Origin of the sequence: Bacillus sp. RO2 (genome assembly GCF_012911845.1) — a bacterium.
In the GTDB taxonomy this organism is placed as follows: Bacteria; Bacillota; Bacilli; order Bacillales; family Bacillaceae_I; genus Sutcliffiella_A.
Map to the genome: position 1 here is coordinate 115,343 of NZ_JAAXCU010000048.1, position 56,454 is coordinate 171,796.

A 56,454-nucleotide genomic window follows, 5' to 3' on the forward strand; every position below is an offset into this window, starting at 1 on the left:
CTTAATGGATGGGCTTGATGAGTTGGATTTACTAAAAACAGAGTTTGAAGATCTTTCTTTTGATAGCATTTATTCAAGCGATCTACTAAGATGTCAAAACACATTGAAGTTCTTAAGCCTGTGTCACTCTCCAAATCTTGATCCTAGATTAAGAGAAATGAATTTTGGTGATTGGGAAGGGAAGAAATACGAAGAGTTGAAGGAAGATCCTTGTTACCAAAGATGGCTTGATAATTGGGAATTACATAGCACCCCCTCTGGTGAGAGCGGTCAAATGTTCCAACGAAGGGTGGATGCATTTGTTTCGGATATGTTGGATAGATTCAGGCTATCCCGAGGAAAATCTACCATTTTGGTCATGACCCACGGTGGAGTGATTAGGTACATGCTTAGCCAGTTTAAAGCTACAAATTCTTTTTGGGAATCACCTGCTGTACCGCATGGAAAAGGATTACTATTGAAATTAGAGAACAGAGAGGGGGACTGGGTGTGCAACTCTTTATCGGTGGTGCCTATTGCGGAAAAAGAAAGATAGTGAAAGCCATTCATTCTGGTGAATTATGCTGGGTTTCTTCCTATTATAATAATAATTTTACCGACTGGAGATCATACCGGGAGGATGATACCGCTATTGTTTTAGAAGGTTGGGAAAAATGGATAATGGATGCTCTACAATTAGAACATGATGATGACTCCATTCGACAATTTTTTTATTCCTATTTTTTGGAGTTAAAAGAAGAGGAACGAAAGAAGGGGAAAGAAATAATTCTGATTATGTTGGAAATGGGCAGGGGAATTGTCCCACTGAATAAACAGGAAAGAAGCCTCCGTGACATTGCGGGATGGATCTCGCAAGATGCCGCAAAACTAGCAAATGAAGTTTACTATGTTTGGCATGGAATGAAGGAACAAGTGAAGTGATGGACTTTTAGTATGAAACCATTCATTTTACACAACGCGTTTATCAAAATAATAAAGAAGGAATTGTATTTTTCCTATTCTTGGGGATATTCTTGTTGGGTGGAATTAAAAGAAAAAGTATTAATGAAATAAATTGGTCAACCAGATATAATTTCTTATCAGGTTGACCTTATAATACTTTGTTTTTCTGCTACTACTTTGTCCAGCAATTTATGTGAATAATAAGATTAAGATATAAGATAAATTCCAATCATAATTTTCCTTTACAAATAAATAATATTTTATGAAACAAGTTTTAATCCCACCGCTGCACTTAAAACCATGGCTATAAAAATTAATCTTTTCCAATCCTTGGATTCCCCATATAAGAACATTCCTAATAGTGCACCACCAGAAGCACCAATACCTGTCCAGATTGCATAAGCTGTACCCATAGGCAGGGTCTCCATTGCATAAGCTAGGAATATGAAGCTAGCACCAAAACCAAGAACTAATAAAGCAATGGATTTCCAACTTCGATCATTATGAAGTTTATTGATCATTGCAACACCAAACATTTCAAATAAGCCTGCTAAGATTAAAGAAAACCAAGCCATCAGAATTCACCGCCTTCTTTAACTTTATCTGTTGTAACTAATTTCAACCCAATTACTCCTGCTAATAAAAACAAAATCAAGAGTGCTTTATCAACTTTAAATGGTTCTCCGAAGAATAGGATTTCAGAAAAGACAGTTCCTGCTGTACCTAGACCAACAAAAACTGCATAGACAGTTCCTACAGGAAGTTTTCGTCCCGCCATAATCATTAAGTAAAAGCTAATGAAGATAGCAATAACAGTTCCAGTCCAAGTCCAAAAGTCCTCAGCGTGTTTCAATCCAATTACCCAAAAAACCTCAAAGAATGCAGCGATAAATACTTTCATCCAGTCTTTATTCATCTAAAGACACCTCCAAGTTTATTATTACCAAAATACAAAAAAGCCTGGGAGATAACTGTAAAACAGTATCTCCCAGGCTTTTATCCTTCCGTGACACAGCAAAGCTGTGAGTTTTCTCTCGGACCAGACCAATAATTAATTGCGGAACCCTAGAAAACATTTTACTTATGCAATTACTTTACATTATATACACATTTTACATTTATTCAAGACTTAAGTTATGGAAAGAGCGTTGGTACTTGTGTATATGGACTCGGACCGGAATTTATATCAAAAACAATGTAAAGAACCATTCTATGAAAATTTTGTTTAGTAATCATTCGTTCTTTTTTTACTCAATGGCAACATAATAGGAAAGTCTGTGTCTATCTGATCAAGAGCCCATAAAAAATGATGCCATTTTTTGATATCTCCAATCACTTTAATTGAAGAAGGAGAAGGACGGTTGTTGGTGGTGGCTAACTCATATAAGGATTCTTTACTCATGATGACCGTAACTTGATCCTCTTTTAGTTCATCAGATAAATAACGAAAGATACCACGTTTGACCTCTGTTAAGGCTTTTTCTTTTCGATCCGGAATAATAAAGTTCAATTTTAAGTCATAGTCCCCAGCAATCAATCCGTTGATACGGATACTCAACATGTTCAACACTTGTTCGAATGTCATTATATCTAATACTTCTGTTGTGATGGTAGAACGCTGTATTGGAATAATTCCGTAACGAAGTTCTTGAGCGCCCATTAAATATTCATTACGCCATGGCCCGGATTCTGCGATATAGCCAAGCTGCTCAAGAGCATCCGCACATAGGTATTTGGCTTTTTTATTGGATGGATTTGCGAAGATGACGTGCTTGGTGACTTCAGCTACCCATTGGTAATCACCTTCTTTAAAGCATTCTTTTGCTTTTTTGATGACTTCATCCTCGCCCCCCATATAGTCCACATATTTTTTGGATGACTCTTCCGGAAGCAGCTTGTTTAAGTCGACAGGGTTTCCGTTATACCATCCCATATATTTTTGGTATACCGCTTTAGAATTATGGTTGACAGTTCCATAAAAAGATCCGTTAAACCATTCGTCTTTTAAACTGTCAGGAAAGGTTACCATTCTTCCTACTTGATCAATCGTGTAGCCTTGATTTATCAACCTTAGTGTCTGATCATTGATATATTGGTACATGTCTCGCTGTTTTTCCATATATTCGATGCAGTATTCTTTTCCGTGCCTTGGCCAATTATGCACTTCAAATACAGAAGTTAATTGTTCTCCAAATAACTCAATGGCCTGTTGGATGTATTTGGCCCAGGCGACTGGGTCCCTCACTTCAGCTCCACGTAGAGTATAGATATTATGAAGCGAAGCTGTACAGTTCTCTGCAATACATAGACTTTTTTCTCCCGGGATAAACATGTTCATTTCAGCCGGAGCTTCTGTATCCGGGGTGATTTGAAATTGCATTCTTACACCATCAATAACTTTCTCGACATAGGATTCATCCGTGGAAGCTGAAATTTCTTCAGCAGAATTGATTAAAGTCACAACACCAGTGGATACATACTTTCCAATGCCGCTGTCTACTTGACCTTTTTCTTCTCGAGGTAGCACCTCACCATACATGTAAAATCCTCGCCTTGACATGGCAACACCTGCTGTCACATTTTCTTCCAAGGCTGCACTTAAAAATCCGCTTGGTGCATATATCTTCACTGCATCCGTAGTTCCACTATTAAGGACTCCATCAACGCCCCCATAATGATCAACGTGTGAATGAGAAAAGATGATGGCACTAATCGGGATCTTGCCGAAATAGCTGTCAATTAATTCAAAAGCTGCTTCTGCTGTTTCTCTGCTTGTGAGACAATCGATAACAATCCAGCCTGTCTTTCCGCGAATAATACTTAAGTTAGCAAGATCAAATCCTCTAACCTGGTAAATGTTTTCTGTTACTTGAAAAAGGCCGGCATGTAAATTTAATTTTCCCTGGTACCATAGTTTCGGGTTAACGGATGAAGGAAGTTTGTCTTTCAACAGGAATTCATAGCGTTTTAAATCCCAAACAGGGAAAAACGAGTCATCTGGTTTGATAACGGGGAGAGAGACGCTTTTCAGGACATTTCTCGTTGCCCACTCCTGTTCAATTTTTAGTCTTTCCCAGGGCAGGTTCTCTTTTATTAATTCATTAATTTTTTTTGTTTTCTTCGTAGCATCTTTGGGAAAAGGGGTGAATTCCGCCTCCATCTTCTTATTATGGTTTTGATCCATGAATTGTCACCTCCATTGAACATAGTATTCAGGTGAACTCACCTTCATACATGGGAGAGCATACAAAACATGAACTTAGGATTCATAAAAATTGAGAAAGAATAATAAAACAAGTTATTTGTTGGCCACAAATTACAAGCGCACCCATCTTGAAGTGCAATCGTTGTAACCATCCCAAAACAAACCCCTCCTCATTTTTGAGAAGGGGTTTCATTAATGTCAAAGCTCATATAGAATCTATGTATTATTTAGGGACGATGATATGGTTATACTTGTTTAGTAATGTATCGAGTTCCTGGCTGAGCTTTAATGTTTTAGAAGAGGACATTCCGTACTTTGCAACAATATCGATTAGTTCGGATCGCTTTTTTTCAATTAGTTCCATTAATTCATGTTTAGTAGCCAATGTTGAGTACCCTTCCTTCTTCCAATTCGTAACATCATTATACAAGAATTTAGGAGGCAATACAAAGAAAAATTGCAAGTTAATGGTACTTTAATAATTGTTAAACTAGTGAAAAATAACTAAGGAATACTGTCACGGTTTCGACATAGAATGTTGAAAAGATATGGTTTGTTTTAACTGATTTTTTGTTACTATTAAATATATACTTTTGTAGGAGAAGTGATTTTATGTCTGGTGACCTTACGTTATTCTTGGCATTTGGGGCTGGAGTACTTTCTTTCATATCTCCATGTACTTTGCCAATCTACCCTGCTTTTCTCTCTTATATTACAGGGGTATCAGTAGGAGAATTAAGAGAAGAAAAGGGAATGCTGCAAAAGAGAAGTATTTTACATACACTATTCTTTTTAGTTGGATTTTCTTTAATTTTTATTGCTTTAGGATTTAGTACAACTTTTTTAGGTAAATTTTTTGTGCATTACCAGGACTTAATTAGGCAAGTTGGTGCCATCTTAATCATCTTTTTTGGTTTGGTTATTTTGGGAGTATTCCAACCAAAATTTTTAATGCAAGATAAAAAGTTTGCATTTAAAAACCGTCCTTCCGGTTATGTTGGGACTGTTTTGATAGGAATGGCTTTTGCTGCTGGTTGGACACCTTGCTCCGGGCCGATTCTTGGGGCAGTGATTGCGATGTCTATAAATAATCCATCATCTGGTATGTATTACATGCTAGCCTATGTATTAGGGTTTGCTATTCCATTCTTTATGCTTTCGTTTTTCATTGGAAAAATGGGGTGGATTAAACGAAATCATACGCTAATTATGAAAATTGGCGGTTATGCGATGATTATCATGGGAGTCATGCTTTTCTTTAATTGGATGACTAAAATCATTGTATGGCTCACTGCCATTACCGGAGGATTCCAAGGATTTTAAATTGTGTGATATTTTAGTTGATTCTTCTGTCCGAAAAGAGTAAAGTTAAAATTGGGAATAAAGGAAAATTACAACTTTTTTATAGGACATAAGGAGGACTCTGCGGTGGCTAACGTTTTAGTAGTGGATGATGCAAAGTTTATGAGACTAACAATTGGAAACATTTTAACTAAATCTAACCACGCTGTGATAGGTGAAGCAGAGAATGGAAGAGATGCGGTTTCGCTTTATCGCGATCACCAGCCCGATCTCGTAACAATGGATATTACGATGCCTGAAATGAACGGTATTGAAGCTGTTCGTGAAATAGTGAAAGACTATCCGAAAGCCAAAATCATTATGTGCTCCGCCATGGGACAGCAGCGCCTGATCGTAGAAGCAATTGAAGCAGGTGCGAAAGACTTCATTGTAAAGCCTTTTGATGAAGGCAGGGTTTTGGAAGCTGTTAAGAGAGTTTTAGGATAATGGTAAAAACTATCGTCTTTATGTGCGATAGTTTTTTTCGTTAGGGGGGAGATTTATATTTATTATAGCTAGAATTGCAGAAGGCTTCATTCTCGTCTACTTTGTCTTCATCAATCTCGTATTACAGATAGAGAATTATGTAAATCTATTGTTGGTTGATGACCATGAGGGAATTATGATGGACGAGACTTGGAGTACCGTTCAGTTATTTATTATTGGAACAGTTATCCTTTACTTTTTTGTGAAAAGTGGCAAGGAGTTTACGGCCTATAAAAAAGGTATGTTGCTTTTATATATCTTCAGTTTCTCTACGGCGGTAGTTTTTTCATTGTTTTTTATTATAGGTGACCTAATTGTCCACTCTTCCACATTACCGGTGAAATGGTGGGTATTGGATACACTTTATTTGACACTTGTTACATTTTTGATGATTGTTTCCATTAAGAAGTATCATGCCTTACAAAAACCTTAGATATCACTTTTAATATTTCTCTTTTTCGGTATAATAGTAAGAGGTTAAAAGTTGTGAATACAGAGGATGATTAATTTGTATACAGTTCTATCTACGATTTTTGCAGTTTGTATGGCATTGCTTGTTTTGTTTATCCGAATGAAAGCTGCGAAAAAACCTTCATCAGTGAAAAAAATTGTATTACCTCCCATTTTCATGAGTACTGGGGCATTAATGTTCTTGTTTCCTGAATTTCGCGTTTCCTCATTGCAAATAGTAGAGGCTCTATCAGTTGGTGCGATATTTTCTATATTCCTGATTAAGACTTCCAAGTTTGAAATGAAGGATAATGATATATATTTAAAAAGATCAAAGGCGTTTGTTTTCATCTTGCTGGGATTATTGGCAATAAGAGTTGTCATGAAGCTAGTTCTTAGTACGCAGATTGATATTGGAGAACTAACCGGAATGTTTTGGCTTCTTGCTTTCGGCATGATTGTACCATGGAGAATAGCGATGTATATTAAATATAAGAAGTTAGAGAGTGGTTCTATTACACCAACGATAAAAACCTCGGTATAAAAACCGAGGTTTTTCCGTTATGTCCTTCAAAATAGGTGTTGGTACGGGGTATGATCAATCTTAAGGTGTTCCAATTTCTTTATTAGGAACTTATGATCCCGTTTAGGTGTAGCGAGAATATAGCCACGAATGACATGTTCTCTAGTTATTACTTTCGCATTTTCTTTATAGGCAATTTCGCCGATTTTCCCGGCTATCTTTTGTCTGGCAATATCTCTGAACAACTCCGGTACAGGAGAAACTAGCTCCTCTAATAGCTGTTTCAAATCATTCGGCCAGAGGTGACGAGTTTTTTCTAAATAGAAGTCCTGCCAATCCAATTCCGATTTGCCGTCTTCTTTTGGCATCCTTTTAAGAAATTTACGAAACATAAAGAATCCGCCAATGGCCAATAATCCTATCATTGTGACGACCCAAAATAAAATTAACCATAAAAACCATCCGGTTAACATGTTCTTTTTCCCTCCGAACTCGTTAACATTCTTGTATTATTATAACCGAAACTATTATAATTGCACTAGTAAATGAAAAATCCTACTCAATTGATATAGAAAAAATGACAAAGTTTTGACGGAGGTGGCGACGATGAAAAAGATTGGTGCCGTAATTGGCAGCATGGGGAAAACCGAGATACTTTCCCAAAGAGTCTGCCCGAAATGTAATAGAGAAGTAAAACGCGTCCGCATGCAAATTATCGGCGGGGAAAATAAAGGACAATGGCAAGAGTATGAAAATGAATGTGATTGTCGATTGGCTGCTGAAACAATGCAAGCGGAAAAGCGTAGAAAACATAAGTACTTTGAACAGTTTTGTATTATTCCAAGGGAGCTCGAGGATGCTACTCTTGAGAACTTTAAAGTCGACTATTCCAGTCAGGGCGAGGCTTTAGCGAGCACGATAGACTTTTTCGATCAATTTACAGGTAGAGAGAACTTATATTATTTTGGTCGAACTGGTAGAGGTAAAACTCATTTAGCGGTAGGCTTGTATAAATATTTTAAGGAGAATAATATTACTGCGATGTTTTTTGATGTACCGAAATTAATGGATACCATTGTTGCTTCCTGGGATAATGATTCGGGATATTCGGAAAGTAAATTTATGAAGGCGATCGCGGAAGTGGATGTACTAATTCTTGATGACCTTGGTGTAGAGAGGGTAAGTGAGTGGGTTGACCAAACCATCTATTCTATACTGAACCAAAGACAAGGAAAGAGTATCGTGTTTACATCGAATATTCACCCAGGTGATTTGACGAAACGATATGGTGAACGGATTGCAGATCGTATTAAAAATAAAATGAGTCAAAATCAGTTGATTTCCATTGTGACACCGGAGAGCTATCGAACCAAAGATTTAACGATGTTCAAAGACTAATATAATAATTTTTATTTTCAATGCCCATAGCAAACTATTGCTATGGGTTTTTTCATGGAGAACTAGATGCTAAAATTTGTCTATTCTTTTATGTGAAATAATGGTAAAATAATTCTAAATAGAAAGAAAAATCAAAAAGGGGTGTCTGATAGTGAAACAAATACAGCAATTAAAGAAAGAATTGTCTAAAGTAATCATCGGAAAAGACGAAGTAGTAGAACTGTTATTTATCTCGTTACTTAATAAAGGGCATGTGTTATTAGAGAGTGTTCCAGGTACAGGTAAAACGATGTTGGCAAAAAGTTTTGCCAAGACTATGGATGCAGGCTTTAAACGAATTCAATTTACACCAGATGTGCTGCCAAGTGATGTTACAGGAATTCAGTTTTTTAATCCAAAGGAACAAAATTTCGAACTAAGACCAGGCCCAATCATGACAAATATCTTGTTAGCAGATGAGATTAACCGTGCAACTCCAAGAACGCAATCAAGTTTACTTGAAGTAATGGAAGAGCGACAAGTTACCATTGATGGAGAAACATTAGCTATTCCAGGTCCGTTTATGGTGCTTGCAACACAAAATCCAATTGAATCCCAGCAAGGTACGTTTCCTTTGCCCGAAGCACAGATGGATCGTTTCTTTATTCAAATCGACCTCGGCTATCCAACACTGGAAGAAGAAAAGGAAATGATGAATACATACCGGTTAGACGAGCCGATAAAACAATTGACTCCTTTCTTTAGCAAGGAGGAAGTATTGGAACTGCAGGAACAAGTGAAACAGGTGAAAGTATCTTCTGTTGTAGAGGATTACATACTTGAAATCGTCCACATGACGAGAAATCATGAAGAAATAGAGCTTGGGATAAGCCCACGTGGGACATTGGCATTAATGCGGGCAGCACAAGGAGCAGCATTTGTGAATGGTCGTGAATACGTCACACCAGAAGATGTAAAGAAAATGGCACCATATGTATTAAGTCATCGATTAGTACTTACAATGGAAGGGTCATTAAAGAAGACCAACAAACAAGTTGTGACAGAAGTGTTAGCAAGAGTTGTAGTGCCTGTGGAGGCGACTATATAGGAATGACTAGGTGGAATCAACAAATAGATAACCTGACTCACCATATTTATTTCCGTGCCTGCGCATTTGTCATTATTGCAATAGGATTCTTTACCGGGCATCCCATTTTATTTTTTATAGGTAGCTTGTATTTTATGTACTTCGTTATCTCCTATTATTATTTAGCCAGAGTAGGGAATAAACTGAAGCTTACCATTGTTGACGGACAAGTGAAAGTTTTCCCCGGTGAAACAGGGATCATCAAATTGAAAGTGGAACAACCATCTTGGTTACCAATTTTCTCTGGACGAATCCAACTTGTTGCAGATAATAATATTGTGTTTCAAAACGGAGATAGAAGAACGCGGATCAGCCAAATCAGTCTGCCGTTTTCTTTAATGGGTAAAAGTGAATTAGTCATTGAAATTCCTTTTACTGCGAAAGAACGAGGAGTGGCTAAATTACATCATATTGAGCTGCAAATTTCTCATTTCATTGATTTTGGAAAAGTGTATCTGCAAAAGAATGATCTGACGAAATTTGAAGCTCTGGTTTACTCTGAACAGACGCCTGTAACCGGTTTGGAAAGAATCATGCCAAAGAATCAGGGCACTTATCCGACTCGGTCGTCCCTCTTTGAAGATGTTAGCACGATTATAGGGACCCGAGATTATGCAGCCGGGGATTCTTTTAATAGAATCCATTGGAAGGCTTCTGCTAAGGTAACTAGCCTTCAAACGAAAATGTATGAAAAGACTTCTCAATTTTCTTGGTTAATTGTTTTCGATATTAGATCAGGTAATTTAGAAGAGAGAATAAAAGGGATTACCCATTTGTTACATCATGCGACCAAATTCAATATTCCCTATTCCTTACTTGTTAACATCAAGAGGGTGGGGACTCCAAGTTACTTGGAACTACCTTATGGGGAAGGGAAACGCCATCTTCAAACTGCCTTAACTATGTTGGCAAGATTGCAAGGAAACAGTGTGTCCATAAGCATGACTACTTTTGAAAGGATAACCTTTCAACATGCTGCACATGCCCCATATGTGATTCTTTGTGGCGAGGAAGAGCGTTTGCGAGGATGGAGGATGCCTACTGGGACTAATGTAAACCTCCTTAATGTAAAGGAAGATAGTTGTACATTACTACCATGGCGTTCAGAAGCAAGGAAGGAGGCAGTAAATGGCTAATCTATGGAGAAACAGCATTCACTTATTGATTGAGCTCAATATACTTTATTTTTTTATTTTGCTCTTGTACTTAGATTCCGGAAATCTGCCTTCTTTTGCAGGTGTCTTGTTGCCATATGGATTTGCGATCGCGATCTTTGCCTTTTTAAGCAACAAACTTCCAAATAGCTATGTTGCCATCATGCTTGTGGCACCTTTGTTAGCTCTTTTTGCTTATCTTTCTTCCTATAGCATCGGGCTTTCTCTTGTTATCGGGTCTATCATTAGTTTCCGGGCATTCATGTATTTTGTGGAGGAAAGGTTTATTTCTACTTTTGCACTGTTAATTATGTCATTCATCTGGATGCCTTTTGTATACGGTGCAGGAACGTTGGTAGATTATCCTCATGGTCTTACGTTAATGATACTATTTGGGGCTCAACTGGCACTTGTTATTTTATTGTATAGTGGAAATGCTGTGATTCAATTAAATGGGAACCCTTATATGCAGAAAAGGGTGGTTAGTGCGGCAGCGGCCGTCTTTTTAAGCATCGTTGCTGTTTCTGCCGTCTTTGCAACAATAGGTAAATACCTGATAACAGCGGGACTTTCGATATTCGGCTTTGGTGTTAGCTTTATTTTTGATGTCTTGGCAAGGCCTGTGTTTGCTTTGTTTGGGATGCTTGATTGGACGCCCAAAAGCGGCGGGCCACAGGATGAGGGAGGCATTGAGATGGGGGAGGAGGAAGAAGCGGAAACCGCTGAGCTTTTACCATCAGAAAGCTTATTTGATAGCCCTGTAGTAATAGCAGTTGGTGTCATTGTTTTCTTATCTGTCCTTTACCTCCTATTAAATAAGAAAAAAGTGAACAACCAAAAAAGAGAAATACAGACTGAACAGCAATTTACTTCTACGATGACCAAAAAGAGTGGCGGTGGATTCTTCGCTGGTAGAAGAAAGCAAAAGCCACCGGAAAACGAAGTAAGGAAGCTTATGTTTGAGTTAGAGCAGTTGGCATTGAAAAAGAACCGTGGCCGTCTTCCAAATGAAACATTGGAGGAATGGTTAAAACGGGAGACCTCATTTAAGGAAAGCTTCATGGAGTTGTATGCGAAAGTGCGTTATGGGGAAATGAAACTCTCCCCATCGGAAGTAGAAGCATGCAGGACGATGGCAGAGGAAATTCGAAAAGTGATGAAGCAGTGGAAAAAAGCTAGTTAGATATTTATTACTGCAGTGTACCCTATTCTGGGTACACTGTTTTTTTATGTGAAAACCCATTGGAATGAAGCTCTGGACAAGTACCATACAATTATCCGTCATCAAATTCCGCCGTATTTGCCCATAATCAGCGATTATTACGCTTCTACTGGAATTACACGAAGGTCGATATTATTGGTAGCGCTTACACTCACTATCTGGCTCTCATACGGACTAATTGCCCAAACACCCTTGATATACATCCTCTACATGTTACGATTATAAACGTTGTTAAAAACGAACGGACAGACGGGAGCGATTAGATGCTGAAAGAAAAAGTGATTGGATTTATTGGAGCAGGATCAATGGCAGAGGCAATGATTTCAGGTATTGTAGCAAGTGAAATTATCCCTGCAACTAATGTTGTAGTAAGCAACAGATCTAACATCGACAGATTAATAGAACTTGAAAATAAATACGGCGTTCGTGGCGTCATGAAGCAGGATTTGAATATGAGTGAACTTGACATTATTGTATTGGCCATGAAACCGAAAGATATAGAAATTGCACTAGCTTCATTAAAAGATCAACTAAATTCTTCACAATTACTGCTTTCCGTATTAGCAGGTGTATCCACTGGTTATATGGAAGAAGGTTTGAATCCAGGGCAGCCTGTTATTCGCGTAATGCCAAACACGTCAAGCATGATCGGTGAATCGGCAACAGCGATTTCAGCAGGAAAGCATGTTGGGATGGATCATATGGTAGACACAAAAGTCATCCTTGAAACAATCGGTAAAGTTTACACCATTGAAGAAGAGCAAATGGACGTTTTCACAGGAGTAGCCGGAAGTGGTCCAGCATATTTCTACTATTTAATGGAGCACATGGAAAAAACAGCGAAGGCTGCAGGTCTAGATGAAGAAGTAACACGTGATGTAGTTGCTCAAACGATTCTGGGAGCAGCAAAAATGATGCAGACAAACAATGAAGAACCTTCCTCTCTTCGCAAAAAGGTTACTTCACCTAACGGTACTACTGCAGCAGGCTTGGAAGCATTAAGTGATAACGGTGGCGGTAAAGCTATCTCAGCAGCCATTAAAGGTGCAGCAGAACGTTCTAAAGAAATCAGTGCAGAAAAAGAAAAAGAATTGATTTTACAGTAAGTTTTACAACTATGTTATAACAGGAGTGATTGAATGACCCCCGATAATAAGACAAAACGGGTAGTAATAAAAATTGGAAGCAGTTCATTGACAAGTTCACATGGTGAAATTAGCAGAAGAAAACTAGAAAGGCTTGTTGATGAAGTTGCTCAACTGAAGGATCAAGGCTATGAAGTCTTATTGGTTTCTTCAGGTGCAGTAGCAGCCGGATATAGAAAACTAGGCTGCCTGGATCGACCAACAAGTTTACCGGAAAAACAAGCGGCAGCGTCCATTGGACAGGGCTTGTTGATGGAGGCTTATAGCGAACTGTTTTTATCTAACGGGTACGTAGCCTCTCAAATTCTTATTACAAGAGAAGATTTTTCGGATGAAAATCGCTACAATAACGCGCGCAACACCGCGAATGTTCTTTTAGAGCGTGGTATTGTACCGATCGTCAATGAAAATGACACCGTCACGGTAAACCGTCTGAAATTCGGGGATAACGATACACTTTCTGCTAAAGTGGCAGGACTTGTAGATGCAGATATGTTGTTAATTTTATCTGATATCGACGGATTGTATGATGCAGATCCGCGCAAAAATCCGGATGCCACTCTTTTACGCAAGGTGGAAGAAATCACCCCTGAAATCGAAGAGGCAGCAGGAGATCCTGGAAGCTCCGTAGGTACAGGCGGAATGAAATCAAAAATTGATGCCGTGAAGATTGCCATGGCATCCGGAATCCCTGCCTTCTTAGGAAAAGCAGGAGTACCAAACATTCTACTTCAAGCAGTGGAAAAAGAAGCAACTGGAACGTATTTTGAATCGAAGGATTCTGCAGTGAATTTAAATCACAAGAAGCAATGGATTGCGTTTAACTCAGGACCTGAGGGAGAAGTAGTACTAGCAGAAGGTGCCGACGTTTCCATGCTAGGCAAAAAGCGATTATTACCATCAAGCATCAGTAAAGTGAAAGGCTACTTCCAAGAAGGCTCTGTGGTAAGAATTCTGGACTTTGATGGAAATAGAATCGGACTTGGAGTGGTTAACTACTCCTCCGAACAATTAAGAGAGTATGATCAAACTCAAGATAAATATGCAGAAGAAGTTGTAAAAAATGACGATTTAGTATGTCATTTAGAAGCATCCATTCCGGTTGGGATTTAGAAATCGTAGCTGATGATTGGAGCAACGGGCGTTGACTCCTACGTTAGGTAGAGGTGAGCGGAGACCCCGCAGGTAAAGCGAGGCCACTGGAAAACTGATAACGTAAAGTTTTATATGATTCCTAGCTGGTGATTGGAGCAAAAGGCGAAGACTCCTGAGGGAGCAAGTGCTAGGTGGAGACCCCGCAGGCGTAGCCGAGGAGGCTCCAGCAGTACCCCTAGGAAAGCGAAGCCATTTGCGGAAATCAACAGCGGTGTTTATAAAATAACTAAAATCAAGACTTTTTCAGTGGCCTCGGGTAAAGCCGAGGAGGTTCCACAAGCGCCTGGTGGAAAGCGAAGCCCGGTTCGCCAATCAACAGCGGTTTAAGTATGGAAATAAAAATTAGGAGGAATTTGATGTCTTTATTAGTAGAGACAAATGTAGAATCACAAGCAAAGGAAGCGAAGAAAGCAGCAAAGGTAGTAAGCCTACTGACAACAGAAGAAAAGAACGATATTCTTAAGCATATTGCTAACACTTTGGAAAGCAACGTATCCCATATCCTTGAAGCCAATAATAAGGATTTGGACAAAGGACGCGAAAAAGGCTATACAGATGCTTATATGGACCGCTTGGCACTATCCGAAGACCGAATTGCAGATTTTGCTAATGGCCTAAGAGAAGTTGCTGAACTTGAAGATCCTGTTGGTGACATCCTTTCGGACTGGACTTTGGATAACGGCTTGCAAGTAGAAAAAGTCCGCGTACCACTTGGAGTTATCGGCATGATCTATGAAGCACGTCCAAACGTAACAGTTGATGCGACTGGACTTGCGTTGAAATCCGGTAATGCGATTGTATTAAAAGGCGGATCATCTGCGATCAACTCCAACCAGGCTATTGTAGATGTAATTCACAAAGCGTTAAAGACCACTTCTATCCCAGAAGAAGCGGTGCAATTTATTGCAAGTACGGACCGCAAAGCAACTCAAGAGTTGTTCACGATGAAAGAGCATATTGATGTCTTAATCCCTCGTGGAGGAGCGTCTCTAATTAATGCAGTCGTAGAAAATGCTACAGTACCTGTTCTAGAGACAGGTGTAGGAAATTGCCACCTTTATATTGACAAGGATGCGGATTTGGAGAAAGCATTATCTATTGTGGTTAATGCCAAAACGGACCGTCCGGCGGTTTGTAACGCAGCAGAGACACTAATTGTGCATGAGTCTTGGTTCCACGCGAACAAATCTTCACTAATCAATATGTTTAAAGAAAATGGCATCACGGTTCATGGAGACAACACAGTTGTTGAAACAATTCCTGGAGCAGTTAAGGCTGGGGAAGAAGATTGGACAAACGAGTATTTAAGCTTGGACATTGCAGTGAAAGTGGTTTCTGATATCGACGAGGCAATCGCACATATTGATGAATATGGTACGAAGCATTCCGAAGCTATCATCACAGAAAACAAAGAAACTGCCAACAAGTTCATGAAGCTTGTAGATGCAGCAGCTGTTTACCATAACGCTTCCACACGTTTCACAGACGGTGGAGCTTTAGGATTCGGTGCTGAAATTGGTATTTCAACCCAAAAACTTCATGCTCGTGGTCCGATGGGATTACCTGCATTAACAACGGTTAAATACCAAATGACTGGTGACGGTCAAATTAGATAATAATGTTTTTACAAGAGTCTTGCCTATATGGGCAGGGCTCTTTTTAATAAACATTTTTCGCCAAAAGAGGATTTTTTTGTCGAAAGTGGAATACATAGTGTATAGAGAGAAAAGGGGAGATATTATGCAAAATCAGATAGGTGCAGTACTTAAAGTAGTTGGTAGTATAGTAATAGCACTAGGATTGTTGTTAGGGATTATTGGTGGATCACAAACCAACAGTTTTTTATTTTTTGTTACTACTTTTCTTGGTTCACTTGTTACAGGAATGGTTTTAATTGGGCTGTCTGAAATCATTCGAATTTTAGAAGTAATCAACGAGAACATACCAAAAAGACGTAGAAAAATGGCACGGAGTTCAAACGATACACTTTTTGATTCACCTTCACAGCCGATGAGCACGAAGGAAGAAGATGATATCAAGGGTTTTCTACAAAAACATGATGTTGAAATAGAAAAGATCATTCCGACTCCAAAGGAAGATTTCTTTATAATAAAGACTTCAGCAAGGTATATCCTAATTGAAATGGGCGGCTTTACACCGAAGATAATAAATGAAGATAAGTGGCCAGAAGAATTGGTAGGTTGGTTTGAGAATAATAAAGATTAATAATTTAAGAAACACCTTTGTATTCTGAATTTAGAATGCGATGGTGTTCTTTTATTTTTTTTGAAATTTAATAGATTTGACTATTATATTTACCCTAGCAATTTGAAATTACTAGAATAATATATAGTAATTACAAAGAAAAGGGGGTGAAAAAAATGGCAGAAAAAACATTTAACAACCGTAGTGCAGCCAGCTTGCAAATAGTCCTCCTAGTCCGTCAGGGAAGCAATCCAGCTAATTTTGCAGGAGAAGTGGTATTCACATTAGCTCCAGGACAGACAAGAACCATTTTCTACGGAAGTGAAGAAAATCCGTTCTTGAATGGTATTGTGATGTCTACTAATTTCAATGGCGATATTTACAGTAAAACTCAAATTGTTACAGTGAGAGGAACTCAGTTTGATAATCTATTGAACTTTAATAGCATTATCGACATTTTACCAATTTCCACGGACTATGTAATGTTTGGGAGAAATCCTGAAATGGCTATGCAGAGTAACATTACCCCTTAAAAAAATGGCAGGACTTGTTCCTGTCATTTTTTATGTGAGAAAAATATTTCTCGATAGGTGTAATGAGTACTTGAAGATTATGTATGGCGGGACTGCGTGGGAATCGAACCCACCTGAGACGGCACGCGCCTCACAAGCGGTTTTGAAGACCGAGACAAGCACCAGCATTGCAATCAGCCCCATACTGTGGATAGTACCATTTTACTTTTTGCTATGGAAGAATGCAATAGGAATCTTCCTCACAATGGTGGAAACATTTGTTCGGTTGTGGTACATTATTTACCAAGAAATCTAATTTGCAAAAAGGAGGGAGAAAAAGTTGAAATTAATGAAAGATACGCAATACATAAGAGGTATCACATTGAAAAGAGAATCCATTCCTTCATTCGGTCACTTCCCTTTCAACCTTCCAGTAATAAAAGACTTGAACACACTTCATCTTCATCCTAATGTCACCTACATCATCGGAGAAAATGGAATGGGTAAATCCACGTTGCTTGAAGGAATTGCTATTGCTTTGGGCTTTAACCCTGAGGGTGGAACGTTGAATTTTAACTTTACAAGCTATGACTCCCATTCAGAATTAGACAATTATTTACGTGTTATAAAAGGTGCAGAGAGACCAGAAGACAGCTTTTTCTTTAGAGCGGAGACTTTTTATAATGTCGCAACTAATATTGAGGAATTGGACCGGGAACTAGGAGGCGGAAGAAGGATCATAGATTCTTTTGGAGGAAAATCACTGCACCAACAATCGCATGGAGAATCTTTTTTTGCTGCATTTGTGGAGCGTTTTCAAGGAAAGGGTTTATATATCCTGGATGAACCGGAAGCAGCCTTATCTCCGCTCAGGCAGATGTCTATGCTAGCCAGAATTAACGAGCTGGTGCAAGAAGGATCACAATTCATCATCTCTACTCACTCTCCAATTGTCATGGCTTACCCTGATGCGAAAATTCTTGAACTGACTCAAGACGGAATGTGTGAAACCTCTTTGAAAGAAACTCCACACTATACGATTATGAAGCAGTTTTTTGATGATAGGGATAGGATGTTGCATCACTTGTTTCAGCCTGAATGAGTTATAAAGGGAGGTAGTCAAATGATTTTAATCGGACTGGACTTGGCTGGTCCAAGTAATCATAAGGATACTGTGCTTACCGTTTTTAAACAGAATGAAAATCATTTAATGTTCCAAAAAATGATCTCTAACATCAGCGACAAAGAAATACTAAACGAAATTATAAACTTAAGCAGATTTGATGAGCTCGTCATCGGAATAGATGCGCCATTATCCTATCAGGATGGTGGTGGAGACAGGATAAGTGATAAACAGTTACGAAAATTTATCGTTTCCATTGGAATGAAGTCAGGTTCGATTATGCCCCCCACATACTCCAGAATGGTATACCTTACATTAAGAGGGATCAAACTCACCAGAGAGATAGAGAAACTCCGTACGACTTTCCCCGTTTCTATAGTTGAAGTACATCCTGGAGCGGCGATGGGGACAAGAGTAATGGAAAAAGAATTAGAATACGTTCTTACATATAAGCAAAATCCTTCATCACGAAAATATCTTAAGAACTGGTTTGAACAACAAAACGTCATCGGTCTGCCAAATGGGGTAGAAAATGAAAGTCACTCCATCGATTCTTGTGCAGCAGCATTGGCAGCATGGCACTGGGCGGATCACTCACTAAAACCACAATGGATATTTTCTGCGCAACCTCCTTTACATCCTTATGATTATTGTTGTTAAATGCAATGTTTGAAAAGGATATTTCTCTTTCACATCGAATTTAATTAATGGTGAATTTATCCAAAAAGGAGCTGGTGTCTGTATGATTCAGAATTCTATTGCTACATTTAAGTGTGAAGTGGTTCAAAGAAAACTTCAATTAGTTGGTCAATGTGCGACAGGTAATTTTCCAAAGTCATTTCCTGAAGTCGCCATGACTGTACAACAAGATTTCGAAAATAGAAGAGACGAAGTGAGGCATGTAGTAAATCGTGATGTAATTTATTGTCCGTACCTGGCAAACAGTCTGGTTGCAACATATTTTGCCTGTGTGGAAGTGAATGAATTTTCTTCCATACCTAATGGAATGATGGCTATAAATATACCCATGACAACATACGCAAAAATAAGCTGCTCAAACAAAACGGTAGATAAAGGCTATGAGAAAATCTTTTCCTGGATGAAGGGTAACGGATTTCGTCAAGAAAGTCTTGAGAAAGCTTTTCCAATGGAAGTTTTTTATTTTGAAGACGATGTAGAAGAAGAAATAGTAGAATTATATATTCCTATTATTGATTAAAAGAGGGGGATGCTTTAATGAAAACACTAGTTGGTGAAATAGTAACCATTCCTTCTTATCGCGCGATGGGTCTTAAGTGGGAAGGTTCTTATGCGGAAGTTCCAAAATTAAAAGAACTAATTATACAGATGAGTAACAGAGTTAACGAACTAAGTTATGTAAAAAATCCAGATACGCAATTAGGGTTATCTTATCACCTAAGGTCAGATGGATTTATCCATTACTCTGGTTTTGAAGTGGATGAAAAACAGGAGTTACTACCTGGAATGGTTGAAGTTACTGTTCCGGAGATGAGTTATTTAAAGGTTGCGCACCCTAAAGGAAAAGATATCGGTATGACATATACAGAAATATATCAATGGTTGAAAGAGTGTGACTATCAACCTTTAAAGGAAAAAGGTATAGAATATTTTGATGATCTTCCAATTAAACATGAAAGGTATCCTGTCGATAGAGATCTAGAAGATCCACATTTTGAAATCCTTATTCCAATTGAATTAAAATCATGAATAGAAAACGATGCCACTAGCTGGTGTCGTTTTTTTGTGTAAAAATCTTCCTCTTTAGCCGTTGCATTATTTTGGTAAATATAATATACTACATTACAACACTAATGCACTATGGTTGGATGGAGGTGGAACTTTGATCTTAAACACGGATGGTACAAAGCCGATATATGTGCAAATTGCCGAATGGCTTGAGACGGAAATCCTTAACGGAAATTTCCTTCAGCACCAAAAAGTATATTCGCAATATCAATTAGCTGAAATCTTTAATATAAACCCTGCAACTGCAGCAAAGGGTCTAACATTATTAGTCGAAGAGGAAGTCTTATACAAAAAAAGGGGGCTCGGCATGTTTGTGACAGAAGCAGCACAAGCTATCATTCTGACAAAGAGGCGAGAACACACGTTAAAAAGACTGGTTACTGAATTGGTATCAGAGGCGGAACAACTAGATGTAGGCATGGATGAACTGCTTGAGATGGTTAGAAAAGAAGGCAAACAAAGCAAGGGGGAGTAATAGATGAAAGTAGTGGAATGTGAGGGATTGGTAAAGGAATATGGTCGATCAAGAGCACTAAATGATTTGAGTTTCCAAATCAATGAAAATAAAATAACAGGGTTGATTGGGAGAAATGGTGCTGGAAAAACGACGCTCTTAAAAATAATGGCTGGTTTTCAGAAGCAGTCTTCAGGAGAGATGAGAGTGTTTGATGAACAGCCATATAATAGCTTGTTTGCCTCAGCCAACAGCATACTTGTAGATGATCAAATGGCGTTTCCAACTGCATTAAGTTTGGAAGAGGTGTTGGATGCAGCTGCAAAATTTTACCCGAATTGGGATGGGGTATTGGCAAAGCGGCTGTTTGACTATTTTTCTTTCAGGAGCAATCAGAGACATAGTGATTTGTCCAAAGGAATGAAGAGTACTTTTAACATGATTGTTGGGTTGGCATCACAGTGCTCGCTTACATTGTTTGATGAACCAACTACAGGAATGGACGCTTCCGTCAGAAAAGATTTTTACAGGGCGTTGCTTAAAGATTATATCGCTAACCCAAGAAGTATCATCATATCTAGTCATCATCTGGAAGAGATGGAGGATCTACTTGAGGATATCCTTCTCTTGAAAAATGGTCAGAAGTTATTACATGTCTCTGTTTCTGAACTGAAAGAATACGCAATTGGCGTAAGAGGAAGCGCAAATGCACTTACAGAGTGGTTGGATGACAAAGAAGTGCTATACAAAAAAGAAATCGGGGCTTCCATGATTTATGTTGTAATAAAAAACGTTTACTCAGAAAAAATCAACCAAGATGCAAATAAGTTGGGGTTTGAACTAACACCAGTTTCATCCAATGACGTATGCATCTATCTAACAAGTAATGACAAAGGGGGGATTGATGATGTCTTTAAATAAAGTAACTCTGGAACAAGTAGTAAGAAACCAATTTATTTATAAAATAGGCGCTTATTCTGGAGTATTCATATCTTTAATCGTTCTACAGCTTATTGCTATAGTGTTCTCTCTAAATGGAGTAGGAAACTCAAGTTGGGGTTCTGAACTAATAAGCTACAATCTTCACTATTATTCTGGCAATATAGTTTTTGTTTTTACCATGTTATGGGTGTTTATTGTATCCATTATCATCACATCAAAGACTTACAGGGATGAGGATTTTTCTTTTGTTAGCAATAGAATGAGTAGTGATTTATCAAATATATTATTTATTGTTTTGGTCAGTCTTATCGGAACTTTTACAGCTCTATTATCGACATTTTTGTTAAAAGTGATTCTGTTATTTCTCCCCAGATTTGATTTGTTCTATTATTCTCCAATTTCAATGAGTATGGATAGCTTTTTGTTTTTTGGATTGGTGACAGCATTTTGTTACATTTTTCTATGCGGAGCAGCAGGATATTTTATAGGAACGTTGGTTAGGCTGTCTTCACTTTTCAAAATATTGGTTCCTGTTGTGATTGTGGGCTATTTATTCATTGGAGATATGTTCAGTGAAGTGAGCGGTCTAGCTACAGTTGTTGAATTCTTTTACTTTGAATCTTCTCTAGTTACATTTGTACTTAAAGCATTTTTCACTGTGGTTCTCTTGTTCACAAGCGCCGTTGCCATCTTTAACAGAATGGAGGTCAGACAATGAGTAGTATAGGAAACATGTTAATAATAAACATTATGATATTTATCGGGGTTATAGTAGCCATCTATATTCTCTTCTCCAAAGGAATGAAAAGAGTTAAATTTACTACTTCGATCAAGAAAAACGTTTATGTATTGGGAGGATATGCATTTGCTTTGCTTGTCTCAATGTTTATCTACTTTATGATTCCAGGTGAGAAGTTTATGGAGGTTCAGAGGAAAGGAGAAAACCAAAGTGGATTTCTTCTTTTTGAGAACCTAATGAATAAAGAAGACGTGGACGAAAAGTACCTTGCAAGTGTTGATGTTTATCCACTTGAAGACATAGAACTTGAAATAAAAAATAAAGCTGGATTTGCAGAGTATAGTGTATTATTCCAAAAAACAGAGGAGTTACAGGAGGAAATAGAGATTCAAATTTATAAAGGGCAGTTTGAATTAAATGAGTATGATTTTTCACAAGAACTTCCCCTTCCAGTGATTAACTATACTAGTAACATAATAGAAGTGGAGAACGCCCCATATTTTGAAAAAAATCTAGCATTTTTCACCCCAGAGTTTCCATTTACACAATTTAGTGGGGAACGTTGGGAAGTACAAGGTTCTGGCAGTGCCCAGAGTAGCCCCATCATTTACATCAAGATACCAAAGGATGTTGATGTAATCTGGGATCAAGACAAAATTTTTGTTGATGAAGTAAAATAGAGTAAACCCAGCATGAGTCGTACATTCATGCTGGGTTAATTGTTTTTCTCGTCTGTTCTCTTTTTTGCGATATAAAAAGCCAGTATAACCAGTGGGATTGCTATAAAGAAAGGTATATTGATGTGACTTTGTGTCACAATAGCTAAAAGCAATAATACACCGATTCCAATGATGATATATAAACAGCCTCTACCGAAAGTCTCCAATTATGCTCCCCCTTAGATACATTAGTTATTATTTAACATATGCTCTTTTGTCGATGGAACAACCCTAAAAAGAACTTATTAATTTTCGTCTGAGATTTGGAAATGTCCGAAGATTTTACAGATTTGACCGAAGTTTTTGGAAAGTTGACCGAAGATTTCATGAATTTGGCCGAACAAAATTTTCAATTGACCGAAGGCGAGAATTTTGTGACCGAACAAGGGCATTGAATTGTCTGAACCAACCACTATAAGGTAGCAAAATTGACCGAACTATTGAGAAAAGTGACCGAACCAAAAATTCACAACAAAAAACAGGGATATTTGCATTAAAAAAGCCCTTTTTGGGACCATTTTCATACCATTTTGAGCCAACCCCTTCCTTAGGTATCATCGCCTTAAACCTGCCCCAACCTATATTTACACTTCCCTGTCACATTTTTTAACAAAGCGCATATACTTTCCATTGTGTGATAAAAATTTTGAAAGGAAGTATGACAAATGAAGGAATTAATTTTAAAAGATCAAATGGTAATTGCAGACTACAAAGTAGAGACATATGCAACAGATTTTAAAGTGATCGAAGTGAATGTTTCTGATTCAACAGAGACCTTACCTGCATTAGTTAATCCAGTAAAATTAAATTTCTAACAACGAAACAAGTATCTTGCAATTCTACATAATGGAAAAGCAAGAAGGGAGAAGCGTAACTACTATTGGTTACGCTTCTTTTGCGTTCTACCTCAGTTTCATTTCAAGTTTCCCTAATTGATTGGTATAATCATAAACAAAGACGGTTTTAATGGAGGAACAATTTGGACCAGTATTGTACAAAGCATAAAAAAGCTCTCGTTGAGCGTTATCATAGAGACACTCAAGAAATTGAAGTGTATTGTGTGGATTGTGAAATAGAAAGTAAATACGAAACTCAAGTGCAGAACAGCAGTCAGGTTAATAGAAAGATAATGAAGAATTTGAGTGGAAAAATATGGACAATTTTAGTTTTGTGCGCTCTAATCATTCTTTTTATCCCGATACATACTTTTGTGAAGGTTACCCTTTGTTTCATGTTATTACTTTTAGCCATGAAGCTGATTTTCGACCCGTTTCTTTCACTTCCCCCTGAAGATCGAAAACCTGACTGGGACGATATCCGTGCGAAAGCGCTCAATCAAAGCAGCATCCAGGCGAATGAGGTAGCAAACATCAAAAGACAATGGAAAAAGGGCTTTTTGCAAGACAACAAGCATACACCTTGGACGGAAGAAGAGTGGCAACAATATTTGAAACAACACTATAAAAAATAGGACGTCCACCTATACAAGCATAAACATGCTGTCATACGCTATCAAAAAGGGGTGGCGTAGATGGGTTGTTGTATAAAAAAAGTAGTGATAAAGAATGTAAACGGTGGGGTTGTAAACTTTGGCAATATCTTTAAAGCTTGTCCAATAGCGGAAGAAACTGGTGTAACAGGGTCGGGATCAGGAAATCTTGGACAATGCATCAAAACTTTTACGAAGATTAGTGTCGTTAATGTGTGTGGCAAGAAAAATGTAGAAATAAATGATGAAATAGGTGAGGGGTTTGACTGATAAGCACTATACAATTGGAATGGCAGGGCATATTGACCATGGCAAAACTACGTTGACGAAAGCTCTGACCGGTGTGGATACGGATAGGCTTAAAGAAGAGAAGGAGAGGCAGATATCCATTGAGCTGGGGTATGCGCCTCTAAAGATGGCTGATGGCTCCCTTTTATCAATTATTGATGTGCCAGGGCATGAACGATTCGTTCGGCAGATGATTGCAGGGGTTTCTGGAATCGATCTGGTCATATTGGTTGTCGCTGCAGATGAAGGAGTAATGCCACAAACGAGAGAACATTTGGAAATTGTTAAATTCCTGCAGATTCAAAAAGGTATTATCGCTATAACCAAAAAAGATAAAGTGGAAGAAGAATTTCTGGAGCTTGTTAAAGAAGAAATCATGGACGAGTTAGAGGGTTCCGTATTTCAACATGCGCCAGTTGTCTTTATAGACAGTACAAAAAATATAGGCATCGATGAGTTGAAGGACACGATTTTAGATCAAGTAAAGAACATAACAGTCAAGCAGGAAAGTGGAGAGTTCCGTTTGCCGATCGACCAGGTATTTACTATAAAAGGACAAGGGACGATTGTCCGGGGAACAATTATGGAAGGGTTGATTCGCACAGATGACGAACTTCAAATTCTTCCTTCAGGAGTACCTGTAAAAGCAAGGCAGTTGCAAGTGCACAGTAAAATGGTTGGTAAAGCAATGGCGGGTCAGCGAGTTGCCGTGAATCTTCCTAATATAAGTGCTGAAGATATCAATCGAGGAGATGTGCTTGTTCATTCTCAAACATATGAACCAACAGATACCATTGATGTATGTTTAACATTTATTAAGAAGCTTCAATATCCAATCAAGCAAAGAAGCGTATTAAAAGTACATATTGGAACAGCCGAAGTAATGGGAAAAATCATCTTTTTTGATCGAAATGATTATCAAGATTCGCATGAAGAAGTATTGTGTCAGTTGCGATTAGAAGAAAAAATTACAGCAAAAAGAGGAGACAAGTTAATTATAAGAAGACCAACTCCAGTTGAGACAGTCGGCGGTGGTTGGGTTATTCAAACAAAAGGCTCTAAATATAAATTCGGCCAAAACACGATACGAACACTTCAAAAAGTGAAAGAAGGAAGCCCAGAAGAAAGAGTCTACCAAGCACTAAGTAAAAATAAGTTGTTAGAAATTAATGTATTACAACAAGAAACCGGCTTAAGTAAAAAGGAGTTAGACTCTTTATTAGAAGCTGGAAAACTGATTCAAATCACAGAACATTACTTTTCAGGTCTAGAAGATGTAAAAGCTACTTTACAACAAGTATTAAACTATATCCGTGATTTTCATAAACACAACCCTTTAAAAACAGGAGTTGCAAAAGCGGAATTACTTTCACATTTTTCAAATTCTGTACCTAAAGATCTAGTAGCATATGTTCTCCAAGCACTTCAAGATGACCGGAAGATTATGCGACACGAAAGTTTGTTGTTTGATGCGGACTTTAAACCTCACTTCCCAGCTTCTTGGAAAAAAAGGATGGAACAAGTAGTGTCGCGTTTGGAAGGAGACGGTCTTACTCCCCAGCCATATTTGGAATATGGACATGAGGCGGGACTTCCTGAAAAAGAGCTGCGTGAACTCCAACACTACCTCATCAAGCAGAAAAGGATGTATGCGTTGGATGACAAACATGTAGTTAGTGTGCAACATGTAGACGATTCCATAACGAAGTTAAAGATGGTATATCCAGAAAAATTAGAACTGAGCGGGGTAAAAGAGGTACTCGGTTTGTCGCGCAAATATTTAATACCTTTTATGGAATTATTAGATACGTTACAGATCACGAAAAGAGAGGACTCTGTTAGGTATTGGATATAATGGAAAACGGAGCTACTGAAGTATTCAGTTAGCTCCGTTGTTGTTTACATAAATACATTTTTCTCTTTTTTCTGAAACAGATCCAATAATTGCAGCATGGACATCCTGCTCTTTCAGTTTACTTACATATTGATATGCTTCAGCTACTGGCATGCTTACAAGCAAGCCTCCTGAAGTAATCGCGTCACACAATACAAGTTGTTCATGTAGAGTGACGGAATCATGGTAATGGACATCGCTATTTAGCCATTGATGATTTGATTTAGATCCTCCTGGTATGACACCCTCTTCTGCCAACTCATATGTTCCAGTCAACACAGGTACCTTTTTCAGGTCGATATGTAAGCTTACGCCGCTTCCGCGAGCGATTTCACTCGCATGACCTAAAAGGCCAAAGCCTGTAACGTCTGTCACAGCATTCGGGCTGAATTCTTTCAACGTTTCAGCAGCATGTTTGTTTAGGGACGCCATGGTCTCCGTTACAAGAGTAATTTGAGCATCCGTTGCTTTTTCCCTTTTGATTGCGGTAGTTATAATGCCTACCCCGATTGGCTTTGTCAATACTAGTGCGTCCCCAGGACGTGCACCTGTATTTTTCCATATCTGTTCTGGATGGGCAAAACCTGTAACGGATAAGCCGAATTTTGGCTCCTGATCGTCAATGGAATGTCCGCCAACTATGACTGCACCAGCTTCCTTCACTTTGTCCAATGCACCTGAAAGGATGGCTTGTAAAATATCTGGACCCAATTTCTTAATGGGATATCCGACAATATTTAAAGCTGTTTTTGGAGTGCCTCCCATCGCATAAACATCACTTAATGCATTGGCACCAGCAATCTGTCCAAACATGTAAGGATCATCCACAACCGGTGTAAAATAATCGAGCGTTTGAATCATGGCTATTTCATCGGTAATTTTATAAACTCCGGCATCATCAGAAGTGCTAAAGCCAACCAATAAATTAGGATCATGGTTATTTGCAGGTAAGTCACGCAAAACTTGCGCGAGGTCACTAGGACCAAGTTTGCATCCTCAACCAGCTTTCGTCGATAGTGATGTTAAACGAACTTTTTCGTGTTCAGTCATATTACCCACCTCCTGTCTATATTAAAGTATATTCTTACTTTTAACACTTATCCAGTGATAAAGATTTGAATTTTGCGAAAAGATAGTAGTTGTACTATGATAGTACTAATGACTGAGAAGGAATATCTTGGTCATCGTAGTGAAAACTTGCATAGGAGGAATAACCATGAGCAATTTCAAGGTATCAATCGAATTTTGCATGCAGTGAAACTACGCGCCAAAAGCCGCGAGTTTCGCGGAATCACTATTCACTCATTTCCGAACTGACATCTCATCCATGGAACTAATTCCTAGTTCAGGTGGAAAGTTTGAAGTATCGGTTAATGGAGAAAACATCTATTCGAAAAAAGAAACAGGTGTGTTCCCAAAAGCGGAAGACATTATTGCACAATTGGAGAACAAGTAAGAGGGAAGGGGCGACCCTTCTCTTTTACGTTTTCCTTACGGTATAATAGTAAAAGGATCCAACGGAAAAGGTGAGATATATGAAAGAAATTTTACGTAATATTCCTTCAGTTCATGAATTAAAAAACCAACATTCATTTGTGCTCCTAGGCAAAAAATACAATCTAGATGAAACCGTACTTACTTCAGTAATCAGACAGGCATTAGAGTCGGTAAGAAATAAAGTGAAAAATGGTTTGTTCATAGATAAAGATCTCACTCGTGTCATTTGGGATGAAATAGAAGAGATATTGAAAACAAAGAGTAAACCAAGCCTTCACTCTGTTATCAATGCGACAGGTACCATCCTACACACCAATTTAGGACGTGCTCGGTTAAGCAAAGAGGCAATAAACCGGGTGGTAGAAGTTGCAGAGAACTATTCCAATCTTGAGTTTGATATAGATTCTGGTAAGCGCGGCTCTAGGCACGATCTCGTGGAGGAGTTAATAAAAGAAGTAACAGGTGCAGAAGCGGCGATCGTGGTGAACAATAACGCAGCGGCTGTATTTCTAATTCTGAATGCTTTTGGTAAAGGAAAAGAAGTGATTGTTTCAAGAGGCCAACTGGTGGAAATAGGAGGGTCTTTTCGGATTAGTTCCATTATGGAGGAGAGTGGTGCCAAACTTATAGAGGTAGGGACCACTAATAAAACTCATTTAAAAGACTATGAACAAGCTTTGAGTGACGAGACAGCGATGGTATTAAAAGTACATACAAGCAATTTTAAGATAATTGGTTTTACTCGATCTGTTTCAACGGAGGAGCTTGTCGGTTTAAAACAAAGCCAAGCAGAATTAATTGTCTATGAAGACTTAGGAAGCGGTGTGCTTTTTGATTTTTCGACAAAGGGAATCGGAGAAGAGCCTGTCGTGAAAAAGGTAGTGCAAACCGGAGTTGATCTAGTATCCTTTAGTGGAGATAAGCTATTAGGCGGCCCTCAAGTAGGAATTATTGCCGGCAAGAAAGAACTGATTGAACAACTTAAAAGCCATCAATTAGCTCGGGTGCTTAGGGTGGATAAAATGAGCTTTGCTGCTTTAGAAGCGACGATGCAGGCATACGCTAATAACAAAGCGGAAAGTATTCCTGCTGTTAGAGATATGCTTCTCACGCCAGAAGAGGTTCACGAAAAAGCCATGATATTCCTAGATTCCGTGAAAGAGTTGGAATTATTTAAATGGGATATTTATGATGTCGAGTCAATGGTAGGCGGGGGTACCATGCCTGATGTGACTCTGCCATCCATTGCGGTTAAGGTGAACTTTGAGCCCCTTTCTGCGCAGGCTCTAGCAGACGAATTAAGAAAAGGTACCCCAAGTGTAGTTGTTCGTGTCCAAGATCAACACGTAATTCTGGATTTCCGAACTATTACACAAGGGGAGATACCCAAGCTTGCGAAAGCTTTTCGTGAAATAGAGCTTACATATCGTGGCTAGAATTATGCTTTTGGCGGGTATGCTGACGGTTTTTCACTTTATGAGATCCGCTTAAAGGTGCGGGTTGGCCTGATTGATTATCTTTAGGCTGATTTCTGACCATATCTTTGTGACTGTTTTTGTTCATGGTTTATCTCCTCCTTTGCTTATAGTTTTTGAAAAACGGACAGGTTTATGCTCCACTGTCTGAGGTATATTTTTCTTTTAGACGGGCAGTATAGGTAGAGCTATTATTTACTTTGACCTAAAGGAGCGAAAAGATATGCCATATCATAAAGATAAACAACAAGCTTTCCAAGCAGCGCAACAAGGAACAGAACAAGCAAGAGATGTTTTCGAAGCAATTGTCAGAAATGATCCAAATTACGGGCACGATTTCAAGCGATTAGAAAATGAAGTGAACGAAGCGATGGAACAGATCAACAATGCCCTAGAGGTAGCATCTGAAACACAACGCCCTCAACTAATGCAATTTCAAGCGGATCTGCAACGTCTGATGCAGCAAGGGGAAGGGAATACGTTGGAGTAGAAGGCTGTATTGTGTGAGGTCATGTTTAGGCCAACCTTGAACCGGTAGTTTGGGTTCTAGGTTGGTTTTTTTGGTGCTGATGTGGAGTGGTTGTTAATACAGATAGGTTGTTGAAGGTCTTTTGTTAGGAATCGAGGAGAAAATGCTTGTAATGGGCGAAAAAACGTCTGGCTTTTTTGGTGTTGAAAATGGTTCGGTCACTTTTGTTCTATCTTCGGTCAAAAAACGATGGAATTTTGAGAAGTTCGGACAATTAATAGGGGTAGTTTGGACATTTTTTGCTGGGTGTTCGGCCAATTAGAAATTTGGTTCGGTCACTTTTCGAAAAACTTTGGACAACTTCGCAGAATCTTCGGTCACTTTTACCAAAACTTCGGTCAAATATCCAAAAATTTCGGACATTTGTATTTTGCAACTACTATTTACCCCATACTGACGGAGTGAGATCAGCAAATAACAAATACAAAAAATCAACCCCACCAATCGGAGTTGATTTCACAACAATAAGTACTACTATTACTGATTCTTCTTACGTTTTTTATTATTCTGCTTTTGTGCTTCTGTCAAAGGCTCATTGGAAAGTTCCTCATTGTACCCGGCACCCTTGCCCTGTCCGCTAGCACTATTCATCCCTTCAATGACATGGTTCGATTTTCTTTTTGCCACTTTGCTTCACCTCCATTTATAGTTTCTCCTGAGGTTTGAACGTCATGTATTTGTGGAATATTATGAAAGATAAGTGTAACTTATGTGATTTGATAACTTTATTGATATTTACTTATGAGAAATGTTGTATTAAGATAATATTGTAAGGACTATTCGGTGGGAGAAACAACTCGAAATTTGTCTCAAAGAAAAACATTCGCAAACGCTTTCCGAATCAAAGAAAGCTTGTTTTTCAATGCCTATTAATTGTTCATAGCGAGGTCCTATTAAACTATGAGTAGCAGGGGGTAATACATATGACGAAGCAAGATGTTTTTAATGCCCGCACGTCTTTTGATGTGAACGGCAAAACGTATCATTACTATTCTTTGCAAGCGCTTGAAAAAGCAAACATTGGTAACGTATCCCGATTACCATACTCCATTAAAGTATTATTAGAATCCGTTCTACGCCAAGTAGACGGCCGTGTTATCACAAAAGAGCACGTTGAAAACTTAGCAAAATGGGGAACAGACGAGCAGAAGGACGTGGATGTACCATTCAAGCCTTCCCGTGTTATTCTTCAAGATTTCACAGGAGTTCCAGCTGTAGTTGACCTTGCGTCTTTACGTAAAGCAATGGCTGACGTTGGTGGAGATCCTCAGAAAATCAATCCTGAAATCCCGGTTGATCTTGTCATTGACCACTCTGTACAAGTTGATAAAGCTGGTACAGCAGACTCTTTAGACTTTAACATGAAGCTTGAGTTTGAACGTAATGCAGAACGTTACAAGTTCCTTAGCTGGGCGAAGAAATCTTTTGACAACTATCGTGCAGTTCCACCAGCAACTGGTATCGTTCACCAAGTTAACCTTGAGTATTTAGCAAACGTTGTTCACGCTGTAGAAGAGAATGGCGAGTATGTTGCCTTCCCTGACACGCTTGTTGGTACTGACTCTCATACAACGATGATCAATGGTATCGGTGTTCTTGGATGGGGTGTAGGTGGTATCGAAGCAGAAGCAGGTATGCTTGGCCAACCTTCATACTTCCCGGTTCCTGAAGTTGTTGGGGTTAAATTGACAGGTGCACTACCTAACGGAACAACTGCAACTGACTTAGCATTAAAAGTAACGCAAGTATTGCGTAAACATGGTGTAGTTGGTAAGTTCGTTGAGTTCTTCGGACCTGGTGTATCTGAATTACCACTAGCTGACCGTGCAACGATCGCTAACATGGCACCTGAGTATGGTGCAACTTGTGGATTCTTCCCGGTTGATGAAGAGTCTCTTGATTACATGCGTTTAACTGGACGCAGCGAAGAGCAAATCAAATTGGTAGAAGAGTATTCTAAAGCAAACGGATTATTCTTCAGCCCTGACGCTGATCCTATCTACACAGATGTAGTAGATATCGACCTTGGGGAAATCGAACCAAACCTTTCCGGACCTAAACGTCCACAAGACCTTGTGCCATTATCCATGATGCAGGAAACTTTCCGCAATGCATTAGTAGCTCCACAAGGGAACCAAGGCTATGGTTTAACTCCTACTGACATTGCTAAAGAGGTAGAAGTGACATTGGCTTCTGGTGAGAAAACAACAATGAAAACAGGATCTATTGCGATTGCATCCATTACTTCCTGTACAAATACATCCAACCCATACGTATTGATCGCTGCTGGTTTAGTTGCGAAAAAAGCGGTGGAATTAGGATTGGAAGTACCAAGCTTCGTGAAAACATCTTTAGCACCTGGTTCAAAGGTTGTTACAGGTTATCTTCACGATTCCGGACTTCAACCATATCTTGATCAATTAGGTTTCAACATCGTAGGTTACGGTTGTGCGACATGTATCGGTAACTCCGGTCCTCTAGCTGACGAAATTGAAGAAGCAGTAGCAGAAAATGACTTGCTTGTTACTTCTGTACTTTCTGGTAACCGTAACTTTGAAGGACGTATTCACCCGCTTGTAAAAGGTAACTACCTTGCATCTCCACCTTTAGTTGTGGCTTATGCGTTAGCTGGTAATGTCGATGTTGACCTTCAAAACGATGTTATCGGAAAAGACAAAGATGGAAACGATGTATTCTTCAAGGATATCTGGCCTTCTATGACAGAAGTAAAAGAAGTTGTTAAATCAACGGTAACTCCAGAGCTATTCCGTAGAGAATATGAGCATGTATTTGATGACAACAAGCGCTGGAATGAAATCCAGACTTCCGATGAGGCGTTGTACTCATGGGATAATGATTCCACTTACATTCAAAACCCGCCATTCTTTGAAGGGTTAACTGCTGAAGCAGGTACTGTAGAGCCACTTTCTGGACTACGTGTAGTTGGTAAGTTTGCAGATTCTGTAACAACTGACCACATCTCTCCAGCTGGTTCCATCGGAAAAGATACGCCTGCAGGTAAATACCTACAAGCAAACGGTGTAACTCCTCGCGAGTTCAACTCTTATGGTTCCCGTCGTGGTAACCATGAAGTAATGATGCGTGGTACATTTGCGAACATCCGTATCCGTAACCAAATCGCTCCAGGTACAGAAGGCGGCTGGACGACTTACTGGCCAACGGGCGATGTAATGAGCATTTATGATGCTTGCATGAAGTACAAAGAAGAAGGCACTGGCCTTATGGTCATCGCTGGAAAAGACTACGGTATGGGAAGCTCTCGTGACTGGGCTGCTAAAGGAACAAACTTACTTGGAATTAAAACAGTTATCGCGGAAAGCTTCGAAAGAATCCACCGTAGTAACCTTGTTCTAATGGGAGTTTTACCTTTACAATTCAAAGATGGCGAAAGTGCAGAAGTACTTGGCTTGACTGGTAAAGAAACGTTTGAAGTAGCTGTTGACGAAACAGTTAAACCACGTGACTTTGTAAAAGTTACGGCTACAGACGAAGAAGGAAACAAGAAAGAATTTGAAGCACTTGTTCGTTTTGACAGCGAAGTAGAAATTGACTACTACCGTCACGGTGGTATCCTGCGTATGGTATTGCGCGATAAGCTAAAAGCATAATTCAACAATTCATAAGCTGGTCTCTTAACACGAGGCCGGCTTTTTCTTTTGAATTAAATGTTATAAAATTGACATAGGTTAAACTAGCGTACACTCATATAAATGGTTAAATGATAGTAATACACCGTAAAGGAGTAAAGTATGGATGCCATTCAATTAGGTCCGCTGCTAATAAAGAAGTCTTATCTGGTTCTTCTTTTTTCATGTCTATTAGCATATCTTTATATTGCTATATACCTTAGAGAGAAACCGGAATTGGTTACAACAGTGGAGAATCATTTAATAACTGGTTTACTGATATGGATCCTTTTCTTTAAATTCAGTATTATTATATTCAGGCCGTCCATTATATGGACAAATCCTTTTGGACTGCTCTTTTTCACAGGGGGGACAAGGGGTTTTTATCTAGCAACATTTGTAACAACAGCGTTCTTATTTTGGAAACTTCATCAATCCAACTTACATATTAGAACTTCAACAATCATTTTGATTCCAAGTATTATAATCATCATCTCTAGCTATTACGGAATAATGGCAATATTATAAAGGTGGGAATGTAGATGGTAAAAAAAATAATAGCAATTGCCTTTCTTGTTGCATTAAGTGGCTATGCTATCTTTCAGGTTTTTGGAGAAAAAGATCCGGCCACTGGTACACAACCAGGGGACAAAGCAATGGACTTTGAACTTAGTACATTAGATGGAAAAACAGCACAACTTTCTGATTATGAAGGAAAAAAGGTCATTGTGAACTTCTGGGCTACGTGGTGTGGACCGTGCAGAGCTGAAATGCCAGAAATGCAAAAGTTCCACACAGACAATGAGGATGTCGTGATGCTTGCAGTTAACTTGACTACTAGCGAGCCAAGTATAGATTCAGTTAAGAAATATGTAGAAGAGGGTGGATATACTTTTCCAATTCTTCTTGATGAGGAAGATATCTTTAGGCACTATCAAGTCTTGACTATGCCATCTACTTTCTTTATCGATTCAGAGGGTGTCATTTCCTATATGCATTTAGGACCGATGACATATGAATTGATGGAAGAACAGGTTGCGAAAATGAATTAATGAGGGAGGTTGTACAGTGAAAATTCTGTGCAACCTCTTTTAAAATTTCCAGCGAAAATGACCGGTTATCGGAGATTTAAAAGATGTTAACTTAATTTCAGATGCAAAGGGGTAAGTATTATGAATAATGTATGGTATACCATCTTTCGTACGTTTATCAGAAACAATGCCAACATGATCAAAATCTCCACCAAGAAACACGACGATGTCACCAGGTTGCCATTGCTCTAAATTGTCTATATCACCTTTTTTAACTGCAGTGGTCAATGATTCTGCATACTTTCAAAAAAGACAGATTGGTTTGGGACACGCCTAAAATCAATATTAGGGTCAGGTGAACCGCCGACTCTGGGATACAATTCTGTGTTTTCGGCAATGTCTTTATCCATAAGATACTTTAAGTTTATTGCTGCTCCTAATAGACCACGCCAGACCACGTCCGTACAAACACCTTCTGTATCTGGTGGATAACCACCGTCATAATATACACTTTTATAAGGTGTACGCTGCTCTACCTCTTTTCTTGCAGTATAAACGATGTCTAACTGATCTGGTATTCCATTATTATTTTGATCTGAGCCAGATAAAGTGGAAGGGATATCTATCGTTTTCGTAAAAGGAAGAGACACATTGATTCCAAGATAGTCCCAAATGATGCCTTCCTTAAAAAGAAAGGTAAAGCATAAAAGGAAGATTAGGATACATGCGATAAAAATCCACGCTTTCTTCTTCATGTCTCACCTCCAAGTCAGTCAGCCATGCTTTTAATTTGTTCCATATGGTGTCTATCGTGTTCCACAAACATGCTAAGGAATGATTGGGGAGTAAAATTGCGTTTATTATCTCCAATGCTGAACCTTACTTCTTGATTCAATTTTTCCATATTACTTAATAACTTCTTTCTAGTAATAACAAATTCCTCTAATAAATCTTTAGTACTGGAAAAAGACTTTATGAAGTGAATGGCTTTATTATTGTAATCATCATGGTCTGGAAAGTTTGGTAGAACACCGCTGTCTTTCATTACAGGTACCATATTTTTCAATAAAAATAAATCCCAAAAGTAAATATGACCGATGGTTTCCTTGATAGACCATTTTCCTTTTTGTATTGGTTGGTTTAGTTCGCCTTCCACCTTGGTTGAAAATGAATAAAAGAATTCCATATTATTTCGATAAGCTTGATAAGGTGAAATTGTCAATTTCATATAAATATCCCCACTTTTTATAATTTTCTTACTTTTAAGTGTACAGTAACTAGGAAAGTAAAACAAGAACATATATTCGTTTAAGTGGGTTTTTATACCAGTTTTTAATTTTCTGAAAACGGTTATATAAACAATAGCTAGTTTTCTAAGAAATCTCTATTTCACTGACATCTTCTAATTTTCATGAGATTTTAGTTAATTTCGCAGAAAGTTATCATAATTTTTGAGTATTTTGGACATTAATACTATTACAATAATAAATAAGTAGGTGAGACGATGAGAAGAATTCGTAAACGTTCATTTGAAGAACTTGTTTTAGAGAACAAACAGCTGTTATTAAAAGACGAAGAGGCACTCCGTAAAATTGAAGACCGCTTAGAAGAAAAAATGTTAAACAAAGCAGCAGAATAACTTTCAAATATTTCTTGTTATGAATATCCCTCCACCTTGAGATAGTAAAGGTAGGAGGGATGTTTTTATGAGTAATCCAAAAAGAGTCAGCAAACGTATGGAACCAACACATATTGGTACAAAATCACGTGAAGCTGGCGGAAATAAAGGCAAGCAAATGCAAGATACATCAGGTAAACATGCTCAAGTAATTCAAACAAAGGGTGAATAACGCATCCAACTTTTTCAAGTGTTATTTATGCTTTAAGAGTAAAGAATATAGCTTGTAGTACCATTCATTCGATAAAGGGAGGCGTTTTGTTATGGACCAAAACAAACAACATCGTGCAAACCCGGATGATCGCAGTGATAATGTAGAAAAACTACAAAGCATGGTGCAAAACACAATAGAGAATATTGAGGAAGCACATGACTCCATGCAATTTGCCAATGAAGAGGAAAGAGCTCGCATTGAAGCAAAAAACCACCGTCGCGAAGAAAGCATTGCAGCTTTTAGATCTGAGATTAAAGACGAAGCGAGTGCTCGCGAAAACGGTTTTAAGTAACAGAGGAAGACGGGCAGCGTTCATGCCCGTCTTTTTTTAGACCCTTTTAATGTGGAAAAATATTCTTTTATGTTATCATTATCAAATACAGCCAAGTAAATGGGGGAGTAGAGATGCTGGTTTCTAAAAAAGAGATTGAAGTACGTTATGCGGAGACAGATCAAATGGGGGTTGTGTATCATGCCAATTACCTGGTTTGGATGGAACTCGGCAGAACACAACTTATCAAAGATTTAGGCTTTTCCTACGCAGAAATGGAGCAGGACGGAGTGATTTCACCTGTAATAGACATAAATGTTACATATAAGAAACCGCTGCGTTACGGGGAAGTGGCGTCGATACATACATGGATTGAAACCTATGATGGCTTCCGAGTAGTTTATGGTTATCAAATACTTACACCAGATGAGGAAATCGCGCTTATTGGAAGTTCCTCACATGTTTGTGTGAAAAAGGATAACTTCAAGCCAATAATTATTCGAAAAAAATACCCAGAGTGGCATGCTGCCTATGAGAACGCTAAAAAGCAAGGAGAATAAAACATGGCTTTTGGAATCAATCGCGGGGAACTCCAAGAATGGAAAGAGAAAGTAAAAAGCGGGGAGATTGCCTTCCTAACACACTATTGGATTCACCCACGTTATGATGGCATTACAACCGTTACAAAAGCCGGTTGCTCTGATGTAAATAAACTCATTAAATGGGGTCATCAATATGGGTTAAAGGAAGAATGGATACATAAAAGGAATGAGTATCCTCATTTTGATCTAATTGGAGATACCCAGCTTGAGATTTTGAAAAAAGAAGGTCAATGGAACCAAATTAATCGCTTTTTTGACGATAAATAAAGAATTAGGACTTTTTCGCCCTAATTCTTTTTTATGCTCACTCATAGTCAAATTTAGGTTCATTCAATTCTTCATCGAACTTAATATGAAGATCATGACCATCAAAGTACCAAGCATCTTTTTCTTCCACAAAGAACGTAATGCCGTCCCTTTCAGTGGTAGCAACAGCTTGATCTGGCTCTTCTTTTACAATTCCTAAAGAAAATCCCTTCTGGACAGTACTGCATCCTCCATAGCGCACTTGAAATTTTATATTATCTCCCTTTTCTAAGTGCAGCTCTTTTTTATACCATTCTAAAGCTTGATCTGACATGTGAATATTCATAACAGCAACTCCTTTTGTCTCTTTGATTGTATTACGTTGCCTTGAAAAAAGGAAAGATGCTTTCGCATGAACGCAATATGTATATACATCCTTATTATACCTGAATTCCACATATGCAACCAAATGAAACAACTTTAGAGAAAATAAAAGCACCGGCCCCAATTATTGGTCCGATGCTTGAGATCTTAGTTTCTTATTTCATCTTCTTGTAACCATTGATACATATGCTTCATCATTTCTTCGTTCTTGGCTTCTGCCTGTGGAAAACCAAATGAAGCTGCGTCCTTTAATGGAACCACATGATATTTAGTAGGATTGATCTGTGAAACATACGTAGGGATAAAATTATTTACTTTAATATCGATTTTGCTCTCCTGACCATTTACCGTCTTTTCCACATGGAGTTGAAGGATACCGCCAATATCTTTATAGTCATCTTTTTGACCAGAAAGGAAATTACCCAATGAATACACGACAAACATTTTACCACCGTCGGGCCTGTCCATAAACTTCATTGGCTGCAAAACATGAGGGTGATGTCCGATCACAATGTCGACACCAATATCAGCCAGAAAGTCTGCTAGTTCCTCTTGTTCGGAGTTAGGAAAAAGGATGTATTCTACCCCCCAGTGCATGGCAACTACAACTACATCTGAATTTTCTTTCGCTTCTTTCACATCTCTTTTTATCGCCTCACGATCAATCAGGTTTACAAAGAACTCTTTACCTTCCGGAACGGGAATACCGTTTGTTCCGTATGTATAAGACAGGAAGGAGAATTCAATGCCATTTTTAGATATGGTCCGTAATCGTGCTTTATCTTCATTGCTCTTATAGCCACCGACATATTCCATCCCGATGGTTTCGTAATGGTTAATGGCATTCATGATGGCTTTTTCGCCGCGGTCCAATGTGTGGTTGTTGGCGATGCTGACGATATCAACGCCAGCTTCTTGAAGAGCATCAGCAACTTCAAATGGACTGTTAAAACTAGGATAGTTAGATAACCCTATTTCCGTTCCCCCTATGATCGTTTCTTGATTTGCAATGGAAATATCGGTTTCAAGTAGGTATGATTTCACCTTGTCTAGCATCGGATTAAAATCATAGCTGTTTTCCCCTGTTTTTGCAGCATTATAGACCGTACTATGGATTAGTAAGTCTCCTACAGCGGAAATGGTTGCTTCAGTACGAAAACCTTTATCTTCTTTTAATGACTTCGTTGAATGATGTAATTTAACCGGTTGTACAACGAGCTCTTCTTGATTATCGCTCCCCAAAAAACTGTCAAAATGTTTAAAAGACAATACAGAAAAAATGGTTCCCAATAGTAATATGATAAGAATTGGGAGGAGATATTTTACTTTTGCATTCATTGATTATGACCCCTTATATCTATTTCTTTACTCCACAATATAACATAGTTTTTGTGAAAATCACCATAATATGTCGAAATTTCAAAAAATTAAAGGGTTTCTGTTTTGTATCTCGAAATAGTAAGGGAAAACAGATAAAGGGGGAAGTCAATTGCTTACGTTCAAAAAACCGGAAGTGGAACAGTTCTTTAAAGTATTTAATATTGAAGATTTTACATTGAGTCCCGATGAAAAACAGTTAGTGTACAGTACGAATCTCACAGGCCACTATAATGTTTGGGCAATGGATTTGCCGAATCAATACCCATACCCGCTCACATTTAATAACCAAAGCTGTCATGGCTTAAAGTACGACCCAAACGGAAAATACATATTAGCAAGCTTCGACCAGGATGGGAATGAACTGACGCAAATTTATGCTCTACCAAGCAGCGGCGGTGAATTGCAGGATGTGAGAGTGGAACTGGAGCATCGTCACATGTCTCCAAGTTTTTCTAAAGATGGGAACCGAATATACTATACAAGCACCAAAGGCAACGAAACATATTTAAACTGTTATTGTTACGACTTAAAAACAGAAGAAGAGAAGTTATTGGTAGAAGGGACAGATGCGTCTACCTACTTAATAGCCGTCTCAGAGGATGAAGAAAGCTTCATTACCTTAAGACATTATGCAAATACGTACACACAAGCGTATGTACATCAAGGAGGCACATCAACAAAACTAACTCCAGAAACAGAGAGTCAGCACACCGTTGACAGTGCGGTATTTACTGGGACAAACTCCATTTATCTTGTAACGGACTATGAGGATGATAATGGTTACCTCGCACATTTTGATCTGGAAACGAAGAAATTTACAAGAGTATCGAAAAGTGACATGCATTTCAATGATATGTACTTAGACAAAACAGGAAATAAGTTATATCTTGTTTCAGCCAAAGGCGTGGAAGATAAGCTCTATACCTATTGTTTGGAGAACAAAGTACTGGATGAAGTTAACAGCCCGGTGTCTATTATTGAAAAAGTAGTAATCGGTAAAAGTGGTTCGGTCTTTTTACTAGGAAAAAATGCTTCAAAACCAGCAAACATATTTAAAAAAGAAGATGGAGGCTGGGTTCCTTTAACAAATAACCGTGTCCCGGCAGTGTCGGATGAAGATCTATGTGAACCTGAAATTCTCTCGTATCCATCCTTTGATGGACTTGAGATTGAAGCTTTATTTTTTAAGGCAAAAGAAGAGGTTTCAAATGGTCATGTGATACTTTGGCCGCACGGTGGTCCGCAGTCTTCTGAACGAAAGTTTTTCCGCTCCTATTTCCAATTCCTTGTTAATAGAGGATATAGTATCTTTGCTCCAAATTTCCGTGGATCTTCCAACTACGGATTAGCCTATATGAAAATGGTGGAGGGAGACTGGGGACATGGACCTCGCCTTGACAATATACATGGGTTGGAATGGATCATTGAAAAAGGGTTTGCAGACAGAGATAAGATATTCTTGATGGGCGGCAGCTATGGTGGATACATGGCTTTACTGCTACATGGTCGACATCCAGAGTATTTTAAGGCTGTTATTGATATTTTTGGTGTCAGCAATCTGTTTTCCTTCATTGATTCCGTGCCAGAACACTGGAAACCGGTCATGAAACAATGGGTGGGCGACCCAGTTGAGGATAAAGACCGTCTGACAATTGATTCCCCTATTACCTATCTTGATACCATGACTAAGCCAATGCTAATTATTCAAGGTGCTAACGACCCCCGAGTGGTCAAAAAAGAGTCGGATCAAATAGTCGATGCGTTAAAAGAAAAGGGCCGAGATGTAGAGTACCTTGTACTAGAAGATGAAGGACATGGGTTCTCAAAAAAGGAAAATGAAATTAAGGTATTCAGGGCTATCTTGAACTTTTTAGAAAAACATAAATAATTATTTACAGATTGTGTAGGACTCGGGTTTTTCCGGGTTCTTTTTTTATTGACAAAGAATGGAGCTCTAGTCGTAGCCTCTTCTACGTCTCAAGAAGTATTTTCCAAAAAACGCTTTTTATTTGATTTTGTAGAGCATATAATCAATTTTGGGTGTTGGAAATTTATTCTTATTTTTATTAATGGAGAGGAGACTTTAAGGATGTCGATGATGGATTTTATTTTAAAAAGGAAAATCGCTGTTGGACTTTTAGTTGTGTTCGTCTTTATGATTGGCTTCTATTCGCTGAATAAATTAGATCAGGAATTGATGCCACCTATTTCCTTTGACATGACAATTGTCCAGGTAGACGCAGGCCAAATGCCGGTATTGGATGTAGAAGATAAAGTGACGAAACCAATTGAACAAATTCTAAGCGGATTGGATGGTGTGGAATCACATACTTCTGCAACATATGTAGGAAAGTCTTCTATCACTGTCATGATAGAAGAGGGAAGAGGGGATGAAGTACATAAAAATATTGAGGCCGCAGTTGCCCCTTTGTCCACGCAAATCCCTGGTGTTCAGTATATTAATAGTTTTCAAATGACTACCAGTCAGGAATATGAGTTTTATATGGATATTTTTAATGGTAACATGCAAGACATTTCGGCATTTGCTAAAAATGTAGTAGAGCCTAGACTGGAAGCTTTGCCTGAAGTAAGAGATGTGAAGTTTGATGGATTAGAAGAGAATGAAGTGATCATTCAATTAAAGAATGATGAATTACAAGAAGCTGGTGTTGACTCACAGCAGATCATTCAAACGATCCAACAGTCTAATCTGATAACGTCATTCGGAGAACTAACGGAGGAAGCAAACGAACCGACTGTCAGGTGGAATACCTCTTTGACAAATGTGGAGGATATTAAAGGTATTCTTATACCGACAATGTCTGGTGTGAAAGAACTTAATGAACTTGCAGAAATTAATCTACAGGTTCGCCAAACTTCTTCAGGTGTGTGGAAAGACGGTAGTCAGGATGTGGTAATGGTACAAATAGGGCGTGTATCTGAGGTTACACAAATCGAAATGGCAGAAGCGGTCCGTGCGGAAGTGGAGAAAATAAGGCAAGAAGGGCTTGTTTCTGAATTTGAATTTGAAGAAGTAGTAGCTCAAGCAGATTATGTTAGCGAAGCAGTGGATGGTGTTTCAAACAACATTTTAATCGGAGGATTACTGGCCATTGTGGTGCTTTTCCTGTTCCTTCGAAATGTAAGAGCAACCATGATCATTGGTATCTCTATTCCATTATCTATCTTACTTACTTTTGCAAGTATGTGGTTATTAGGATACAGCATTAATATGCTGAGTTTAATAGCTCTAGGGTTAGGAATTGGTATGATGGTGGACGCTTCCATCGTTATTTTAGAATCCATTTATCGTAAAAAAGAACAAGGTTTACAGAACCGGGAAGCTGTATTAATTGGGGTAAAGGAAGTTGCCTCTGCGGTATTTGCCTCGATGCTAACCACCATTGTTGTTTTCTTACCAATCGGTTTGTTAGGTGGAGAAGCAGGGAAGTTCATGATCATATTATCTGTTGTGGTGATTGTGACACTCGTTAGTTCAGTGATCGTTTCTTTTACACTCATCCCATCCCTTTCTGAAAATTTCTTGAAATTGAACAAAAGGCAACAAAATAAAAAAGAAAGTAAGGTTATCTTGTCTTATGGTAGGTTCATCAGTTGGCTGACAGGTAAAAAGCGCAGACGCTACGGTGTCATCTTTCTATTTTTCGTCATGTTTATTGGTTCTTTAGCGTTAGTAACAAAAGTTCCTATGACCATCATGCCTGACATGTATAATCGTTATTCGGAAATAATGGTTACCTTAGATAAAGGAGTCACACCAGACCAGAAAAATGAAATAGCAGAAGCAATACATGCCAAGCTTGTTGATACTCCGGATGTTAAGGAAGGTTTTGTACTCGATCAGATAGAATTTATGTTTGTTTTGATTAATATGACTCCAGAAGAAGAAGCCACCTTAGAGCAAAAAGATGTAAACGAGCAAATTCTCTCGGGATTGCTTGAACTAAAAGAAGATTATCCTGTTGTGGATGTTACTTCTGTTATGAGCGCTGGAGCAAGTTATCCGGTTCAAATTGAGTTAAGTGGTGAGAATCTTGATGGTCTGACGTCGCTTTCCTCTAATATGGTAAAAGAATTAAATGGGATAGATGGAATCATTGGAACCACTACATCACTCGGAACACTAATGGACGAAGAACTAATTGTTCTAAATGAAGAAGAGATGACAAAGGACGGAATAACTCCTTTACAAATTTTAGGACAATTAAATGATTTATCTTCTTCTGTTCCAATAGGTGCCTTGCAAGATGAAGAAGCAACACCTATTTTAGTTGCCCCAGATGAAGTAATTTCAAACAAAAAGCAGTTATTAGATCTTGAGGTGAACACACAGGACGGACCTAAAAACCTTTCTACTTATGTTTCATTTGAGCAAGTGAAAGCACCTGGGCAAATTGATCATAAAGACGGGGAGCGGGTTGTCAAGGTTCTTGCGAATATCGAGAGTCGTGATTTAGGTTCGGTAAACAGAGATGTTCAAAAAATGGTCGAGGAATTTAATACACCAGATGGTTATACCATTTCTGTTGGCGGAAGTTTAGAGCAACAACAAGAAGCGATACAAGATATGTTAGTCATCTTAGCCATTGCCATCTTCTTGGTATATGTTGTGATGGCTGTCCAATTCAACCATTTGCTTCATCCAATCATTGTTATGACGATTATTCCAATGACATTCACTGGGGTTATTCTAGGCTTACTTTTAACGCAGCGTGAATTGAGTATTATGTCAGGGATGGGTGTCATTATGTTAATTGGGATTGTTTTAAATAACGCAATCTTATTGATTGACAGAGCCAAACAGCTGAGAGCAGAAAATTATGCTGTAGGGGAAGCAATGGTAGAAGCGGGTATGAATAGAATACGCCCAATCTTCATGACGACGTTGACGACAGTTGGCGGAATGTTGCCGCTTGCCATTTCAACAGGGGCAGCAAGCAACTATCAGGCACCATTAGCCACAGTGGTCATTGCCGGCCTATTGTTTTCAACTTTAATAACATTGGTACTGATTCCTTCTGTCTACATGCTTTTCCATGATCTTGGAGTGGGTATCCGTAAAATTTTCAATCGAAACAAAAATAACGGCAAAGAAGTCACTCCAGCTAAAAAAGCAGGTTAATGAAAAGCAAGCATCCATTGTCTAAGTGATAAGGGGTGCTTGTTTCTTATTTTATGTTCAAGCACTACATTTCAGTGTTTCTTTCTTCTTGTTTCCATTTTCGATAAAGAAGAAGGCAGTGGGTAAGACCAGCTAAGATGAATAGGGACAATAAAAAAACGGAAGCAGTGGTGTGGATATCAAAAATTATTATGATAGCAATCAATGCTACGAAAAACGGCGGGAGTTGCCATAGGTTTCGAATCAGTTTACGTCTATAACTGAGCTTGTAATAGCTTAGGGCAAATCCTTTATCTACTTTTTTCTTATTTCTGTAAACCCTCTTCAAAATAAAACTCACAATTAATCCAACCACAATACCAATAACTAAATTGATCATCAAGCTTTCCATTGATAGATTTGCAATTAATTCATTATCCATTATATAACCCCTTCGCTTTAGTTTTTTCTATTATATGGTAACATATAAACTATTAATAAATTTTCAAAGGTGGTCTTTATTCATATGAAAACACTAGTCTGTTTTGGTGATAGTTTAACTGCAAGGCATGAAGGAAAGGATAACCCTCAACTTACTGAAAAACTTACTTTACAACTCCCTCAGTTCAGAGTTGTCAACGCAGGTGTATCTGCTAATACCACGAAGGACGCATTAAGAAGAATGGAAAAGGATGTATTAACTCATAGCCCCGATTTAGTAACTGTTTTATTCGGCTCGAATGATGCTGCTGTTCATAAAAAGGTGGCACTTAACACTTATGAAGAGAACTTGTTAGAGATCACCCGACAAATTGGATCAGATAAAACGATACTCATCACTCCGCCTCCAGTGGATGAAGCATTACAACCAAACAGGAAAAATAACGAACTGGCTAAATATGCAGATGCAGTTAAACGTGTTTCAAAGGAAACCGGTAGCTATTTGATTGACTTCTACACAGAATTGTACTCTAGACCGAATTATAATGAACTACTAGTTGGCATATTAAATGATGGTTTGCATTTTGGTGATGCTGGATATGAGATATTGGCAAATTTGATCACTGAAAAGATAGTTGAACTAGAATCAAGCGAAGAGCAAAAATTTGATTAGGGCAGTTATATTTGATCTTGATGGTACACTTTTGAATAGGGATGTTTCCTTAGAGAAGTTCGTTGATGATCAGTATGAAAGGTGTAAGGAAGCTTTTAGGCATATTCAAAAAAATGCCTATATTGATAGATTTATCGAGTTGGATGCTCGCGGGTATGTTTGGAAGGATAAAGTCTATCAGCAGCTTATTGCTGAATTTCTAATAGAGGGACTGACTTGGAAAGAACTTTTGGATGATTATATCCATTACTTTCCATTGCACTGTACCCCTTTTGATAATGTAGAAAACACACTTAAGCGACTTTCTGAAGACAACCTTTCATTAGGAATGATAACGAACGGTTTTGAAGTTTTCCAAATGAATAATTTAAAAGCACTGGGGATCGAACCATTTTTCCAATCCATTCTTGTCTCAGAGCGGGAAGGAATAAAGAAACCTAATCCGGAAATTTTCCGCAGATCAGCTGAATTTCTACAAGTATCAATAGACGAATGTCTTTTTGTTGGGGATCATCCCAAGAATGATGTGACTGCTGCTAAAGCTGTCGGTATGACCACAGTTTGGAAGAGAGACTTATATTGGAATGAAGTGGATGCAGACTTTATTATAGAGGATCTCGGTTGTTTGCCTGCTATTGTCAAATCTATTAATGAGAAGGAAGGAAGAGAGTATGGTTTTTAAAGAAGAAACCCTAAAGCATGAGCTTTTAACAATCGAAGAAAAAAAGATATTAGAAGACGAAACTTTTCGGGATACCCTGATAGATTCCATGATGAAGCATATCGGTTCAACAGACCCCATCCTTCGTGATAATCTGATTTACTCTAACTTTGCAAAATTTATTAACAGTGGATTCATCCCGCAAAGTAAGGTTCATAATATGTTAGAAATATGTTTGGATGAGAGGCACCTGTTCTATAAAATTGGAGAAGAAAGGACGGACTCTGTTTTCACTAGATCCTTCTCTTCTTTGGTTGTTGCATTAATTTTAGCGAACGACGATGGGAGATATATCGATTCTATTAGATTGCTAGAAATAAAGACAGTAATATTAGAATATCTAGATAAAGAGATGGATACCCGCGGATTCGTTAAGAATAAGGGGTGGGCGCACAGTATTGCTCATGGAGCTGATATGTTGTCAGCCCTGGTAAGTCACGCTCATTTTGAAATCAATCTACTTACTGATGTACTTAAAGCTATAAAAACTTGCCTTCTAAAAGAAGTAGTGTACCAAGATGAGGAAGATGAGAGGCTTATTTTTGCTATAGTAGCCCTGTTAGAACAAGGGATGGAGACACAGGTGCTTATAAGCTGGATAAAAGACCTCTCATATATTTTGAAAAAAGAATACATAAATCATGGTCAAACAAAGCCCTTTTACCAAAATAAAATGAATGTGACTATTTTTTTGAAATCCCTTTACTTTAGAATGAAGCTTTTGAATCCTGATTTGGAACTACTAGACTGTATAGAACATGAAATTTATTACTGGTTCAAAGAATCTTATAGTCAAGGGTAGATGCTGTTATGAACTTTCATAATGAAAAATTACTTATAAGGAAGCTACAACAAGGCAGGGACGAAGAATATTTACTTAAATGGTTGACCGATCCCAAAGTGTTGGAGTTCTATGAGGGGCGAGATGCTATATTCAACATGGAAGATATCCTAAGGAAATTCTTCAATAGAGATGATGAAGTATTTAGGTGTATGGTCGTCTATGATGGAAAAAACATTGGTTATATTCAATTTTACCCTATAAATAAGGCTACTAGCACCCTTGCAGAATACTTTGAGATGGAAAGGGTTTATGGCTTAGATCAGTTTATTGGGAATTCCGACTACTGGAACAAAGGGATAGGAACCCTGCTCATTACATCCACAGTAAATTTCCTATTAACTAAAATAAGGGGCAACCGGATAGTGATGGACCCAATGATATCCAATGGAAGAGCAATAAAATGTTATGAAAAATGTGGCTTTAAAAAGATAAGAGAATTACGTGAGCATATTTTACATGAAGGGGAATACAGAGATTGTTGGTTGATGGAACTTACTAATTAATTTTATTTCATATCTTTTGAAACCTTATCCTTATTTCAATCGTATTATCAATGTCTATTAAATTTTCATGATGAATGGAGGAGTATGGATGTCTTTTTTTAACAAAGCATTAGCTAGTGTGGGAATTGGAGCTGCAAAGGTAGATACAAAACTCGCTGAATCAAGTTTTGTATGTGGTGAGGAAATCAAAGGGATTGTTGAAATCACTGGTGGTTCTATAGAGCAGAAGATTGATGAAATCTACTTAACTTTATTAACAAATTATATAAAAGAATCGAATGATACGAAGGTTAATAAACAAGCGGTTTTAGAAAAAACGAAAATTGTGGATTCGTTTGTAATTGGTGTTAATGAAAAGAAAGAAATTCCGTTTACATTGACATTGCCATATGAAACACCTGTAAGTATGGGCAACACAAAAGTTTGGTTACAAACAGGATTGGATATAAAAAATGCAGTAGATCCTTCAGATAATGATGTGGTTCATGTTCAACCTTCTCCCCTTGTCTCAACAATCATGAGTGCCGCTGAGCAATTAGGTTTTCGTTTAAGAAAAGTAGAATGTGAAGCTGCTCCTTATAGATGGAAAACTCATTATCCGTTCATTCAAGAGTTTGAATTTGTTCCAACGTCCGGTCCGTTTAGAGGTAAACTGGATGAAATTGAAATGATCTTTTCAAATAATACTGGAAATTCAGTAGAATTGGTTCTGCAAGTAGATCGTAAAGTTAGAGGTCTTGGCAGTTTTCTATCGGAAGCACTGGAAATGGATGAGACGTTTGTAAAGCTGCGTGTAACAACCCAGGACCTTCCGCGCTTTAAAGAGCAATTAGAAAGTACCATTCGTCGTTATTGCTAAGAATATGTTTTAACGAGGACACCTGTTACGGTGTTCTTTTTTATGTAAAAGTTGTTATTTCAAATAATTTAAATTAAACTAAAAATTCATTCTATTAATTTTAGAGGAGTGCGTTGTCATGACAAAACTTGGACTCATCCGTCACGGAAGTACTGCTTGGAATAAAGAACGAAGAGCACAAGGAAGTGCTAATATTCCACTTGACCAAGATGGAATTAGAGATGCAGAAAGTTTAGCAGAAAGAATAAAAAATGAAGAGTGGGATGTAATTTACTCTAGTGATCTAGTAAGAGCCATGCAAACTGCTGAAATTGTGGCAAGGAACCTGAATGTTAATGAGGTGTTTTTAGACTCTAGACTTCAAGAAGTAAACGGAGGTCAAATTGAAGGTACAACAGAACCAGAACGAATAGAAAAATGGGGAGAAAATTGGCGAGAACTCGACTTGGGAATAGAACCTAGGGAAATGGTAATAAAACGCGCCCTTTCATTTATTGAAGAGGTAACAGAAAAATATAAAGGCCAGAATGTACTAGTGGTCAGTCACGGTTCCTATATTAGACATATTTTAAGAGAATTGGTGAAAGACCTTAAGATGGATGATCATCTTGAAAATACCTCTGTTTCCACTGTAAAAATTCGTGAGGGACTGTGGGAGTGCGAATTATATAATTGTACGAAGCATTTAGGAGGGAAGTAGAAGATGGGTTCTCGATTAATGCATACCATTATTGCTCATGAAATTGCTTCCCGTATTAAAGTAGTTGATATTTCTTCCTTTATATTAGGAGCCGTTGCACCAGACGCTGTTGCTCCTAAGGATCTGTCTCATTTCTACAAAGGAAATCCAAATGACCACAGTAGGTCCATTGATTATGAAGCTTTCCTACAAAAATACAGTAATTACAAGGATCATCCTTATATTCTAGGCTATTATACACATTTAATAGCAGATGATATTTGGCTTAAAGGATTCTTTTTACCATGGTTAAAAAACAGGTTGGAAAATGATTCTACTATATTAGAAAGATACCATCATGACTTTAAGCTCCTAAATTCTAAATTGATGTTTCATTATCAGATTGAACCTGATTTATTAAAGGGAATTCTAGGTGCAGCGGATCCAATGGAGTTAGAGGAAGTATCCCTTACTCAAGTATCATCTTTTATCCCTTATGTTGAACATGATATGATGCTCACACAAACTGAAGAGCCGTTACAAGTTTTCACGATGGAAATGATCATTGGCTATATCGAGACTTCCATTGACATGGGTGTACAGTTCATAAACAAAGTATCTGATTGGAAAGTCTTGCTAAAATAGTGCTTTCTTTTGTATAATGAGAATGTATGTTCGTATACCGTAAAAGGAGGCATTTTTTGTTATACAATGAAAAAGAAGTAATGAAATTGATTGAATCAGACGAATGGATGATGGATATTTTGAGAGCGGCAAAATCCCTTAACCTACCTGATTGGTGGGTATGTGCTGGATTTGTCAGAACAAAAGTTTGGGACGCATTACACGGATATAATAGTAGAACTTCTTTGCCTGATATCGATGTTATCTTTTTTGATAAAAATGATATAACAGAGGGAAAGGAAAAATTTCTTGAACAAAGATTGCTAGAACTCTACCCAGGTGCACCCTGGTCGGTGAAAAACCAAGCAAGAATGCATGTCATTAATAATTTACCTCCATATGCTAATTCAACGGAAGCAATGTCTAATTTTCCAGAAACGGCGACAGCAATAGGCATAAAATTAAACCAAGAGAATGAGCTGGAATTAGCTGCTCCTTGCGGTATTCAAGATCTGTTAAATTTAAAGGTTAAGCCCACTGCTCTCTTTAAAAAAACTGCAGAGCATGCCAGCATTTATGAAAACCGTATAAAACAGAAAAATTGGCAGGCATTATGGCCAAATATCACTATTTCACAAGTGGAAGGTGTTAGTTCATGACAGGAATGCTACATCATATAGAATTGTACGTGTCGGACTTGAAGAAAACTAAAGAATTCTGGGGGTGGCTTCTCGATGAATTGGGGTATAGGTCCTATCAAGAGTGGGAAAGTGGCCAGAGTTGGAAAATAGAAAATACCTATATAGTATTTGTACAAGCGGAAGAAAGATTTTTGGATGTTCCTTATCATCGTTGCAGAGTAGGCCTTAATCATCTTGCTTTTCATGCAGCATCACGAGATCAGGTTGACGACTTAACAAAAAAACTGAAGGCTCGTGGAGTAAATATGTTATATACTGACAAACATCCATATGCCGGCGGGGAAAACTACTATGCGGCATTTTTTGAAGATCCTGACCGGATTAAAGTAGAGCTTGTGGCTCCTTCTGAATAATGTCTTTCAAAGGATGAAAATAAAATGACTAAGATCAGCATGTACACGATGTGTCTAGTAGTGGACGGAGATAAAGTTCTATTAGTTAATCGACCATCCCATAAAGGGTTTCCAGGCTATATAGGACCAGGCGGGAAAGTAGAATTTCCCGAAAGTCTAACAGAAGGTGCAATAAGAGAAGTTCTTGAAGAAACTGGTTTGGAAGTTAGTAACTTAATTTATAAAGGTTTAGATGAATATGTAAATGAGTTGGAAAATGAGAGATATATGGTGTTTAACTATGTGACATATACGTTCCGTGGACAACTCTTACCTTTTCCACCTGAAGGGGAATTAAAATGGGTAGCAATATCGGAGGCCTTAGAGCTCCCTATGCAAGACTGGTTCAAGAAAAGGTTTCCGCTATTTTTTGAAGAGGGAACTTTTGAGAAGCATGTAGTATGGGATGATGGGGTCAAAAAAGCTGTAAAAGAAGTGGTAACAAAGCATTAATGACAAATAAAAAAACATCCGAGAAAACTCGAATGCTCTACGATACCCTCTTCTTTTTTAAACTTAACCAAGTGATCTTTGGCTCCGTTTTCTGGATGATTCGGCCGATATTTGCCCGATGTTTAAAAATCACAAATGCCGTAAGTAGTGACACCGCAATAATAAGCGGAAGATCTCCAAATGCAATGCTATAAATGGTGGTGACTACTCCAGTAAGCATAGATGATAGAGATACATACTTCGTCAAAAATAAGAAAAGAAAAAAGCAGAATAACATTAAGCCGAACAGAAGCGGACTGGCGAACAATAGTACTCCACCTGAAGTTGCTACTGCTTTACCGCCTTTGAATTTTGCAAAAATCGGATAAACATGTCCAACAACGGCACAAGCACCTGCAAGAAGCGGATGAATGTCAGCTCCAAGTAAGATAGGCAACGAGGCAGCGAGTGTCCCTTTTAAGATGTCGCATATAGTTACTATCATTCCTGCCTTTACACCTAATGTACGAAATGTGTTTGTACCGCCTAAGTTCCCGCTTCCGTGTTCTCGGATGTCGATTCCATAGCCTACTTTTCCCACAACAAGTGCGAAAGGTATGGAACCGATGAGGTATGCAAGTATAATAATTAGTAGTTCAGTCATTCATTAAACCCCTTTATGTAATAATCCCTATCTTTAATATATGTTAAATTTAACAGGATGCAAAGGGTTTATTACAATTATAGCGAATTTTTTATGAGTAAGTACTAATATCAGGTTATTATTAGTTGTTAAAACTATTCTAAACGGGTATAACAGTAAGAATTAATGTTATTTAACTTAAAAAATGGTAAAGGGGACAAAAAATATGAATATTCCTAGCAGAGAAGAAATTGGAAAGATATTAAAAAAGAGCAAGCGAATTGCTGTTGTTGGATTGTCTGATAATCCTGCGCGTACATCTTATATGGTTTCTAAAGCGATGCAAGATGCAGGATATGAGATTATTCCTGTTAATCCTACTGTAGACGAAGTCCTTGGGGTGAAGGCTGTTTCTACTTTAAAAGAAGTGGAAGGGCATATTGATATCGTTAATGTTTTCCGTCGTTCTGAGCATTTATATGGAGTTGCTGAGGAATTTTTACAAGTAGATGCAGACGTTTATTGGGCACAACTCGGGCTTGCTGATGAAAAAACCTATGAACTGTTGAAAGAAAAGGGCTATACTGTTATTATGGATCGTTGCATTAAAGTGGAACACGCTTTAACCAAATAGGTCAAATTCGTCCTTGTTTTTGTAGAAAAAACAAGGATTTTTATTCATTTTATGACAATTTACGCCAGATGATATTGGCTAAAGTCTAAGAACCCTATACAATAGAACATAGACAAGTTTCAAATGTATGATAATATATAAACGAATATTTGTTGTGAACAAACGACAAATCCGTATAGATAAAAGGAAATTCATACATAAAGAGATTTATTGGTAGTAGTGAAAGGGGTATGTTTTTGGTGGCAAAAAATACGATTGAATATAACGATGATGCGATACAGGTATTGGAAGGTCTTGAAGCTGTACGAAAACGTCCTGGTATGTACATTGGAAGCACGGACAGCAGAGGTCTTCATCACCTGGTATACGAAATCCTTGATAATTCCGTCGACGAAGCGTTGGGTGGATACGGGGATCATATCATTGTGACGATACATAAAGATAACAGCATAAGCGTGAAGGATAAGGGCCGTGGAATGCCTACCGGAATGCATAAAATGGGAAAACCTACCCCCGAAGTAATTTTAACGGTATTACATGCAGGTGGAAAGTTTGGTCAAGGCGGATACAAAACGAGTGGAGGACTACATGGTGTAGGTGCCTCAGTCGTCAATGCATTATCCGAATGGTTGACCGTAACGATCAAGCGAGACGGTATTGTATACGAGCAACGTTTTGAAAATGGAGGTAAGCCAGTTACAACACTCGAAAAGATTGGCACAACCAATCAAACAGGTACGACTATCCATTTCAAGCCGGATACAACCATCTTTAGCACCACAACATACAACTTTGAGACATTATGTGAACGTCTACGAGAATCTGCCTTTTTGTTAAAAGGATTAAAAATAGAGTTGAATGATGAAAGAAATTCTGTAAAAGAGGTATTTCATTATGAAAGCGGGATTGAGGCATTCGTTACTTACCTGAATGAGGAAAAGGATTCGCTTCACAATGTTGTTTCCTTCGAAGGAGCCCAAAACGGGATTGAAATAGATTTCGCTTTTCAATTCAATGATGGATATTCAGAAACCATCTTGTCTTTTGTTAATAACGTGAGAACGAAAGATGGCGGGACACATGAAGCTGGTGCTAAAACAGCAATGACCCGTATTTTTAACGAATACGCTAGAAAAGTGAATCTTCTAAAGGAAAAAGACAAAAATTTAGATGGATCAGATATAAGAGAAGGACTATCTGCCATTATTTCCGTTCGTATCCCAGAGGAACTCTTGCAGTTTGAAGGGCAAACGAAAGGGAAACTTGGCACAAGTGAGGCACGTTCTGCGGTAGACAGTGTGGTGTCAGAACATCTTGCCTACTTCCTGGAGGAAAATCCAGAAACAAGTTCGATGCTTGTTAAAAAATCCATTAAAGCTTTCCAAGCCAGAGAAGCGGCTCGAAAAGCAAGAGAGGATGCCCGGAGCGGGAAAAAGAGAAAACGATCTGATGCGATGCTTAGCGGTAAATTGACTCCAGCACAGTCACGCAATCCTCAGAAAAATGAAATTTACCTGGTCGAGGGGGACTCTGCAGGAGGTTCGGCTAAACAAGGTCGTGATCGCCGTTTCCAAGCAGTCTTGCCACTTAGAGGGAAAGTAATTAATACCGAAAAAGCCAAGCTTGCAGACATTTTTAAAAACGAAGAGATTAATACGATTATCCATGCAATAGGCGGTGGAGTCGGACCGGACTTTTCAGTAGAAGACATCAACTACGATAAAGTGGTAATCATGACCGATGCCGATACAGATGGTGCACACATTCAAGTATTGCTGTTGACCTTCTTTTATCGCTACATGAAGCCGCTTATTGAAGCTGGAAAAGTGTTTATCGCACTTCCACCTCTTTACAAAGTAAGCAAAGGGACCGGGAAGAAAGAAGTATTAGAATACGCTTGGTCTGATGAAGAGTTGCAAGGAGCTATCCAGAAGATTGGTCGCGGCTATACTATCCAACGTTATAAAGGTCTAGGGGAAATGAACGCAGATCAATTGTGGGAAACAACCATGAACCCGGATACTCGTACCTTAATACGTGTACGAATCGACGATGCAGCCCGTGCAGAACGACGTGTAACCACACTAATGGGTGACAAAGTGGAACCAAGACGTAAGTGGATTGAAAGCCATGTTGCCTTTGGACTGGAAGAGGATCCTAATATACTTGAAAATGATAACTTGTTGGTCGCAGCAGAGGAGGTATAACAGATGACACAGATAGAGAAATTTCACGACTTACCCCTAGAGGAAGTTTTAGGCGACCGATTTGGACGTTATAGTAAATACATTATCCAGGAGCGTGCATTACCAGATGCACGTGATGGACTTAAACCAGTACAACGACGAATTTTATATGCAATGTATGCAGAAGGAAATGTGCATGATAAAGCATTCCGTAAGTCTGCAAAAACAGTCGGTAACGTAATCGGTAATTATCATCCACATGGAGATTCCTCTGTGTACGATGCAATGGTTCGTATGAGTCAGGACTGGAAAGTACGCAATATGCTTATCGAGATGCATGGTAACAACGGTAGCATTGATGGTGACCCGCCAGCGGCAATGCGTTACACGGAAGCAAGATTATCACCAATCGCTTCCGAGCTTTTACGTGATCTTGATAAAAAAACCGTAGAATTCATTCCTAACTTTGATGATACATCCCAAGAGCCGGTTGTTCTTCCTGCCATGTATCCTAATCTTTTAGTAAATGGTTCTACAGGAATATCTGCCGGTTATGCAACGGACATTCCTCCACATCATCTTGGAGAAGTCATTGATGCAACCATCATGCGTATTGATAACCCTTATGTGACAGTGGATGAGCTTATGACTGTTGTCAAAGGACCGGATTTCCCTACCGGAGGGATCATTCAAGGAGTAGAAGGAATCAAGAAAGCCTACGAAACTGGAAAAGGCAAAATCATCGTTCGTGGATTGGCTGAAGTGGAAGATATCCGTGGCGGAAAGCAACAGATTGTTATCACAGAGGTTCCCTACGAAGTAAACAAAGCAAATCTAGTAAAGAAAATTGATGAACTTCGCTATGACAAAAAAGTAGACGGGATCTCAGAGGTGCGTGACGAAACCGACCGGACAGGCCTGCGTGTTGTCATTGAACTGAAAAAAGAAGCAGATGCAAACGGTATATTAAATTACCTTTATAAAAATACCGACCTGCAAATCACTTTCAACTTCAACATGGTTGCCATCTATAAAAAACGCCCAACATTAATGGGATTGCCACACTTTTTGGATGCATACATAGATCACCAGAAAGAAGTAATCTCAAACCGTTCACGTTTTGAGTTGAACAGAGCAAAAGAACGTCAACATGTAGTAGAAGGCTTAATGAAAGCACTCTCTATTTTAGACGAAGTAATTGCTACCATCCGTGCTTCCAAAGACAAACGCGATGCAAAAGATAATTTGATTGCCAAGTTCACTTTTACAGAGCCACAAGCGGAAGCCATTGTTTCCTTGCAGCTTTACCGTTTAACCAATACGGATATTACGGCTTTGCAGGCAGAAGCAGATGAACTAGCTAAAAAAGTTGCTGAGTTAGAAGCAATTCTAGCAAGCGAGAAAAAATTACTTTCTGTTATTAAGTCAGATTTAAAACGCGTGAAGAAACTCTATACAAATGAGCGTCGTTCAAAAATCCAAGATCAAATCGAAGAGATTAAGATCAACCTGGAAGTAATGATTCCTTCAGAAGACGTTATCGTTACCGTTACAAAAGACGGATATGTAAAGCGTACAAGTTTACGTTCTTTCTCTGCTTCCAATGGACAAGATTTCGGTATGAAAGAAACGGACAGAATTATTTCCAAGTTGGACATTAATACAACCCAAACGTTGCTATTGTTCACCAACAAGGGTAATTATTTGTTCCTGCCAGTCCATGAACTTCCTGACATCCGCTGGAAGGATATGGGCCAACATGTAGCA

Annotated in this window: 68 protein-coding genes, 1 tRNA gene, 1 pseudogene and 1 riboswitch (2 of these 71 only partly in view); of the genes and pseudogenes, 53 read left to right on the forward strand and 17 right to left on the reverse strand. The window is 38.4% G+C overall.

The window, feature by feature from the left end:
- Together HF078_RS16120 and HF078_RS16125 are read left to right on the forward strand one after the other, a co-directional pair.
- Positions 1-535 carry the 3' portion of a histidine phosphatase family protein gene (locus HF078_RS16120; RefSeq protein ID WP_169292071.1) on the forward strand. Its footprint begins 98 nt before the window's first position, so the window shows 535 of its 633 coding nt (coding positions 99-633); its start codon lies off the left edge, out of view; the stop codon is at positions 533-535.
- Complete coding sequence (locus HF078_RS16125; RefSeq protein ID WP_169292072.1) at positions 490-921, forward strand: bifunctional adenosylcobinamide kinase/adenosylcobinamide-phosphate guanylyltransferase; 432 nt, start codon at positions 490-492, stop codon at positions 919-921. Before HF078_RS16120 ends, HF078_RS16125 begins: the two co-directional genes overlap by 46 nt.
- Before the next feature lie 281 nt (positions 922-1,202).
- Here the strand turns inward: HF078_RS16125 and HF078_RS16130 are convergent, their stop codons facing one another.
- From HF078_RS16130 to HF078_RS16145, 4 genes are all read right to left on the reverse strand, one after another.
- Positions 1,203-1,517 (reverse strand): DMT family transporter, encoded by a 315-nt coding sequence (locus tag HF078_RS16130; RefSeq protein ID WP_169292073.1) that lies wholly within the window; start codon positions 1,515-1,517, stop codon positions 1,203-1,205.
- Complete coding sequence (locus tag HF078_RS16135; protein WP_169292074.1) at positions 1,517-1,858, reverse strand: DMT family transporter; 342 nt, start codon at positions 1,856-1,858, stop codon at positions 1,517-1,519. Before HF078_RS16135 ends, HF078_RS16130 begins: the two co-directional genes overlap by 1 nt.
- A gap of 67 nt (positions 1,859-1,925) precedes the next feature.
- Positions 1,926-2,022: riboswitch (guanidine-I (ykkC/yxkD leader) on the reverse strand.
- 145 nt (positions 2,023-2,167) lie between these two features.
- Positions 2,168-4,126: an alkyl/aryl-sulfatase gene (locus HF078_RS16140; RefSeq protein WP_240951779.1), complete on the reverse strand. Its 1,959-nt coding sequence runs from the start codon at positions 4,124-4,126 to the stop codon at positions 2,168-2,170.
- 244 nt (positions 4,127-4,370) lie between these two features.
- Positions 4,371-4,532: an aspartyl-phosphate phosphatase Spo0E family protein gene (locus HF078_RS16145; RefSeq protein ID WP_277350526.1), complete on the reverse strand. Its 162-nt coding sequence runs from the start codon at positions 4,530-4,532 to the stop codon at positions 4,371-4,373.
- 227 nt (positions 4,533-4,759) lie between these two features.
- Here HF078_RS16145 and HF078_RS16150 point away from each other — a divergent pair, with 227 nt between their 5' ends.
- The 4 genes from HF078_RS16150 (at position 4,760) to HF078_RS16165 (ending at position 6,968) form a co-directional block, all read left to right on the forward strand.
- A complete protein-coding gene (locus HF078_RS16150; protein ID WP_169292075.1) occupies positions 4,760-5,470 on the forward strand; it encodes a cytochrome c biogenesis CcdA family protein in 711 nt (236 codons plus the stop codon).
- Between the two features lie 105 nt (positions 5,471-5,575).
- Positions 5,576-5,935 carry a response regulator gene (locus HF078_RS16155; protein ID WP_169292076.1) on the forward strand — a complete coding sequence of 120 codons (360 nt, stop codon included), beginning with the start codon at positions 5,576-5,578 and terminating at the stop codon, positions 5,933-5,935.
- Between the two features lie 175 nt (positions 5,936-6,110).
- A complete protein-coding gene (locus HF078_RS16160; protein WP_169292077.1) occupies positions 6,111-6,407 on the forward strand; it encodes a hypothetical protein in 297 nt (98 codons plus the stop codon).
- Between the two features lie 66 nt (positions 6,408-6,473).
- A complete protein-coding gene (locus HF078_RS16165) occupies positions 6,474-6,968 on the forward strand; it encodes a CcdC family protein (protein WP_169292078.1) in 495 nt (164 codons plus the stop codon).
- 26 nt (positions 6,969-6,994) lie between these two features.
- Here HF078_RS16165 and HF078_RS16170 read toward each other — a convergent pair whose 3' ends face one another.
- Positions 6,995-7,420: a DUF2621 domain-containing protein gene (locus tag HF078_RS16170; RefSeq protein ID WP_169292079.1), complete on the reverse strand. Its 426-nt coding sequence runs from the start codon at positions 7,418-7,420 to the stop codon at positions 6,995-6,997.
- A 133-nt stretch (positions 7,421-7,553) separates the two neighbouring features.
- On the opposite strand from HF078_RS16170, the gene HF078_RS16175 reads away from it, so the two are divergent.
- The 9 genes from HF078_RS16175 to HF078_RS16215 all read left to right on the forward strand — a co-directional run bounded on the left by HF078_RS16175 (position 7,554) and on the right by HF078_RS16215 (position 16,885).
- Entirely contained in the window at positions 7,554-8,345 is a 792-nt protein-coding gene (locus tag HF078_RS16175; RefSeq protein ID WP_169292080.1) for an ATP-binding protein, read from the forward strand.
- 151 nt (positions 8,346-8,496) lie between these two features.
- Positions 8,497-9,432 carry an AAA family ATPase gene (locus tag HF078_RS16180; protein WP_346775355.1) on the forward strand — a complete coding sequence of 312 codons (936 nt, stop codon included), beginning with the start codon at positions 8,497-8,499 and terminating at the stop codon, positions 9,430-9,432.
- Between the two features lie 2 nt (positions 9,433-9,434).
- Positions 9,435-10,607 carry a DUF58 domain-containing protein gene (locus HF078_RS16185; RefSeq protein WP_169292081.1) on the forward strand — a complete coding sequence of 391 codons (1,173 nt, stop codon included), beginning with the start codon at positions 9,435-9,437 and terminating at the stop codon, positions 10,605-10,607.
- Positions 10,600-11,808 (forward strand): hypothetical protein, encoded by a 1,209-nt coding sequence (locus tag HF078_RS16190; RefSeq protein ID WP_169292082.1) that lies wholly within the window; start codon positions 10,600-10,602, stop codon positions 11,806-11,808. The genes HF078_RS16185 and HF078_RS16190 overlap by 8 nt, the downstream gene beginning before the upstream one ends.
- 302 nt (positions 11,809-12,110) lie before the next feature.
- On the forward strand, positions 12,111-12,953 hold the full coding sequence (gene proC, locus HF078_RS16195; protein WP_169292083.1) for a pyrroline-5-carboxylate reductase: 843 nt from the start codon (positions 12,111-12,113) through the stop codon (positions 12,951-12,953).
- A 33-nt stretch (positions 12,954-12,986) separates the two neighbouring features.
- Positions 12,987-14,105 (forward strand): glutamate 5-kinase, encoded by a 1,119-nt coding sequence (proB, locus tag HF078_RS16200; protein WP_169292084.1) that lies wholly within the window; start codon positions 12,987-12,989, stop codon positions 14,103-14,105.
- A 398-nt stretch (positions 14,106-14,503) separates the two neighbouring features.
- Positions 14,504-15,763: a glutamate-5-semialdehyde dehydrogenase gene (locus HF078_RS16205; RefSeq protein ID WP_169292085.1), complete on the forward strand. Its 1,260-nt coding sequence runs from the start codon at positions 14,504-14,506 to the stop codon at positions 15,761-15,763.
- Positions 15,764-15,887: 124 nt separating this feature from the next.
- Complete coding sequence (locus tag HF078_RS16210; RefSeq protein WP_169292086.1) at positions 15,888-16,373, forward strand: hypothetical protein; 486 nt, start codon at positions 15,888-15,890, stop codon at positions 16,371-16,373.
- 155 nt (positions 16,374-16,528) lie between these two features.
- Positions 16,529-16,885, forward strand: coding sequence for a hypothetical protein (locus HF078_RS16215; protein WP_169292087.1), 357 nt, complete (start codon positions 16,529-16,531; stop codon positions 16,883-16,885).
- Positions 16,886-16,969: 84 nt separating this feature from the next.
- On the opposite strand, the gene HF078_RS16220 is transcribed toward HF078_RS16215, so the two are convergent.
- A tRNA-Sec gene (locus HF078_RS16220) sits at positions 16,970-17,066 on the reverse strand.
- A 138-nt stretch (positions 17,067-17,204) separates the two neighbouring features.
- Between HF078_RS16220 and HF078_RS16225 the strand changes: the two genes are divergently transcribed.
- The 8 genes from HF078_RS16225 to HF078_RS16260 all read left to right on the forward strand — a co-directional run bounded on the left by HF078_RS16225 (position 17,205) and on the right by HF078_RS16260 (position 22,569).
- Positions 17,205-17,966 carry an AAA family ATPase gene (locus tag HF078_RS16225; protein ID WP_169292088.1) on the forward strand — a complete coding sequence of 254 codons (762 nt, stop codon included), beginning with the start codon at positions 17,205-17,207 and terminating at the stop codon, positions 17,964-17,966.
- Between the two features lie 21 nt (positions 17,967-17,987).
- On the forward strand, positions 17,988-18,647 hold the full coding sequence (locus HF078_RS16230) for a DUF429 domain-containing protein (protein ID WP_169292089.1): 660 nt from the start codon (positions 17,988-17,990) through the stop codon (positions 18,645-18,647).
- An 82-nt stretch (positions 18,648-18,729) separates the two neighbouring features.
- Positions 18,730-19,206 (forward strand): GyrI-like domain-containing protein, encoded by a 477-nt coding sequence (locus HF078_RS16235; protein ID WP_169292090.1) that lies wholly within the window; start codon positions 18,730-18,732, stop codon positions 19,204-19,206.
- 17 nt (positions 19,207-19,223) lie between these two features.
- Positions 19,224-19,715: a GyrI-like domain-containing protein gene (locus tag HF078_RS16240; protein ID WP_169292091.1), complete on the forward strand. Its 492-nt coding sequence runs from the start codon at positions 19,224-19,226 to the stop codon at positions 19,713-19,715.
- Between the two features lie 133 nt (positions 19,716-19,848).
- Complete coding sequence (locus HF078_RS16245) at positions 19,849-20,229, forward strand: GntR family transcriptional regulator (protein WP_169292092.1); 381 nt, start codon at positions 19,849-19,851, stop codon at positions 20,227-20,229.
- Between the two features lie 3 nt (positions 20,230-20,232).
- Complete coding sequence (locus HF078_RS16250) at positions 20,233-21,129, forward strand: ATP-binding cassette domain-containing protein (protein WP_169292093.1); 897 nt, start codon at positions 20,233-20,235, stop codon at positions 21,127-21,129.
- Positions 21,113-21,868, forward strand: a complete 756-nt coding sequence (locus HF078_RS16255) for a hypothetical protein (protein WP_169292094.1) — start codon at positions 21,113-21,115, stop codon at positions 21,866-21,868. The genes HF078_RS16250 and HF078_RS16255 overlap by 17 nt, the downstream gene beginning before the upstream one ends.
- Complete coding sequence (locus HF078_RS16260; RefSeq protein WP_169292095.1) at positions 21,865-22,569, forward strand: hypothetical protein; 705 nt, start codon at positions 21,865-21,867, stop codon at positions 22,567-22,569. Before HF078_RS16255 ends, HF078_RS16260 begins: the two co-directional genes overlap by 4 nt.
- Positions 22,570-22,604: 35 nt before the next feature.
- Here HF078_RS16260 and HF078_RS16265 read toward each other — a convergent pair whose 3' ends face one another.
- Positions 22,605-22,775, reverse strand: a complete 171-nt coding sequence (locus HF078_RS16265; RefSeq protein WP_168865837.1) for a hypothetical protein — start codon at positions 22,773-22,775, stop codon at positions 22,605-22,607.
- Positions 22,776-23,273: 498 nt separating this feature from the next.
- On the opposite strand from HF078_RS16265, the gene HF078_RS16270 reads away from it, so the two are divergent.
- From HF078_RS16270 to selB, 4 genes are all read left to right on the forward strand, one after another.
- Entirely contained in the window at positions 23,274-23,423 is a 150-nt protein-coding gene (locus HF078_RS16270; protein WP_169292096.1) for a hypothetical protein, read from the forward strand.
- 164 nt (positions 23,424-23,587) lie between these two features.
- Positions 23,588-24,079, forward strand: a complete 492-nt coding sequence (locus tag HF078_RS16275; protein ID WP_169292097.1) for a hypothetical protein — start codon at positions 23,588-23,590, stop codon at positions 24,077-24,079.
- 60 nt (positions 24,080-24,139) lie between these two features.
- Positions 24,140-24,367: a spore germination protein gene (locus tag HF078_RS16280; protein WP_169292098.1), complete on the forward strand. Its 228-nt coding sequence runs from the start codon at positions 24,140-24,142 to the stop codon at positions 24,365-24,367.
- Entirely contained in the window at positions 24,351-26,240 is a 1,890-nt protein-coding gene (gene selB, locus HF078_RS16285) for a selenocysteine-specific translation elongation factor (protein WP_346775356.1), read from the forward strand. The genes HF078_RS16280 and selB overlap by 17 nt, the downstream gene beginning before the upstream one ends.
- Before the next feature lie 24 nt (positions 26,241-26,264).
- Here selB and selD read toward each other — a convergent pair whose 3' ends face one another.
- The gene (selD, locus tag HF078_RS16290) at positions 26,265-27,329 is read right to left on the reverse strand and encodes a selenide, water dikinase SelD (protein ID WP_169292100.1); all 1,065 of its coding nucleotides are present in this window, start codon (positions 27,327-27,329) and stop codon (positions 26,265-26,267) included.
- Positions 27,330-27,549: 220 nt separating this feature from the next.
- Here selD and HF078_RS16295 point away from each other — a divergent pair.
- Positions 27,550-27,735: pseudogene (locus tag HF078_RS16295) on the forward strand (Rdx family protein); the annotation flags it as partial.
- Positions 27,736-27,814: 79 nt separating this feature from the next.
- A complete protein-coding gene (gene selA / locus HF078_RS16300) occupies positions 27,815-29,212 on the forward strand; it encodes an L-seryl-tRNA(Sec) selenium transferase (RefSeq protein ID WP_169292101.1) in 1,398 nt (465 codons plus the stop codon).
- On the opposite strand, the gene HF078_RS16305 is transcribed toward selA, so the two are convergent.
- Positions 29,196-29,339, reverse strand: coding sequence for a small acid-soluble spore protein P (locus HF078_RS16305; protein ID WP_010193529.1), 144 nt, complete (start codon positions 29,337-29,339; stop codon positions 29,196-29,198). The genes selA and HF078_RS16305 overlap by 17 nt on opposite strands.
- Positions 29,340-29,474: 135 nt before the next feature.
- On the opposite strand from HF078_RS16305, the gene HF078_RS16310 reads away from it, so the two are divergent.
- Entirely contained in the window at positions 29,475-29,741 is a 267-nt protein-coding gene (locus tag HF078_RS16310) for a hypothetical protein (RefSeq protein WP_169292102.1), read from the forward strand.
- A 516-nt stretch (positions 29,742-30,257) separates the two neighbouring features.
- On the opposite strand, the gene sspO is transcribed toward HF078_RS16310, so the two are convergent.
- Positions 30,258-30,407: a small acid-soluble spore protein O gene (gene sspO, locus HF078_RS16320; protein ID WP_010193533.1), complete on the reverse strand. Its 150-nt coding sequence runs from the start codon at positions 30,405-30,407 to the stop codon at positions 30,258-30,260.
- A gap of 296 nt (positions 30,408-30,703) precedes the next feature.
- Here sspO and acnA point away from each other — a divergent pair, with 296 nt between their 5' ends.
- From acnA to HF078_RS16335, 3 genes are all read left to right on the forward strand, one after another.
- Complete coding sequence (gene acnA / locus HF078_RS16325; protein WP_169292104.1) at positions 30,704-33,409, forward strand: aconitate hydratase AcnA; 2,706 nt, start codon at positions 30,704-30,706, stop codon at positions 33,407-33,409.
- Positions 33,410-33,550: 141 nt separating this feature from the next.
- Positions 33,551-33,955, forward strand: a complete 405-nt coding sequence (locus HF078_RS16330) for a hypothetical protein (RefSeq protein ID WP_169292105.1) — start codon at positions 33,551-33,553, stop codon at positions 33,953-33,955.
- Positions 33,956-33,969: 14 nt separating this feature from the next.
- Positions 33,970-34,479 carry a TlpA family protein disulfide reductase gene (locus HF078_RS16335; protein ID WP_169292106.1) on the forward strand — a complete coding sequence of 170 codons (510 nt, stop codon included), beginning with the start codon at positions 33,970-33,972 and terminating at the stop codon, positions 34,477-34,479.
- Between the two features lie 39 nt (positions 34,480-34,518).
- On the opposite strand, the gene HF078_RS21100 is transcribed toward HF078_RS16335, so the two are convergent.
- The 3 genes from HF078_RS21100 to HF078_RS16345 all read right to left on the reverse strand — a co-directional run bounded on the left by HF078_RS21100 (position 34,519) and on the right by HF078_RS16345 (position 35,686).
- Complete coding sequence (locus tag HF078_RS21100; protein ID WP_346775366.1) at positions 34,519-34,680, reverse strand: DUF1287 domain-containing protein; 162 nt, start codon at positions 34,678-34,680, stop codon at positions 34,519-34,521.
- A 62-nt stretch (positions 34,681-34,742) separates the two neighbouring features.
- Positions 34,743-35,213, reverse strand: coding sequence for a DUF1287 domain-containing protein (locus HF078_RS16340; RefSeq protein WP_277350529.1), 471 nt, complete (start codon positions 35,211-35,213; stop codon positions 34,743-34,745).
- 14 nt (positions 35,214-35,227) lie between these two features.
- Positions 35,228-35,686: a DinB family protein gene (locus HF078_RS16345; protein WP_169292107.1), complete on the reverse strand. Its 459-nt coding sequence runs from the start codon at positions 35,684-35,686 to the stop codon at positions 35,228-35,230.
- Between the two features lie 276 nt (positions 35,687-35,962).
- On the opposite strand from HF078_RS16345, the gene HF078_RS16350 reads away from it, so the two are divergent.
- From HF078_RS16350 to HF078_RS16370, 5 genes are all read left to right on the forward strand, one after another.
- A complete protein-coding gene (locus tag HF078_RS16350) occupies positions 35,963-36,097 on the forward strand; it encodes an FbpB family small basic protein (protein ID WP_082153446.1) in 135 nt (44 codons plus the stop codon).
- Between the two features lie 67 nt (positions 36,098-36,164).
- Positions 36,165-36,308: an acid-soluble spore protein N gene (locus HF078_RS16355; protein ID WP_169292108.1), complete on the forward strand. Its 144-nt coding sequence runs from the start codon at positions 36,165-36,167 to the stop codon at positions 36,306-36,308.
- Between the two features lie 91 nt (positions 36,309-36,399).
- Complete coding sequence (gene tlp / locus HF078_RS16360) at positions 36,400-36,642, forward strand: small acid-soluble spore protein Tlp (RefSeq protein ID WP_060663629.1); 243 nt, start codon at positions 36,400-36,402, stop codon at positions 36,640-36,642.
- Between the two features lie 113 nt (positions 36,643-36,755).
- Complete coding sequence (locus tag HF078_RS16365; RefSeq protein WP_169292109.1) at positions 36,756-37,181, forward strand: acyl-CoA thioesterase; 426 nt, start codon at positions 36,756-36,758, stop codon at positions 37,179-37,181.
- A 3-nt stretch (positions 37,182-37,184) separates the two neighbouring features.
- On the forward strand, positions 37,185-37,490 hold the full coding sequence (locus HF078_RS16370) for a hypothetical protein (RefSeq protein WP_169292110.1): 306 nt from the start codon (positions 37,185-37,187) through the stop codon (positions 37,488-37,490).
- 37 nt (positions 37,491-37,527) lie between these two features.
- Here HF078_RS16370 and HF078_RS16375 read toward each other — a convergent pair whose 3' ends face one another.
- Both HF078_RS16375 and HF078_RS16380 read right to left on the reverse strand, forming a co-directional pair.
- The gene (locus HF078_RS16375; protein ID WP_169292111.1) at positions 37,528-37,815 is read right to left on the reverse strand and encodes a HesB/YadR/YfhF family protein; all 288 of its coding nucleotides are present in this window, start codon (positions 37,813-37,815) and stop codon (positions 37,528-37,530) included.
- Between the two features lie 185 nt (positions 37,816-38,000).
- Positions 38,001-39,191 carry a CapA family protein gene (locus HF078_RS16380; protein WP_169292112.1) on the reverse strand — a complete coding sequence of 397 codons (1,191 nt, stop codon included), beginning with the start codon at positions 39,189-39,191 and terminating at the stop codon, positions 38,001-38,003.
- 151 nt (positions 39,192-39,342) lie between these two features.
- Between HF078_RS16380 and HF078_RS16385 the strand changes: the two genes are divergently transcribed.
- Together HF078_RS16385 and HF078_RS16390 are read left to right on the forward strand one after the other, a co-directional pair.
- Entirely contained in the window at positions 39,343-41,121 is a 1,779-nt protein-coding gene (locus HF078_RS16385) for a S9 family peptidase (RefSeq protein WP_169292113.1), read from the forward strand.
- A 201-nt stretch (positions 41,122-41,322) separates the two neighbouring features.
- Complete coding sequence (locus HF078_RS16390) at positions 41,323-44,376, forward strand: efflux RND transporter permease subunit (RefSeq protein WP_169292114.1); 3,054 nt, start codon at positions 41,323-41,325, stop codon at positions 44,374-44,376.
- 64 nt (positions 44,377-44,440) lie between these two features.
- Here HF078_RS16390 and HF078_RS16395 read toward each other — a convergent pair whose 3' ends face one another.
- Positions 44,441-44,797 carry a FeoB-associated Cys-rich membrane protein gene (locus HF078_RS16395; protein WP_169292115.1) on the reverse strand — a complete coding sequence of 119 codons (357 nt, stop codon included), beginning with the start codon at positions 44,795-44,797 and terminating at the stop codon, positions 44,441-44,443.
- Positions 44,798-44,881: 84 nt separating this feature from the next.
- On the opposite strand from HF078_RS16395, the gene HF078_RS16400 reads away from it, so the two are divergent.
- From HF078_RS16400 to HF078_RS16445, 10 genes are all read left to right on the forward strand, one after another.
- Positions 44,882-45,469, forward strand: coding sequence for an SGNH/GDSL hydrolase family protein (locus tag HF078_RS16400; RefSeq protein WP_169292116.1), 588 nt, complete (start codon positions 44,882-44,884; stop codon positions 45,467-45,469).
- On the forward strand, positions 45,462-46,151 hold the full coding sequence (locus tag HF078_RS16405) for an HAD family hydrolase (protein ID WP_169292117.1): 690 nt from the start codon (positions 45,462-45,464) through the stop codon (positions 46,149-46,151). Before HF078_RS16400 ends, HF078_RS16405 begins: the two co-directional genes overlap by 8 nt.
- Positions 46,141-46,992, forward strand: coding sequence for a DUF2785 domain-containing protein (locus tag HF078_RS16410; protein ID WP_169292118.1), 852 nt, complete (start codon positions 46,141-46,143; stop codon positions 46,990-46,992). Before HF078_RS16405 ends, HF078_RS16410 begins: the two co-directional genes overlap by 11 nt.
- An 8-nt stretch (positions 46,993-47,000) precedes the next feature.
- Positions 47,001-47,537: a GNAT family N-acetyltransferase gene (locus HF078_RS16415; protein ID WP_169292119.1), complete on the forward strand. Its 537-nt coding sequence runs from the start codon at positions 47,001-47,003 to the stop codon at positions 47,535-47,537.
- Between the two features lie 88 nt (positions 47,538-47,625).
- Complete coding sequence (locus HF078_RS16420; RefSeq protein ID WP_169292120.1) at positions 47,626-48,396, forward strand: sporulation protein; 771 nt, start codon at positions 47,626-47,628, stop codon at positions 48,394-48,396.
- Between the two features lie 118 nt (positions 48,397-48,514).
- Positions 48,515-49,096: a histidine phosphatase family protein gene (locus tag HF078_RS16425; RefSeq protein ID WP_169292121.1), complete on the forward strand. Its 582-nt coding sequence runs from the start codon at positions 48,515-48,517 to the stop codon at positions 49,094-49,096.
- Between the two features lie 3 nt (positions 49,097-49,099).
- Positions 49,100-49,720, forward strand: a complete 621-nt coding sequence (locus tag HF078_RS16430; protein WP_169292122.1) for a zinc dependent phospholipase C family protein — start codon at positions 49,100-49,102, stop codon at positions 49,718-49,720.
- 26 nt (positions 49,721-49,746) lie between these two features.
- A complete protein-coding gene (locus HF078_RS16435) occupies positions 49,747-50,358 on the forward strand; it encodes a nucleotidyltransferase family protein (protein ID WP_169292123.1) in 612 nt (203 codons plus the stop codon).
- The gene (locus HF078_RS16440; protein ID WP_169292124.1) at positions 50,355-50,753 is read left to right on the forward strand and encodes a VOC family protein; all 399 of its coding nucleotides are present in this window, start codon (positions 50,355-50,357) and stop codon (positions 50,751-50,753) included. The genes HF078_RS16435 and HF078_RS16440 overlap by 4 nt, the downstream gene beginning before the upstream one ends.
- Positions 50,754-50,777: 24 nt before the next feature.
- Positions 50,778-51,245: an 8-oxo-dGTP diphosphatase gene (locus HF078_RS16445; protein WP_169292125.1), complete on the forward strand. Its 468-nt coding sequence runs from the start codon at positions 50,778-50,780 to the stop codon at positions 51,243-51,245.
- Between the two features lie 37 nt (positions 51,246-51,282).
- On the opposite strand, the gene plsY is transcribed toward HF078_RS16445, so the two are convergent.
- The gene (gene plsY, locus HF078_RS16450; protein WP_169292126.1) at positions 51,283-51,888 is read right to left on the reverse strand and encodes a glycerol-3-phosphate 1-O-acyltransferase PlsY; all 606 of its coding nucleotides are present in this window, start codon (positions 51,886-51,888) and stop codon (positions 51,283-51,285) included.
- Between the two features lie 205 nt (positions 51,889-52,093).
- On the opposite strand from plsY, the gene HF078_RS16455 reads away from it, so the two are divergent.
- The 3 genes from HF078_RS16455 to parC all read left to right on the forward strand — a co-directional run.
- A complete protein-coding gene (locus tag HF078_RS16455; RefSeq protein ID WP_168865806.1) occupies positions 52,094-52,501 on the forward strand; it encodes a CoA-binding protein in 408 nt (135 codons plus the stop codon).
- Between the two features lie 230 nt (positions 52,502-52,731).
- Positions 52,732-54,708: a DNA topoisomerase IV subunit B gene (parE, locus tag HF078_RS16460; RefSeq protein ID WP_169292127.1), complete on the forward strand. Its 1,977-nt coding sequence runs from the start codon at positions 52,732-52,734 to the stop codon at positions 54,706-54,708.
- Between the two features lie 3 nt (positions 54,709-54,711).
- Positions 54,712-56,454, forward strand: the 5' portion of a protein-coding gene (gene parC, locus HF078_RS16465; RefSeq protein WP_169292128.1) for a DNA topoisomerase IV subunit A. 702 nt of this gene lie beyond the right edge of the window; the window shows 1,743 of its 2,445 coding nt (coding positions 1-1,743); its start codon is at positions 54,712-54,714; the stop codon falls past the right edge of the window.

Bases quoted from the DNA above. Each gene is read 5' to 3' on its own strand.
- HF078_RS16130 (WP_169292073.1), bottom strand. From the start codon at position 1,517: ATGGCTTGGTTTTCTTTAATCTTAGCAGGCTTATTTGAAATGTTTGGT.
- HF078_RS16135 (WP_169292074.1), bottom strand. From the start codon at position 1,858: ATGAATAAAGACTGGATGAAAGTATTTATCGCTGCATTCTTTGAGGTT.
- HF078_RS16140 (WP_240951779.1), bottom strand. From the start codon at position 4,126: ATGGATCAAAACCATAATAAGAAGATGGAGGCGGAATTCACCCCTTTT.
- HF078_RS16150 (WP_169292075.1), top strand. From the start codon at position 4,760: ATGTCTGGTGACCTTACGTTATTCTTGGCATTTGGGGCTGGAGTACTT.
- HF078_RS16160 (WP_169292077.1), top strand. From the start codon at position 6,111: ATGATGGACGAGACTTGGAGTACCGTTCAGTTATTTATTATTGGAACA.
- HF078_RS16165 (WP_169292078.1), top strand. From the start codon at position 6,474: ATGATTAATTTGTATACAGTTCTATCTACGATTTTTGCAGTTTGTATG.
- HF078_RS16170 (WP_169292079.1), bottom strand. From the start codon at position 7,420: ATGTTAACCGGATGGTTTTTATGGTTAATTTTATTTTGGGTCGTCACA.
- HF078_RS16175 (WP_169292080.1), top strand. From the start codon at position 7,554: ATGAAAAAGATTGGTGCCGTAATTGGCAGCATGGGGAAAACCGAGATA.
- HF078_RS16185 (WP_169292081.1), top strand. From the start codon at position 9,435: ATGACTAGGTGGAATCAACAAATAGATAACCTGACTCACCATATTTAT.
- HF078_RS16190 (WP_169292082.1), top strand. From the start codon at position 10,600: ATGGCTAATCTATGGAGAAACAGCATTCACTTATTGATTGAGCTCAAT.
- proC (WP_169292083.1), top strand. From the start codon at position 12,111: ATGCTGAAAGAAAAAGTGATTGGATTTATTGGAGCAGGATCAATGGCA.
- proB (WP_169292084.1), top strand. From the start codon at position 12,987: ATGACCCCCGATAATAAGACAAAACGGGTAGTAATAAAAATTGGAAGC.
- HF078_RS16205 (WP_169292085.1), top strand. From the start codon at position 14,504: ATGTCTTTATTAGTAGAGACAAATGTAGAATCACAAGCAAAGGAAGCG.
- HF078_RS16210 (WP_169292086.1), top strand. From the start codon at position 15,888: ATGCAAAATCAGATAGGTGCAGTACTTAAAGTAGTTGGTAGTATAGTA.
- HF078_RS16215 (WP_169292087.1), top strand. From the start codon at position 16,529: ATGGCAGAAAAAACATTTAACAACCGTAGTGCAGCCAGCTTGCAAATA.
- HF078_RS16230 (WP_169292089.1), top strand. From the start codon at position 17,988: ATGATTTTAATCGGACTGGACTTGGCTGGTCCAAGTAATCATAAGGAT.
- HF078_RS16235 (WP_169292090.1), top strand. From the start codon at position 18,730: ATGATTCAGAATTCTATTGCTACATTTAAGTGTGAAGTGGTTCAAAGA.
- HF078_RS16240 (WP_169292091.1), top strand. From the start codon at position 19,224: ATGAAAACACTAGTTGGTGAAATAGTAACCATTCCTTCTTATCGCGCG.
- HF078_RS16250 (WP_169292093.1), top strand. From the start codon at position 20,233: ATGAAAGTAGTGGAATGTGAGGGATTGGTAAAGGAATATGGTCGATCA.
- HF078_RS16255 (WP_169292094.1), top strand. From the start codon at position 21,113: ATGATGTCTTTAAATAAAGTAACTCTGGAACAAGTAGTAAGAAACCAA.
- HF078_RS16260 (WP_169292095.1), top strand. From the start codon at position 21,865: ATGAGTAGTATAGGAAACATGTTAATAATAAACATTATGATATTTATC.
- HF078_RS16270 (WP_169292096.1), top strand. From the start codon at position 23,274: ATGAAGGAATTAATTTTAAAAGATCAAATGGTAATTGCAGACTACAAA.
- HF078_RS16280 (WP_169292098.1), top strand. From the start codon at position 24,140: ATGGGTTGTTGTATAAAAAAAGTAGTGATAAAGAATGTAAACGGTGGG.
- selA (WP_169292101.1), top strand. From the start codon at position 27,815: ATGAAAGAAATTTTACGTAATATTCCTTCAGTTCATGAATTAAAAAAC.
- HF078_RS16305 (WP_010193529.1), bottom strand. From the start codon at position 29,339: ATGAACAAAAACAGTCACAAAGATATGGTCAGAAATCAGCCTAAAGAT.
- HF078_RS16310 (WP_169292102.1), top strand. From the start codon at position 29,475: ATGCCATATCATAAAGATAAACAACAAGCTTTCCAAGCAGCGCAACAA.
- acnA (WP_169292104.1), top strand. From the start codon at position 30,704: ATGACGAAGCAAGATGTTTTTAATGCCCGCACGTCTTTTGATGTGAAC.
- HF078_RS16330 (WP_169292105.1), top strand. From the start codon at position 33,551: ATGGATGCCATTCAATTAGGTCCGCTGCTAATAAAGAAGTCTTATCTG.
- HF078_RS16335 (WP_169292106.1), top strand. From the start codon at position 33,970: ATGGTAAAAAAAATAATAGCAATTGCCTTTCTTGTTGCATTAAGTGGC.
- HF078_RS16340 (WP_277350529.1), bottom strand. From the start codon at position 35,213: ATGAAGAAGAAAGCGTGGATTTTTATCGCATGTATCCTAATCTTCCTT.
- HF078_RS16345 (WP_169292107.1), bottom strand. From the start codon at position 35,686: ATGAAATTGACAATTTCACCTTATCAAGCTTATCGAAATAATATGGAA.
- HF078_RS16350 (WP_082153446.1), top strand. From the start codon at position 35,963: ATGAGAAGAATTCGTAAACGTTCATTTGAAGAACTTGTTTTAGAGAAC.
- HF078_RS16355 (WP_169292108.1), top strand. From the start codon at position 36,165: ATGAGTAATCCAAAAAGAGTCAGCAAACGTATGGAACCAACACATATT.
- tlp (WP_060663629.1), top strand. From the start codon at position 36,400: ATGGACCAAAACAAACAACATCGTGCAAACCCGGATGATCGCAGTGAT.
- HF078_RS16365 (WP_169292109.1), top strand. From the start codon at position 36,756: ATGCTGGTTTCTAAAAAAGAGATTGAAGTACGTTATGCGGAGACAGAT.
- HF078_RS16370 (WP_169292110.1), top strand. From the start codon at position 37,185: ATGGCTTTTGGAATCAATCGCGGGGAACTCCAAGAATGGAAAGAGAAA.
- HF078_RS16375 (WP_169292111.1), bottom strand. From the start codon at position 37,815: ATGAATATTCACATGTCAGATCAAGCTTTAGAATGGTATAAAAAAGAG.
- HF078_RS16380 (WP_169292112.1), bottom strand. From the start codon at position 39,191: ATGAATGCAAAAGTAAAATATCTCCTCCCAATTCTTATCATATTACTA.
- HF078_RS16390 (WP_169292114.1), top strand. From the start codon at position 41,323: ATGTCGATGATGGATTTTATTTTAAAAAGGAAAATCGCTGTTGGACTT.
- HF078_RS16395 (WP_169292115.1), bottom strand. From the start codon at position 44,797: ATGGATAATGAATTAATTGCAAATCTATCAATGGAAAGCTTGATGATC.
- HF078_RS16400 (WP_169292116.1), top strand. From the start codon at position 44,882: ATGAAAACACTAGTCTGTTTTGGTGATAGTTTAACTGCAAGGCATGAA.
- HF078_RS16410 (WP_169292118.1), top strand. From the start codon at position 46,141: ATGGTTTTTAAAGAAGAAACCCTAAAGCATGAGCTTTTAACAATCGAA.
- HF078_RS16415 (WP_169292119.1), top strand. From the start codon at position 47,001: ATGAACTTTCATAATGAAAAATTACTTATAAGGAAGCTACAACAAGGC.
- HF078_RS16420 (WP_169292120.1), top strand. From the start codon at position 47,626: ATGTCTTTTTTTAACAAAGCATTAGCTAGTGTGGGAATTGGAGCTGCA.
- HF078_RS16425 (WP_169292121.1), top strand. From the start codon at position 48,515: ATGACAAAACTTGGACTCATCCGTCACGGAAGTACTGCTTGGAATAAA.
- HF078_RS16430 (WP_169292122.1), top strand. From the start codon at position 49,100: ATGGGTTCTCGATTAATGCATACCATTATTGCTCATGAAATTGCTTCC.
- HF078_RS16435 (WP_169292123.1), top strand. From the start codon at position 49,747: ATGTTCGTATACCGTAAAAGGAGGCATTTTTTGTTATACAATGAAAAA.
- HF078_RS16440 (WP_169292124.1), top strand. From the start codon at position 50,355: ATGACAGGAATGCTACATCATATAGAATTGTACGTGTCGGACTTGAAG.
- HF078_RS16445 (WP_169292125.1), top strand. From the start codon at position 50,778: ATGACTAAGATCAGCATGTACACGATGTGTCTAGTAGTGGACGGAGAT.
- plsY (WP_169292126.1), bottom strand. From the start codon at position 51,888: ATGACTGAACTACTAATTATTATACTTGCATACCTCATCGGTTCCATA.
- HF078_RS16455 (WP_168865806.1), top strand. From the start codon at position 52,094: ATGAATATTCCTAGCAGAGAAGAAATTGGAAAGATATTAAAAAAGAGC.
- parE (WP_169292127.1), top strand. From the start codon at position 52,732: ATGTTTTTGGTGGCAAAAAATACGATTGAATATAACGATGATGCGATA.